Origin of the sequence: Vibrio sp. Vf1514 (genome assembly GCF_052076135.1) — a bacterium.
Taxonomy (GTDB): Bacteria; Pseudomonadota; Gammaproteobacteria; order Enterobacterales; family Vibrionaceae; genus Vibrio; species Vibrio furnissii.
Map to the genome: position 1 here is coordinate 115,344 of NZ_CP197267.1, position 57,671 is coordinate 173,014.

Annotated in this window: 53 protein-coding genes and 1 pseudogene (2 of these 54 cut by a window edge); 30 read left to right on the forward strand and 24 right to left on the reverse strand. The window is 46.6% G+C overall.

From position 1 onward, the window contains the following. Window positions 1-700 carry the final stretch of a Fe(3+)-hydroxamate ABC transporter permease FhuB gene (gene fhuB, locus ACS18Q_RS00525; protein ID WP_441257245.1) on the forward strand. It extends 1,277 nt beyond the left edge of the window, so only the last 700 of its 1,977 coding nucleotides appear in the window; its start codon lies off the left edge, out of view; the stop codon is at window positions 698-700. A gap of 37 nt (window positions 701-737) precedes the next feature. Here the strand turns inward: fhuB and ACS18Q_RS00530 are convergent, their stop codons facing one another. Next, a complete protein-coding gene (locus tag ACS18Q_RS00530) occupies window positions 738-1,226 on the reverse strand; it encodes a TIGR00645 family protein (protein ID WP_038152561.1) in 489 nt (162 codons plus the stop codon). A gap of 207 nt (window positions 1,227-1,433) precedes the next feature. Continuing rightward, window positions 1,434-2,300 carry a YicC/YloC family endoribonuclease gene (locus tag ACS18Q_RS00535; RefSeq protein ID WP_004728399.1) on the reverse strand — a complete coding sequence of 289 codons (867 nt, stop codon included), beginning with the start codon at window positions 2,298-2,300 and terminating at the stop codon, window positions 1,434-1,436. 215 nt (window positions 2,301-2,515) lie between these two features. Between ACS18Q_RS00535 and rph the strand changes: the two genes are divergently transcribed. Next, complete coding sequence (gene rph, locus ACS18Q_RS00540; RefSeq protein WP_004728400.1) at window positions 2,516-3,232, forward strand: ribonuclease PH; 717 nt, start codon at window positions 2,516-2,518, stop codon at window positions 3,230-3,232. Between the two features lie 179 nt (window positions 3,233-3,411). Then, window positions 3,412-4,053, forward strand: a complete 642-nt coding sequence (gene pyrE, locus ACS18Q_RS00545; protein WP_004728401.1) for an orotate phosphoribosyltransferase — start codon at window positions 3,412-3,414, stop codon at window positions 4,051-4,053. A gap of 85 nt (window positions 4,054-4,138) precedes the next feature. On the opposite strand, the gene ACS18Q_RS00550 is transcribed toward pyrE, so the two are convergent. The 3 genes from ACS18Q_RS00550 to coaBC all read right to left on the reverse strand — a co-directional run bounded on the left by ACS18Q_RS00550 (window position 4,139) and on the right by coaBC (window position 7,024). Next, complete coding sequence (locus tag ACS18Q_RS00550; RefSeq protein ID WP_441257246.1) at window positions 4,139-5,089, reverse strand: Kdo(2)-lipid IV(A) acyltransferase; 951 nt, start codon at window positions 5,087-5,089, stop codon at window positions 4,139-4,141. A gap of 5 nt (window positions 5,090-5,094) precedes the next feature. Further along, window positions 5,095-5,685, reverse strand: coding sequence for a nucleoid occlusion factor SlmA (gene slmA / locus ACS18Q_RS00555; protein WP_014204070.1), 591 nt, complete (start codon window positions 5,683-5,685; stop codon window positions 5,095-5,097). A gap of 121 nt (window positions 5,686-5,806) precedes the next feature. Beyond that, window positions 5,807-7,024, reverse strand: coding sequence for a bifunctional phosphopantothenoylcysteine decarboxylase/phosphopantothenate--cysteine ligase CoaBC (coaBC, locus tag ACS18Q_RS00560; protein ID WP_014204069.1), 1,218 nt, complete (start codon window positions 7,022-7,024; stop codon window positions 5,807-5,809). A gap of 196 nt (window positions 7,025-7,220) precedes the next feature. Here coaBC and ACS18Q_RS00565 point away from each other — a divergent pair, with 196 nt between their 5' ends. From ACS18Q_RS00565 to ACS18Q_RS00600, 8 genes are all read left to right on the forward strand, one after another. After that, a complete protein-coding gene (locus ACS18Q_RS00565; RefSeq protein WP_055467236.1) occupies window positions 7,221-8,900 on the forward strand; it encodes a methyl-accepting chemotaxis protein in 1,680 nt (559 codons plus the stop codon). Window positions 8,901-9,008: 108 nt separating this feature from the next. Next, window positions 9,009-9,683, forward strand: a complete 675-nt coding sequence (gene radC / locus ACS18Q_RS00570; protein ID WP_004728406.1) for a RadC family protein — start codon at window positions 9,009-9,011, stop codon at window positions 9,681-9,683. Between the two features lie 402 nt (window positions 9,684-10,085). Next, window positions 10,086-10,322 carry a 50S ribosomal protein L28 gene (gene rpmB / locus ACS18Q_RS00575; RefSeq protein ID WP_004728407.1) on the forward strand — a complete coding sequence of 79 codons (237 nt, stop codon included), beginning with the start codon at window positions 10,086-10,088 and terminating at the stop codon, window positions 10,320-10,322. A 13-nt stretch (window positions 10,323-10,335) separates the two neighbouring features. Next, window positions 10,336-10,503, forward strand: a complete 168-nt coding sequence (rpmG, locus tag ACS18Q_RS00580) for a 50S ribosomal protein L33 (protein WP_004728408.1) — start codon at window positions 10,336-10,338, stop codon at window positions 10,501-10,503. A gap of 148 nt (window positions 10,504-10,651) precedes the next feature. Further along, the gene (locus ACS18Q_RS00585) at window positions 10,652-11,131 is read left to right on the forward strand and encodes a hypothetical protein (RefSeq protein ID WP_275723410.1); all 480 of its coding nucleotides are present in this window, start codon (window positions 10,652-10,654) and stop codon (window positions 11,129-11,131) included. 34 nt (window positions 11,132-11,165) lie between these two features. Next, window positions 11,166-12,002 (forward strand): bifunctional DNA-formamidopyrimidine glycosylase/DNA-(apurinic or apyrimidinic site) lyase, encoded by an 837-nt coding sequence (mutM, locus tag ACS18Q_RS00590; protein ID WP_004728410.1) that lies wholly within the window; start codon window positions 11,166-11,168, stop codon window positions 12,000-12,002. A gap of 39 nt (window positions 12,003-12,041) precedes the next feature. Next, window positions 12,042-13,046: an NAD-dependent epimerase gene (locus tag ACS18Q_RS00595; RefSeq protein ID WP_041942649.1), complete on the forward strand. Its 1,005-nt coding sequence runs from the start codon at window positions 12,042-12,044 to the stop codon at window positions 13,044-13,046. 233 nt (window positions 13,047-13,279) lie between these two features. Beyond that, window positions 13,280-15,283 carry an LTA synthase family protein gene (locus tag ACS18Q_RS00600; protein ID WP_441257247.1) on the forward strand — a complete coding sequence of 668 codons (2,004 nt, stop codon included), beginning with the start codon at window positions 13,280-13,282 and terminating at the stop codon, window positions 15,281-15,283. Window positions 15,284-15,345: 62 nt separating this feature from the next. On the opposite strand, the gene coaD is transcribed toward ACS18Q_RS00600, so the two are convergent. The 5 genes and pseudogenes from coaD to ACS18Q_RS00625 all read right to left on the reverse strand — a co-directional run bounded on the left by coaD (window position 15,346) and on the right by ACS18Q_RS00625 (window position 19,997). Beyond that, complete coding sequence (coaD, locus tag ACS18Q_RS00605; RefSeq protein WP_014204064.1) at window positions 15,346-15,843, reverse strand: pantetheine-phosphate adenylyltransferase; 498 nt, start codon at window positions 15,841-15,843, stop codon at window positions 15,346-15,348. An 85-nt stretch (window positions 15,844-15,928) separates the two neighbouring features. After that, entirely contained in the window at window positions 15,929-17,023 is a 1,095-nt protein-coding gene (locus tag ACS18Q_RS00610) for a glycosyltransferase family 4 protein (protein ID WP_441257248.1), read from the reverse strand. Between the two features lie 83 nt (window positions 17,024-17,106). Beyond that, the gene (locus ACS18Q_RS00615) at window positions 17,107-18,147 is read right to left on the reverse strand and encodes a glycosyltransferase family 4 protein (RefSeq protein WP_441257249.1); all 1,041 of its coding nucleotides are present in this window, start codon (window positions 18,145-18,147) and stop codon (window positions 17,107-17,109) included. Then, window positions 18,144-18,934: pseudogene (locus tag ACS18Q_RS00620) on the reverse strand (glycosyltransferase family 2 protein). The gene ACS18Q_RS00615 and the pseudogene ACS18Q_RS00620 overlap by 4 nt, the downstream one beginning before the upstream one ends. After that, window positions 18,927-19,997 carry a glycosyltransferase family 9 protein gene (locus ACS18Q_RS00625; RefSeq protein WP_441257250.1) on the reverse strand — a complete coding sequence of 357 codons (1,071 nt, stop codon included), beginning with the start codon at window positions 19,995-19,997 and terminating at the stop codon, window positions 18,927-18,929. Before ACS18Q_RS00625 ends, ACS18Q_RS00620 begins: the two are co-directional and overlap by 8 nt. Before the next feature lie 154 nt (window positions 19,998-20,151). Here ACS18Q_RS00625 and ACS18Q_RS00630 point away from each other — a divergent pair, with 154 nt between their 5' ends. Next, on the forward strand, window positions 20,152-20,865 hold the full coding sequence (locus tag ACS18Q_RS00630; RefSeq protein ID WP_154180583.1) for a 3-deoxy-D-manno-octulosonic acid kinase: 714 nt from the start codon (window positions 20,152-20,154) through the stop codon (window positions 20,863-20,865). On the opposite strand, the gene ACS18Q_RS00635 is transcribed toward ACS18Q_RS00630, so the two are convergent. The 12 genes from ACS18Q_RS00635 to ACS18Q_RS00690 all read right to left on the reverse strand — a co-directional run bounded on the left by ACS18Q_RS00635 (window position 20,862) and on the right by ACS18Q_RS00690 (window position 34,327). Then, window positions 20,862-21,941, reverse strand: coding sequence for a glycosyltransferase (locus tag ACS18Q_RS00635; RefSeq protein WP_441257251.1), 1,080 nt, complete (start codon window positions 21,939-21,941; stop codon window positions 20,862-20,864). The two genes, ACS18Q_RS00630 and ACS18Q_RS00635, sit on opposite strands and share 4 nt — an antisense overlap. A 32-nt stretch (window positions 21,942-21,973) precedes the next feature. Further along, window positions 21,974-23,239 carry a lipid IV(A) 3-deoxy-D-manno-octulosonic acid transferase gene (gene waaA / locus ACS18Q_RS00640; RefSeq protein WP_441257252.1) on the reverse strand — a complete coding sequence of 422 codons (1,266 nt, stop codon included), beginning with the start codon at window positions 23,237-23,239 and terminating at the stop codon, window positions 21,974-21,976. 8 nt (window positions 23,240-23,247) lie between these two features. Then, window positions 23,248-24,294, reverse strand: a complete 1,047-nt coding sequence (gene waaF / locus ACS18Q_RS00645) for a lipopolysaccharide heptosyltransferase II (protein WP_441257253.1) — start codon at window positions 24,292-24,294, stop codon at window positions 23,248-23,250. A gap of 74 nt (window positions 24,295-24,368) precedes the next feature. Then, window positions 24,369-25,442, reverse strand: a complete 1,074-nt coding sequence (locus ACS18Q_RS00650) for a glycosyltransferase family 9 protein (protein ID WP_441257254.1) — start codon at window positions 25,440-25,442, stop codon at window positions 24,369-24,371. Next, the gene (locus tag ACS18Q_RS00655; RefSeq protein WP_238795484.1) at window positions 25,435-26,658 is read right to left on the reverse strand and encodes an O-antigen ligase family protein; all 1,224 of its coding nucleotides are present in this window, start codon (window positions 26,656-26,658) and stop codon (window positions 25,435-25,437) included. Before ACS18Q_RS00655 ends, ACS18Q_RS00650 begins: the two co-directional genes overlap by 8 nt. Next, complete coding sequence (gene lpxM, locus ACS18Q_RS00660; RefSeq protein ID WP_055467223.1) at window positions 26,659-27,642, reverse strand: lauroyl-Kdo(2)-lipid IV(A) myristoyltransferase; 984 nt, start codon at window positions 27,640-27,642, stop codon at window positions 26,659-26,661. A 228-nt stretch (window positions 27,643-27,870) separates the two neighbouring features. After that, entirely contained in the window at window positions 27,871-29,037 is a 1,167-nt protein-coding gene (locus ACS18Q_RS00665; RefSeq protein ID WP_238795483.1) for a nucleotide sugar dehydrogenase, read from the reverse strand. A 40-nt stretch (window positions 29,038-29,077) separates the two neighbouring features. After that, window positions 29,078-30,019 (reverse strand): ADP-glyceromanno-heptose 6-epimerase, encoded by a 942-nt coding sequence (gene rfaD, locus ACS18Q_RS00670; protein ID WP_014204048.1) that lies wholly within the window; start codon window positions 30,017-30,019, stop codon window positions 29,078-29,080. Between the two features lie 156 nt (window positions 30,020-30,175). Further along, entirely contained in the window at window positions 30,176-32,431 is a 2,256-nt protein-coding gene (locus tag ACS18Q_RS00675; RefSeq protein WP_441257255.1) for a YjbH domain-containing protein, read from the reverse strand. After that, complete coding sequence (locus ACS18Q_RS00680; protein ID WP_441257256.1) at window positions 32,428-33,186, reverse strand: capsule biosynthesis GfcC family protein; 759 nt, start codon at window positions 33,184-33,186, stop codon at window positions 32,428-32,430. The genes ACS18Q_RS00675 and ACS18Q_RS00680 overlap by 4 nt, the downstream gene beginning before the upstream one ends. Next, window positions 33,186-33,821: a YjbF family lipoprotein gene (locus ACS18Q_RS00685; protein ID WP_441257257.1), complete on the reverse strand. Its 636-nt coding sequence runs from the start codon at window positions 33,819-33,821 to the stop codon at window positions 33,186-33,188. Before ACS18Q_RS00685 ends, ACS18Q_RS00680 begins: the two co-directional genes overlap by 1 nt. A gap of 254 nt (window positions 33,822-34,075) precedes the next feature. After that, window positions 34,076-34,327 (reverse strand): hypothetical protein, encoded by a 252-nt coding sequence (locus ACS18Q_RS00690; RefSeq protein WP_158107957.1) that lies wholly within the window; start codon window positions 34,325-34,327, stop codon window positions 34,076-34,078. Window positions 34,328-34,926: 599 nt separating this feature from the next. On the opposite strand from ACS18Q_RS00690, the gene ACS18Q_RS00695 reads away from it, so the two are divergent. The 17 genes from ACS18Q_RS00695 (at window position 34,927) to ACS18Q_RS00775 (ending at window position 54,135) form a co-directional block, all read left to right on the forward strand. Next, the gene (locus ACS18Q_RS00695) at window positions 34,927-36,063 is read left to right on the forward strand and encodes a polysaccharide export protein (RefSeq protein ID WP_143680620.1); all 1,137 of its coding nucleotides are present in this window, start codon (window positions 34,927-34,929) and stop codon (window positions 36,061-36,063) included. Window positions 36,064-36,076: 13 nt separating this feature from the next. Beyond that, window positions 36,077-36,517: an arsenate reductase/protein-tyrosine-phosphatase family protein gene (locus tag ACS18Q_RS00700; protein ID WP_004728287.1), complete on the forward strand. Its 441-nt coding sequence runs from the start codon at window positions 36,077-36,079 to the stop codon at window positions 36,515-36,517. An 80-nt stretch (window positions 36,518-36,597) separates the two neighbouring features. After that, window positions 36,598-38,763, forward strand: coding sequence for a polysaccharide biosynthesis tyrosine autokinase (locus ACS18Q_RS00705; RefSeq protein ID WP_275723443.1), 2,166 nt, complete (start codon window positions 36,598-36,600; stop codon window positions 38,761-38,763). A 194-nt stretch (window positions 38,764-38,957) separates the two neighbouring features. After that, complete coding sequence (gene rfbB / locus ACS18Q_RS00710) at window positions 38,958-40,022, forward strand: dTDP-glucose 4,6-dehydratase (RefSeq protein WP_143680615.1); 1,065 nt, start codon at window positions 38,958-38,960, stop codon at window positions 40,020-40,022. 3 nt (window positions 40,023-40,025) lie between these two features. Next, the gene (rfbA, locus tag ACS18Q_RS00715; protein WP_441257258.1) at window positions 40,026-40,895 is read left to right on the forward strand and encodes a glucose-1-phosphate thymidylyltransferase RfbA; all 870 of its coding nucleotides are present in this window, start codon (window positions 40,026-40,028) and stop codon (window positions 40,893-40,895) included. Window positions 40,896-40,907: 12 nt separating this feature from the next. Then, window positions 40,908-41,780 carry a dTDP-4-dehydrorhamnose reductase gene (gene rfbD / locus ACS18Q_RS00720; protein ID WP_441257259.1) on the forward strand — a complete coding sequence of 291 codons (873 nt, stop codon included), beginning with the start codon at window positions 40,908-40,910 and terminating at the stop codon, window positions 41,778-41,780. Window positions 41,781-41,788: 8 nt separating this feature from the next. Next, window positions 41,789-42,334: a dTDP-4-dehydrorhamnose 3,5-epimerase gene (gene rfbC, locus ACS18Q_RS00725; RefSeq protein ID WP_238819535.1), complete on the forward strand. Its 546-nt coding sequence runs from the start codon at window positions 41,789-41,791 to the stop codon at window positions 42,332-42,334. Between the two features lie 5 nt (window positions 42,335-42,339). Continuing rightward, complete coding sequence (locus ACS18Q_RS00730) at window positions 42,340-43,665, forward strand: flippase (RefSeq protein ID WP_441257260.1); 1,326 nt, start codon at window positions 42,340-42,342, stop codon at window positions 43,663-43,665. Further along, a complete protein-coding gene (locus tag ACS18Q_RS00735; protein WP_238819537.1) occupies window positions 43,662-44,741 on the forward strand; it encodes a nitroreductase family protein in 1,080 nt (359 codons plus the stop codon). Before ACS18Q_RS00730 ends, ACS18Q_RS00735 begins: the two co-directional genes overlap by 4 nt. 1 nt (window position 44,742) lies before the next feature. Then, window positions 44,743-45,885 (forward strand): polysaccharide pyruvyl transferase family protein, encoded by a 1,143-nt coding sequence (locus ACS18Q_RS00740; protein WP_441257261.1) that lies wholly within the window; start codon window positions 44,743-44,745, stop codon window positions 45,883-45,885. Further along, window positions 45,878-46,984 (forward strand): glycosyltransferase, encoded by a 1,107-nt coding sequence (locus ACS18Q_RS00745; protein ID WP_441257262.1) that lies wholly within the window; start codon window positions 45,878-45,880, stop codon window positions 46,982-46,984. Before ACS18Q_RS00740 ends, ACS18Q_RS00745 begins: the two co-directional genes overlap by 8 nt. Beyond that, on the forward strand, window positions 46,984-47,952 hold the full coding sequence (locus ACS18Q_RS00750; RefSeq protein ID WP_441257263.1) for a glycosyltransferase family 2 protein: 969 nt from the start codon (window positions 46,984-46,986) through the stop codon (window positions 47,950-47,952). Before ACS18Q_RS00745 ends, ACS18Q_RS00750 begins: the two co-directional genes overlap by 1 nt. 123 nt (window positions 47,953-48,075) lie before the next feature. Next, window positions 48,076-49,104, forward strand: a complete 1,029-nt coding sequence (locus tag ACS18Q_RS00755; protein ID WP_441257264.1) for an EpsG family protein — start codon at window positions 48,076-48,078, stop codon at window positions 49,102-49,104. Between the two features lie 11 nt (window positions 49,105-49,115). Beyond that, window positions 49,116-50,183, forward strand: a complete 1,068-nt coding sequence (locus ACS18Q_RS00760) for a glycosyltransferase family 4 protein (protein ID WP_441257265.1) — start codon at window positions 49,116-49,118, stop codon at window positions 50,181-50,183. Continuing rightward, window positions 50,161-51,267, forward strand: a complete 1,107-nt coding sequence (locus ACS18Q_RS00765; RefSeq protein ID WP_238819543.1) for a glycosyltransferase — start codon at window positions 50,161-50,163, stop codon at window positions 51,265-51,267. The genes ACS18Q_RS00760 and ACS18Q_RS00765 overlap by 23 nt, the downstream gene beginning before the upstream one ends. Continuing rightward, window positions 51,267-52,679 (forward strand): mannose-1-phosphate guanylyltransferase/mannose-6-phosphate isomerase, encoded by a 1,413-nt coding sequence (locus tag ACS18Q_RS00770; protein WP_238819544.1) that lies wholly within the window; start codon window positions 51,267-51,269, stop codon window positions 52,677-52,679. Before ACS18Q_RS00765 ends, ACS18Q_RS00770 begins: the two co-directional genes overlap by 1 nt. A gap of 31 nt (window positions 52,680-52,710) precedes the next feature. Then, entirely contained in the window at window positions 52,711-54,135 is a 1,425-nt protein-coding gene (locus ACS18Q_RS00775; protein WP_441257266.1) for a phosphomannomutase, read from the forward strand. 323 nt (window positions 54,136-54,458) lie between these two features. On the opposite strand, the gene wecA is transcribed toward ACS18Q_RS00775, so the two are convergent. Continuing rightward, window positions 54,459-55,526 carry a UDP-N-acetylglucosamine--undecaprenyl-phosphate N-acetylglucosaminephosphotransferase gene (wecA, locus tag ACS18Q_RS00780; protein ID WP_441257267.1) on the reverse strand — a complete coding sequence of 356 codons (1,068 nt, stop codon included), beginning with the start codon at window positions 55,524-55,526 and terminating at the stop codon, window positions 54,459-54,461. Window positions 55,527-56,052: 526 nt separating this feature from the next. On the opposite strand from wecA, the gene ACS18Q_RS00785 reads away from it, so the two are divergent. Next, complete coding sequence (locus ACS18Q_RS00785; RefSeq protein ID WP_055467197.1) at window positions 56,053-57,372, forward strand: MBL fold metallo-hydrolase RNA specificity domain-containing protein; 1,320 nt, start codon at window positions 56,053-56,055, stop codon at window positions 57,370-57,372. A gap of 75 nt (window positions 57,373-57,447) precedes the next feature. Here the strand turns inward: ACS18Q_RS00785 and ACS18Q_RS00790 are convergent, their stop codons facing one another. Next, window positions 57,448-57,671 carry the 3' portion of an ETEC_3214 domain-containing protein gene (locus ACS18Q_RS00790; RefSeq protein WP_158141217.1) on the reverse strand. Its footprint extends 535 nt past the window's final position, so only the last 224 of its 759 coding nucleotides appear in the window; its start codon lies off the right edge, out of view; it ends in the stop codon at window positions 57,448-57,450.

The window sequence follows — 57,671 nt, forward strand, 5'->3', positions numbered from 1 at the left end:
GTTTGCGCTGGTCTTTTCCAGTCTGTTTCTTGGTCAGTCATTGGTATCGACGCAATGGGGCACCGCGCTGGCTGGGAGCATGGCGGTGCTGGCGGTGCTGATTCTACTTGGCCGCAAGCATCAGTTTGCGCCTTCGAGTGTGATTTTGACCGGGATCGCGATGACGGCGCTGCTGCAAGCGTTCGTTCAGTTCTGTTTGGCGAAAGGCAATCAGGATAGCTACAAAATTTTGCAATGGTTGGCTGGTTCGACATACCGCGTGACCGCCGAGCAAGCGATGCTGCTGTTTGGGTTGGTGGTGGTGCTGTTTGTGCTGAGTTTGATGAGCAGCCGCGCGCTAACCCTGATCTCCATCAGCCGTTCATTTGCGACCGCGCGGGGGCTCAACAGTGGGTGGATGTCGCTCGGTTTGTTGGTGCTGGTTGCGATGTTGTGCGCGGTGGTGACGGCGACGATGGGGCCAGTGGCCTTCGTTGGTTTGATTGCGCCGCACTTGGCGCGGATGCTGGGGGCGCAGCAGGTCAAAGCGCAGTTGCTGCTCGGCAGTTTAATTGGCGCGACGACCATGCTGTGGTCGGATTGGCTGGGTCAGGTGCTGCTGTTTCCCAATCAGATTGCCGCCGGTACGCTGGTCTCGATTCTCGGCGCGCTGTATTTCCTCATCTTGTTGTTGGTCAGCCGAATGCGGCGCCAATCATAAAAAAAACGCCTTCTGTTGAAGGCGTTTTTTTTCATCATTATTTCTTGGTGATCTTATCCAGATAGCCCATGGCAAACGCCGATAACACAAACGTGACGTGCAGCAGCAGGTACCATTTAATCTTCTCATCCGCGATGTGTTCGGTGTTCATGAACACTTTCAACAGGTGAATCGACGAAATCGCCACAATCGAGGCGGAGACTTTGTTTTTCAGCGAGCTGGTGTCGAGCTTACCCAGCCAGCCGAGTTTGTCGTCGTTCTCATCCACATCGATTTTTGAAACGAAGTTTTCGTAACCGGAGAACATCACCATCACGATCAGGCCGCCAACCAGTGAAATATCAATCAACGATAGCGCGACCAGAATGAGGTCGACCTCTTTGATCGAGAAGATGATGGGCAGCAGGTGAAACACCTCCTGAAAGAATTTGATGCCCAGCGCCAGCAGTACCAAGCTGAGGCCAAGATAAATAGGCGCCATTATCCAACGCGCTGAATACAAAAGTTTTTCCACGAAGTTTTCCATGTTGAAGTAGCCGATTTTTGTTATTTGATTTGGTGATGAGTCCACGGTGTGCACCACGCTCACCGTGATGGCGCGATAGTACTCTGATTCGCGCGCTGTTGGCTATCCGTCAACCGCGCTTTTTTGGTGGCAGCGACGGAACATTCTGCGGCGCTCAAAAAACAAAAAGCCCTGCAATCGCAGGGCTTGGTATTGGCGAGATGGTGATCACTCGATGTTTTGGATCTGTTCGCGCATTTGCTCAATCAGCACTTTGAGCTCCACGCCAGAGGCGGTGATGTCAGTGCTGATTGATTTGGAGGCCAGTGTGTTGGACTCGCGGTTGAACTCTTGCATCATGAAATCGAGACGGCGACCGACTGAGCCGCCTTTTTTCAGAATGTTGCGTGTTTCTTTGACGTGCGAATCGAGGCGATCCAGCTCTTCCGCCACATCTGATTTCTGCGCCAGCAGAATCAGCTCTTGTTCGATGCGGCTTGGGTCGAGCTCGACTTTCGCTTCTTCAAATTTGCCGACCAGACGCTCACGTTGCCAGTCGATGATTTCCGGCATGCGCGCGCGCACTTTGACGACTTCGGCGCTGATGCCATCCAGACGCTGTTCGATCAGCGCTTTCATGTTTTCGCCTTCGCGGCCACGCGCTTCGATGAATTCGCTCACTGCTTCATCAAATCCTTCCAGCAGCGATTTGTTGATCGCGTCCATATCTTGTTCTGGGGTTTCCATCACGCCCGGCCACTGCATCACTTGGAATGGGTTGATGCGGCTCAGTTCACCGGTCATGTGCATGACTTGGCTGGCGGCTTTAATCACTTGTTCGGCCAGCGCTTCGTTGATGTTCAACTTGCTTTGCGCTGCAGGATTGGCATCAAAACGCAGGTGACATTCGACTTTACCGCGCGCCAGACGCTGGCGGAAACGTTCGCGCAATACGGGCTCCAGGCCACGGAACTGCTCCGGCAGGCGGAAATAGGTTTCCAGGTAGCGTTGGTTAACCGAGCGAATTTCCCACACGGCACTGCCCCAATCGCCTTTGACTTCTTTGCGTGCATACGCCGTCATGCTGTAGATCATCGATGTGTCCTTGGTTTTGAATTTTTTAAATGAACTGGCGCTAATACTAGCATAGAAAACCCCCACGGTGGCGAGAGACGCGTCGCCAACTTCGCTGATCCAACCGATGCAAACCTAGGATTGAGGTTTGAATTCCGCTATAATTCTGCCCCAATCAAATCCGCCCTTGCGATGGCGGTTCATCCAACGGTTCACCCAACATAGGTAAAGCCCTTATGCGTCCAAATAACCGCGCTGCGGATCAGGTTCGTCCGATTCAAATTACTCGTCACTACACGGCTTACGCAGAAGGTTCTGTGCTGGTGGAGTTCGGCAATACCAAAGTGCTGTGTAACGCAACGGTAGAAGAAGGCGTGCCACGCTGGCTGAAAGGTCAGGGTAAAGGCTGGGTGACTGCAGAATACGGCATGCTGCCACGCGCCACCCATTCGCGCACACGTCGTGAAGCGGCGAACGGCAAACAAGGCGGTCGTACCATGGAAATTCAACGTCTGATCGCGCGCAGCCTGCGTGCCGTGGTCGACTTAGAAGCGATGGGTGAGCTGATGATCACCGTGGATTGTGACGTGATTCAAGCTGACGGCGGCACACGCACCGCATCGATTTCTGGTGCCAGTGTGGCGATGGCCGATGCGTTCGACAAACTGGTGGCCGACGGCAAACTGAAGAAGAACCCGATGAAAGGCCATGTGGCTGCGGTTTCCGTGGGCATTCTGGGCCAAGACGTGTTGTGCGATTTGGAATATGTGGAAGATTCTGCGGCAGACACCGACATGAACGTGGTGATGACCGAAGAAGGCAAGATGATCGAAATTCAGGGCACGGCCGAAGGCGAACCGTTCAGTCACGAACAGTTGCTTGATTTGTTGGCGGTGGCCAAAAAAGGCATTGCAGACATCGTCTCGGCGCAGAAGGCGTCGTTAGAGAATTGATGATGAGCTCCCGAGAGGGGGCTATTTTTTTGTCTAAATTTTTTTGCCGCGCAGGCGGCAGCAAGAAACCTTGGGCGCTTACGGAGTGACTTACGGAGCTAAGTGCCCACCGCGGTGTTTGACGAGGTGCAAACCCGAATCCTGTTTACCCTGAACCTTGGATATATAGAGAGAAAGTGATGAAAGCATACCAGCGTGAATTTATTGAGTTTGCCCTAGAAAAGGAAGTACTGAAATTTGGTGAGTTTACTTTGAAGTCAGGCCGTAAAAGCCCATATTTCTTTAACGCTGGTCTATTCAACACTGGTCGCGATTTAGCGCGCCTCGGCCGTTTTTACGCGGCGGCGCTGGTGGATTCAGCGATTGAGTTTGATGTGCTGTTTGGCCCAGCCTACAAAGGGATCCCGATTGCGACCACCACCGCGGTCGCACTGGCTGATCACCACGATGTGGATACGCCCTACTGTTTTAACCGCAAAGAAGCCAAAGATCACGGTGAAGGTGGCAATTTGGTGGGCAGCGCGCTAGAAGGCCGCATCATGCTGGTGGATGATGTGATCACCGCGGGTACGGCGATTCGTGAGTCGATGGAAATCATTCAGAACAACGGCGCGGATTTGGCCGGTGTACTGGTGGCGATTGACCGTCAGGAAAAAGGCAAAGGCGAATTATCGGCGATTCAGGAAGTTGAGCGTGACTTTGGTTGCGCGGTGATTTCGATTGTCAGCCTGACCGACCTTATCACCTATCTGGAAGAGCAAGGTGGTAACCGCGAACACCTCGACGCGGTGAAAGCGTACCGCGCGCAATACGGTATCTGATACCGACCTCCTTACAGGGGAATGGACGGACAACAAAAAGCCCACCGATGGGTGGGCTTTCTAGTTCAAGCTGGCGTTGCCGACATTATTGGTAACGAATGCCTTTCGGCACGTTCGGATCCTGCATGGTTTTAAAGCGTTTGTGCAGCCACATCCATTGGGTTGGCGCGCGCATGATGACCATTTCTACATACTTGTTCATGTAGGCTGCGGCGGCAACTTCATCTTTTTGTGGGTAGTTGTCTCCCACGGCGATGTCGGCCAGGAGTTCATACTTGCCCTCGTCGTTACGAAAGCCTGAACCCATCACGATGGCGCAATGACTGGTGTATGCCAGAATACTGGTGCCGGTGGTGGTACACGCATCTTGCACTGCAAAAAACGGTACGAATACCGATTTGTTACGCCCGTAATCGTGGTCTGGCAAATAGAACAGCAGCTCGCCTTGGCGCATCACGCGAATCATTTTCTTCACGTCTTTACGGTCAATCAGCACGTTGCCGTTATGCGTGCGGCCCCAATATTGGATGAAGTTGTAGGCGGGGTTGTTGTGCGGGCGAAACGCGCCATAACCCGGCAGGCCCAGCACGGCAAACGCACGTGCGGTAATTTCCAGGTTGAGGGCATGCACGCAGCACAGCAGCACGCCTTTGCCGTTGGCTTTGTATTCGCGCAAGACCGCCAAGTCTTTCTCAACAATACGACGTTTGAACCGCCAAGTGGGCCAGAACCAGGTGATGCCGGTTTCAATCAGCGCCAGCCCCGTATTTTTGAAGTTCTCGACCACCATCTGCTCGACTTCATCGCTGCCTTTGTCAGGAAATGCCAGTTCAAAGTTACGCTTGGCCACGTGCACGCGTTTTTTACCCAAACGCATGCCCAGCAAGCCCAAGCTTTGGCCGAGCTTCAGCAGCACGGCATAAGGCAGTAGGTTTACGATCAGCGCGAGGGTGCCGAACCCTAGCCACACGCCCCAGTGTTTCGGGTGCAGCAGGGAGAGGGTGAATTGAGGTTTGCCGTATTTGTCTTGACTCATGGGGTTCACTTAATCTGAGCACTCAGCAGCGACCAGTATTCGTCGAAGTTGGCCGTGGGCAGGTATTTGAAATCAGAACGCACGAAGCGGTTCAGACTGCCTTCGACCTGACCGAGTAACTGGGCGGCCAGAATGTTTTCGTCAACAGGGAATGATTTGCCTTCACGAATTTTACGTTCACGCAGAATCTGACGCAATGACGTCTCGATGCGTTCGAACAGTTGATTGATGCGCTCACGCAGACGTTCATTTTCAAACATCAGAGCATGGCCGGACAAAATTCTTGTCAGACCGGGGTTACGTTCTGAAAACGCTAACAGTAATTGCATCACCAAGCGAATGCGGTTCAACGTGTCTTTTTCTTCATCCAGAATACGGTTGATGCGCGACATCAACGACTCTTCGATGAACTCGATCAGCCCTTCGAACATGCGTGCTTTGCTTGGAAAATGGCGATACAACGCGGCTTCTGAGACGCCAACCTGCTTCGCCAATTTGGCGGTGGTGATGCGCGAAGCACCTTCATGCGATTCCAGCATTTGTGCTAAGGCTTGAAGAATTTCTTCACGTCGATTGCTTTTCTTACTGACGGCCATAACCGTGTTTCCTTTTTATACCACTGCTTGGTTAGAAATGAGTGGGCGAAACGGTCACTGTTTCGCGCCCCAACCTCATTTCAGAGCGTTTCGATAACGGGATGTAAGTAGGCGTTGTCGCCTACAGTTTGTCATTGATCAACAGCATCAGCGCATGTGCCAATTCGGCTTTGGAGGCCAATGGCAGGGATTGCTCGCTGGGCGCATCTGGCGCGCTCGGACGCCAATACACGGTCAGCGCGTTGTCGTTGCTGTTGAAACCCTGGCCGGCGACGGAGACGTCGTTGGCACAGATCATATCGAGGTTTTTCTTCTCCAATTTGCCGCGTGCGTATTTTTCCACATCCTGTGTTTCGGCGGCAAAACCGACGGTAAAGGGTCGGTTGTCGGTCATTGCGGCGACCGAGGCGACGATGTCCGGGTTTTTGACCATGGTGACGCAGAGCGTGTCACTGTCGTCGGTTTTTTTGATTTTTTGCTGTGCCATGCTTTGTGGGCGGTAATCTGCCACCGCAGCGCAGCCAATAAATACGTCATGTTCGCCTGCGTGCGCCATCACCGCTTGGTGCATCTCGAGGGCACTGTCGACATTGATACGCGACACATTGGCAGGCGTTGTTAAATTCACTGGGCCACTGACCAGCGTCACGTGTGCTCCCAGTTTCGCCGCCGCATCGGCAATCGCAAAGCCCATTTTTCCGGAACTGTGATTGGTGATGTAACGCACCGGATCGAGCGCTTCACGGGTCGGGCCCGCGGTCAGCAGGACGCGTTTACCCGCCAGCGGCTTTGGGCCGAAAAATTCCTCACAGCGATGCACCAGATCCATCGGCTCGAGCATGCGCCCCGGGCCGATATCGCCACACGCTTGTTCACCGGCGGCCGGTCCCCAAATATGCATGCCGCGACGCGCCAGCGTGGCAATGTTTTCTTGCGTGGCGAGATTGCGGTACATCTGTTGATTCATCGCCGGAGAGACGACCACGGGCGAGTCGGTGGCCAGCACGAGTGTGGTGAGCAAATCATTGCCCATGCCAGCCGCCATACGCGCAATGAGATCGGCGGTGGCGGGTGCCAGTAGAACCAAGTCGGCCCATTTCGCGAGTTCGATATGACCCATCGACGCTTCCGCGGCTGGGTCGAGCAGGCTATCAGAGACTGGGCGACCGGAGACGGCTTGCATCGTCAACGGCGTGATAAATTCTTTGGCCGCTTTGGTCATCACGACCTGAACGGTGGCGCCGCGCTCAATCAGGCGACGGGTTAATTCTGCACATTTGTACGCAGCGATACCGCCGCTGATACCAAGCAGAATCTTTTTTCCTGCCAATGTTTGCATGCTGGATTCCTCAAAAATTCTGCGCGCTATGTTAGCACAACTCCAGAGAGATGTTGGAGCTGTGTCAAATCTCACGGCGCAACGGGGATAGATCGTTCGGTGAGCTCAGCAAATTTCAGCGCTTCTCACAGATATTATTTCCGGATTATGCAACATACTGTGTGATAAAAACCAATAATAGAGCACAAGGACCTTTATGATTACCTCCCTGAGAAGCCGAACGAAACTTTTACTGCTGACGGTCATTCCGCTGGTGATTATTACTGCCATGGTGACGGCGGTGTATTACTGGAATGGGATGAAATCCCTCGATCAAGAACTGACTCAATACCGTGCGCAGCTGGTCGATAGCCGCAAAGCGGAACTCAAGGCCTATCTGATGATGGGCGTTACCGCAGTGAAGTCGTTATACGAGACGGATCAGGGCGGCAACAACAAAGCGCAAGCGAAAGAAATTCTGAAAGCCATGCGCTTTGACAGCGATGGCTACTTCTTTGCTTATGACTCTCAAGGCATCAACACACTGCATGCCATCAACCCGTCGCTGGAAGGCAAAAACCTCTACGGCATGAAAGATGAAAATGGCGTGCCGGTCATTGCCGGATTGATTCAGGCGTCCAAATCAGGTGATGGCTTCCTTTATTTCTCGTGGCACAAACCGACGATCAATGCACAAGCGCCAAAACTAGGTTATGCCGAGTATCTCGCCAAGTGGGATTGGGTGCTGGGCACCGGCATTTACATTGATGACATCGACACGCAAGTGGCACAGTTCAAAGCGCAGCGCGAAGCGCAGCTGTATGAGCAAACCCTGTCGGCGGTTGGTCTTTCCGTCGTGGGCTTGGTGCTGACGATCATCGTGGTGAGTGTGCTGGTGTCGCGCGGTGTGGCGCCATTGCACCACGTGGTGGACTCACTCAAAGCGGTCGCGGCCGGTGGCGGCGATCTCACGGCGCGTTTAAAAGTGGAGAGCCGTGATGAAGTGGGCGAAGTGGCGCAGGCGTTTAATGCCTTTATGGACAAACTGCATCCGCTGATTGTGGATCTGCGAGCGTCAGCGCAGGACGTGCAATCGGCGGCGGCGGATCTCGATGGCCAAACCACGCAATCGAGCCAGCAGATGAACAGCCACTGCATGGAAACCGATAAAGTGGTGGCCGCGGTGACTGAAATGAGCGCCACGGCCCGTGAAGTGGCCAACAACACCAATGCCACTGCACAAGCGATTGATTCGGCCAACCATCAAATCTTGGATGCGCAAAAAGAAGTGAACTTGGCGATTGAAGGCATTGGCGATCTGGTGAATGAAGTGAACCTGACCTCGGATGCGATTCAAGAGCTGAGCCAAAAAACGGAACAGATCACCAAAGTGCTCAATGTGATTGGGGATATTGCCGAGCAAACCAACCTTTTGGCGCTCAACGCGGCGATTGAAGCGGCACGTGCGGGTGAACAAGGGCGCGGGTTTGCTGTGGTGGCCGATGAAGTGCGCTCGCTGGCCAGCCGCACGCAAAACAGCACACAGGAAATTGGCGAGATGTTGCAGTCGCTGCATCAAGGGGTGAGTAAAGCGGTCAGCAGCATGGCGCTGAGTCAAGATCGCGGCGAGAAAACGGCGCTGGAATCGGTGCAGATCAAAGAGCGCTTGTCTGGTATTTCTGAAGCGGTGAGCGTGATTCACGACATGGGGATTCAGACCGCATCGGCCGCCGAGCAGCAAAGCGCGGTGTCGGAAGATATCAACCAAAATCTGGTCGCGATTCAGCAGATTGTGAATGAGCTCAGCGATAACCTGCAGCGCTCAGAATCGATCAGCACCCGTTTGGCGCAATCGGGACAGCAAATGGGGAACTTGGTCGGTCACTTTAAGCTTTAACACACAGCGGCGTTGCACCTGCCCATGACGCCGCTCTCAAGATCCCTCAGGCCGCTTGCAGCCTGAGGGATAAATCGGCTTGAGTATGGCAAATCACAGGAGCCATGCATGAGCCTCAAATCCTTTCCCAACGAATCCATGCCGCGTGAAAAGCTGTTGTCGCGTGGCCCACAGGCGTTATCCGACGCCGAATTACTCGCGATTTTTCTGCGCACGGGCACGCCGGGCATGAACGTGCTCGCGCTCTCGGATTTTTTATTGCGTGAGTTTGGATCGCTGCGCGCGCTGTTTTCGGCCCCCAAGGATCAGTTTTGTGCTCACAAAGGGCTCGGCGAAGCCAAATTTGTGCAGTTGCAGGCGGTGCTGGAGATGACTCAGCGCTATCTGGCAGAAACACTCAAGCGTGGCGAGGCACTCACCAGCCCGCAGCAAACCAAGTTGTATTTGTCGAGCGTGCTGCGCGATCGCCAGCGTGAAGCGTTTTACATTCTGTTTCTTGATAACCAGCATCGCGTGATTCGCGATGAAGTGTTGTTTGAAGGCACGATTGATGCGGCGAGCGTGTATCCACGTGAAGTAGTCAAACGTGCGCTGCACCATAACGCTGCGGCGCTGATACTGGCGCACAACCATCCTTCGGGAGTCGCCGAGCCCAGCACGTCTGATCGCAGGATCACGCGCAGGCTCACCGATGCTTTGGCGTTGGTGGACATTCGCGTGTTGGATCACTTCGTGGTGGGGGACGGCGAAGTGGTCTCTTTTGCTGAACGCGGGTGGATTTAACGCGCGACAAAAAATATTTTTTGGCTGTCGAAAGTTTAAACTATTGAGCAAATACAAGGGTGTAGGGAGAAAACTTAACTTTTTCGTGGAACAATTCCGACAGGCCTTATCCGCAATTCACCTGAATGCACAAAAAATGCTTAGCTTTCTGTGGTTTTCTGGTATGATTCGCACACATTTTTTAACCCCAATTCAGCTCAACACAAAAAAAGATCAGGTAATCCTGTAAAAAGGATCTGTTCGGGTCTTGAGCAATGCGTGTCAAGTTAGTATAATGCGCGACCTTTGATAGCCTTGTATGGATTTTCCATAACGGTTTTTAACCTCAACTTCTTATGTAGAAAGAGAGAGGTTCGGCCACCAAGGTTGATATCGAGCTGAAACGATTTGGAGAAGACATTCATGTCCCGAGTATGCCAAGTAACTGGTAAGCGTCCAGTAACGGGTAACAACCGTTCACACGCACGAAATGCTACTAAGCGTCGTTTTCTGCCGAACCTACAAACTCATCGTTTCTGGGTAGAGAGCGAAAAACGTTTTGTTAAACTACGTCTAACTGCTAAAGGCATGCGTATCATTGATAAGAAAGGCATCGATGCTGTTCTTGTTGATATCCGTGCACGTGGCGAAAACGTTTAAGAGGAATTAAACAATGGCTAAAGGCATTCGTGAGAAAATCCGTCTAGTATCTTCTGCTGGTACTGGTCACTTCTACACAACTGACAAGAACAAACGCAACATGCCAGGCAAATTTGAGATCAAGAAATTTGATCCAGTTGTACGCCAGCACGTTGTATACAAAGAAGCAAAAATCAAGTAATTGATTGCGGTCTTTGGAATGATAAAAACCCAGCCTTTTGGCTGGGTTTTTTCTTTTCTGCTGCTGGTGTTCTGCCAAGCCGTTTTCTAGGATCTCGTGTCGTCCTCTGCTACTCTAGCGGTATCGTAATCAATGAAGGATAGCGATTATGCGTGTCGCGCCTCATCGCCGCCGCCGATGGAATAACATCCTGATTCTGGCGGTGATCGTGTTCATCGGAGTGCTGAATCTACCTGCGTTCATCAAATCGTATTTGATGGAACCGGAGGTCAGTGCGAACCCCACCTTACTTAATCCCCACGCGTCATTGCAGGCAATGCACTTTACTCATGTGTCGCTTGAGCTCAATCAAGGCCGCTGGCGAGCCACGCCGCCGACTGCGGTGGCCCCCGAAGAGCTGGTGAAGCGTTGGCAAGCGCTGGTCGGCACTGAAGTGGATGAAGAGACCTATCAATCGCTGCAACCGAATTTGCGCAGCCCACAAACGATCGAAGTGTGGTATCGCGATCAGGAAGAGCCGCAAAGGATCACCTATTACCGCACACCGCAATTCTGGCTGTTTAAGAACTGGCAGGAGAAGTGGATTGCTATTTCCGTCGATAATGCTTACCTGCTGCCGTCCTCCTGACGACGGCCTGATCAAGAGAGGTTGAACAAACAACATGCCTGAACTCCCGGAAGTTGAAGTCAGTCGTATGGGCATCTCACCGCATCTGGTGGGAGAAACGGTGCGTTCCCTGACGTTCCGCACGCCGAAACTGCGGTGGGATATTCCCGCAGAACTGAAGCAGATGGAAGGGCAAGTGATCACTGCTATTTCTCGCCGCGCCAAATACCTAATGATTGAAACGTCGGTGGGCAGCGCCATTGTCCACTTGGGCATGTCGGGGTCGCTGCGCGTGCTCGACGGTGATTTCCCGCCCGCCAAACACGATCACGTGGATCTGACGCTGACCAACGGCAAAGTGCTGCGTTATAACGATCCGCGTCGTTTCGGGGCTTGGTTGTGGTGTCCGGCTGGTGAACATCACGAAGTGCTAGGTCATATGGGGCCCGAGCCGCTCACCGACGAATTTAATGCGGCGTATCTGCTGCATAAAGCGCGCAAGAAACGGGTCGCGGTGAAGTCGTTTATTATGGACAACAAAATCGTTGTCGGTGTGGGCAACATCTACGCCAATGAATCGCTGTTCAGTGCGCATATTCACCCTTTGCGACCTGCGCATTCGCTGAGCGAAGCTGAGTGGACGTCTTTGGTGGCGGACATCAAAGCGGTGTTGACGACTGCCATTGCGCAAGGCGGCACCACGCTGAAAGATTTTGCCCAAGCGGATGGTAAACCGGGCTATTTTGCTCAGGAGTTGCAGGTGTACGGTAAAAAGGGCCAACCTTGTCCACGATGCGGTGAACCGATCGCGGAGCTGAAAATTGGTCAGCGCAACTCGTTTTTTTGCCTGCAATGCCAACCCGTTGTGCCGGAAAGTCCCGCTAAATTGTGATATAACGCGTGGAGCTTTCGTTCTGAAGAGAGAATGGTGATGAAATATTTAGTAACTGGTGCCGCAGGATTTATTGGCTCAGCAGTCATTGAGCGTCTGTGTGCCGAAGGGCACGATGTCGTTGGCATTGATAACCTGAACGACTACTACGATGTGGCGTTGAAAGATGCACGTTTAGAACGTGCCGCGCATGAGCGTTTCTCATTTATCGAAATGGACATCGCGGATCGCGAAGCGATTGCCGACCTATTTGCTGTTGAGCAGTTTGACAAAGTCATCCACCTCGCGGCGCAGGCGGGGGTGCGTTATTCAATTGATAACCCCATGTCGTATGCCGACAGCAATCTGGTTGGCCACCTGACTATTCTAGAAGGTTGTCGTCACCACAAAATCAAACACTTGGTCTATGCATCGTCAAGCTCGGTGTACGGTCTGAACCGCAAAACGCCGTTCAACACGTCGGATAGCGTGGATCACCCGGTGTCACTCTACGCGGCGACCAAAAAGTCCAATGAGCTGATGGCACATACTTATTCGCACCTTTACGGCGTGCCAACCACTGGGCTGCGTTTCTTTACCGTGTACGGCCCGTGGGGACGTCCGGACATGGCATTGTTTAAGTTCACCAAAGCGATCCTCAAGGGTGACGCGATCGATGTGTACAACAACGGCGATATGATGCGCGATTTCACCTACATTGATGACATCGTGGAAGGCATTCTGCGCATTAAAGATGTGGTGCCGGAGCCAAATGCTGAATGGAGCGTGGAAGCGGGATCGCCAGCAACCAGTTCCGCGCCTTACCGTGTGTATAACATTGGCCATGGCAGCCCGGTCAAATTGATGGATTACATCAAAGCGCTGGAATCGGCGTTGGGGATTGAAGCGAAGAAAAACATGCTGCCGATGCAGCCGGGGGATGTGTACGTCACGTATGCTGACACGCAAGACCTATTCAACGCAACGCAGTACAAACCTCAGATGGGGGTTGAACAAGGCGTGGCGAATTTTGTGAAATGGTACAAAGAATTCTATTCTGCATAGCGATACCTTCCACACTCTTTACAGCCGGGGCTAGCGCCCCGAGCTGTAAACGATAATCTCCCGTTTTACCGGGAACTCAGACGATCATCCATCAAATCTGGCAATGCGCTGGAACATTTTGGGACATTGAGACTCCAACATCGGTATCATTCTTGCTAATGATTTACTGAGTCAATTCCGAACGCGACAATTTGCCGTCGTTCATTGTATTTTTCTGCCTGTTGTTCAAGAAAATGAAGTATCAACCACACCTACGCCAGCTCTGCCTGTTTCTCCTTCAGTGTTTTGCCTTCTCCTTTTGTATCTTACTGATTGCTCGAGTGGTCTTTTTTCTCCACATTCGTGATGTGTTACCGACGCATGCGGTCGATGATGATATTTGGCGCGCATTTTGGGTGGGTGGGCGCTTTGATGCCAAAGTGACTGCTATTGCCTATGCGCCGCTGCTGCTCAGTGGGCTGATTGCCGCGGCGTTTCATGCGGCCTATCGCCGTTGGCTCAAGTTTGCACTCGGGTATCACAGTGTGATTGCCGGTTTGTATGTGGTGGGCTGCATCGGGAATTATTACTACTACCTGACGTACGGCAGCCATGTGGACCTGTTCGTGTTCGGTTTGTGGGAAGATGACACCGACGCGGTGCTGATCAATATGTGGCAGGATTACCCTATCATGCGTGGTGCATTCTTGGCCGTGGCAACGGCTGGGCTGGCCTATGTGTCGTCGCGTTGGTTCCTGCGTTCGTCGCTGGGGCAATTGAACCCCCGTATGTATTGGCATTGGGGCGTGACGTCGCTGGTGGTTTTGATGACGATCATCGTCACGTTCGCGGTCGCTCGTGGTTCGCTCGACAGCCATCCGCTCAAGCGCTATCACGCCAGTGTGTCGCAATACAAACCGCTCAATATGATCACGCCGAACGTGTTTATGGCGCTCGATTGGGCGACGACCGATTACAAAGAGCAGCGCCATTTTGACCCGGTCTCACAACGTGCGTTGACGGCGCAGATGGAAAAGATGCTCGGTCAGCCAACGCCAAACTATCATGTACCGACCAACCCATTTCTTGCCGACCATCCACCGCATGTTGTGGTCGCGATGATGGAAAGCATGGGCATGAATATTTTGGTGGAAGACGATCCGCAGACAAACGATCTGCTGGGCAGTCTGCGCCCGTACTGGGAGAAGGGTTTCTTATTTGAGCGTTTTATGGCGGGCACGTCGGCGACCATCGACAGCATCGTCATGACGCTGTTCCACAGCCCGGTGGCGACGATCAGCCACTCGTCAATTCAAAACATTGCTTTGCCAAGTTCGGCCATTTTGCCGTACAAACGCGCCGGTTATGAGGTCGTGTTCCTGTATGGCGGCAATGGCATGTGGCGAAATCTGGCCAATTACTTGCCCGTGCAAGGGTTTGATCGCGTGTACGATGAGAACGACATCATCGAAGCATTTCCCGATGCGGCTCGATATTCTGGTACGTGGGGTGTGCCGGATGGGTACATGTTCCGCTTTGCCAATAAAATCCTTGAAGAGGCTCAGAAGCCGACGTTGGTTTTCATTATGACGGTCACCAACCATTCGCCGTACAAAGTGCCGAATTACTACCAACCCAAACCGACGGCCATGAGTGAACGTTTAGCGACGTTAATCGGCTACCAAGGGGCGCAGGCGAAAGTGTTGCTCAACACGTTCCAGTATGCATCGGATGCGTTGGGCCAGTTTATCGGCCGAGTCAAAGCCTCAGACAAGTTGAAGGACAACACGGTGATTGCGGTCACGGGCGATCACCGCATGCGCTACAGCAGCACCGATGAGCCGACCGAATACGGCTTAACCTTCGCCGTGCCATTTTTCCTTGATGTGCCGCAGCCGATTTTGGATCACACGCCATTTACCTATGATCCGCAGCGCATTGGTTCACATCGCGACCTGTTTCCGACCTTGTATCATTTCAGTTTGTCGAATCAGGACTACATCAGTTTAGGCGGCGAAAACCTGTTGGCCCAAGGCGGAGTGAGCAACATCGGTTTTAATGCTTCGCGCACCATCAGTGAACAAGGCGCATTCAGCAATAGCGGCTCGGGGTTGTTTTATGCGTGGGACGAACACAATCCACTATTGAATCAAGCCCGACCGGAGAAGAACCCACCGCAAGAGACGGACTGGGGCAAAGAGTACTCATTGCTGCAAGATTATTACCTGCGTTCACAAGTGCTACCGATGACGCCATAAACTGGCGCAAGGCATCAAGACAAAGGGCTGCTCAGTGAGCAGCCCTTTTTTGAGGTGTGACGTTATTCCACAATCTTTTTGCTGTGCAGCGCGTTGGCCACTAACTCAGGCACAAACGCATCCACATTGCCCCCATGAATCGCGACTTCGCGGACCAGCGATGAGGAGATAAATGCGTACTCTTCCGCCGGGGTGAGGAACACACTCTCCAGCCCAGGCATCAAGCGCCGGTACATGTTGGTCAGGCCGAATTCGTATTCAAAATCGACCGTAGTGCGCAGGCCGCGTACCAATACGGTGGCGCCTTCGGCTTTGGCAAAATCCACCATCAAGCCAGAGAACCCTTTTGCCGTCACGTTATCCAGATGTGAGGTGACCGCTTTGGCAAAGGCCACGCGCTCTTCCAGCGTAAACAGGGTGTTTTTGCTTGGACTGGCGGCCACCGCGATGATCACTTCATCAAACATGCTGGCAGCCCGCTCAATCAAATCGAGATGGCCGTTGGTAATGGGGTCAAAGGTGCCCGGGTAAATAACGCGGGAAATACTTTTTGAATTCACAATGTTCTACTCAGTGTTTATGCGTGTAGGGGTATGCTAAACAAAACTGTGCCGCCAAACCATGACAATTTGACGGCAAGCATGATTATTTTTCATCCAATAACGATTGGAAAAAGTCCAGATGCTGCTGCGCGCTTTCCTGACAGGAGAAATCGTTGATCATCCGCTGCTGCGCTTTGTGGCCCATCTCTTGACGATGTTGCTCAGACGCGTACAGCCACTGAATTTTATCGGCGATGGCTGAGGCATCATTCACCGGCACAACGAATCCGGTTTCGCCGTCGATCAAGAGTTCTTTGCCGCCGCCGGTGGTGGTCACGACGGAAGGAATGCCCATCGCCATGGCTTCAATGATGGTTTTGGGTAAGCCTTCTCCGCTAATCGAAGGCTGCACTTGTACTTGGCTTGCCGCCAGCAGTTCCGGCACATCTTTGCGGTAACCGAGGAAATGTATGCGATCGCGCATGCCACTTGCTTCAGCCAATTTCAGGTTCTGTTCGGTATCCATATCGCGACCAACCAGCAGCAAGTGTAAATTCGGCAATGACGCCAGTTGTTTCGCGCTCTCAAGCAGCACGTGTACGCCTTTACTTGGTCGAGCATTGGCGATACAGATGGCGCTGAACGCGTCGTCCGGCAGCCCCAGTGCGCTTAAATTCGCCGGCTGCGCTTGATACCAAGCAATGTCGTGGCCTTTGTAAATCGTGACCACTTTGTCGGCGCGTTTCCACACATGTTTACGCACATCGTCAGTCACCGCCTGTGCCACACAACTGATGCCGTCGATACGAGGATGCAAGTGGGTCAGGTAGGCGGTGGGATCGTGACGATACAACCCGCCGACTGTGCCGCGATAGCTCACCAGTTTGGTGTGTTTGAAGCCGATGCAGGCAAATGCCGCGTTGGGAATGGTTTTGGAGTTCATGGCATACACCACGTCATAACGTTCTTGACGCAGCGCGTGACGCAAAGTTTTAATCGTGTTGAGACAAATCTTTTTCTTCGAATAGCAGTCGATGATGGTCACGCCGTTGTCGCGAAAACGTGGCACATACTCCGCATCGCCTTGCGTCATGATGGTCACCTCATGGCCGAGCTTGGCCATTTCAATAAACATCTCCGCTTCCGGACGCACGCTGTTCCAGGCATCACGATAGGAGCTAAAAATTAAGATTTTCATGGTCTCACATTACCTCAGCCGCAGTGAAACTGCAGCGGTGTTCAAATTTGGTGGCTGACGCGTCTTCGTGCCGCGAGCCTAGATTATAACTTTCCGGCCGCAACGCGAGCGTAAAGCTGCTCATAGCGTTTGGCGGTATTCTCAATCAGAAAGCCTTGCAGTTTTTTCTCGCGTCCGATGGCGAGCTTTTCGCGCAACGTGGCGTCGCTGCGAATGGTTTCAATCGCATCGGCCAATCCGAGGCCATCGCCGGGCTCAATCAAAAGCCCTGACTCTTGATGGTCAATAATATCCGGGATACCGCCCGCGCGAGCACCAATCACTGGTAAGCCATTGCCCATCGCTTCCAGAATCACCGATCCCAAACCTTCGCTGTATGAGGGGTGAACCAGCAGGTCGGCTGCGGCAAACCAATCGCCCATGTTGCTCTGTTTGCCCATGAACGACACGTTGGTTAAGCCTGCAGCTTGTTGTTCTAAGACGGCTCGCTCTTTACCATCGCCTAACAGTGCAAAATGAACCTCAGGGGCGCGCTGAGCCAACGCTTTTGCTGCGCTCAGGGTGACATCAAAACCTTTGTGTTTGAGCATGTTTGCGGCGTGGATGACCAGAAATTTGCCACTGAATTGCTGCTTGATGCGCGCCACGTTGGCGTCATCAATCGGATAGGCGACTGGCGAGCTGGGAATGATCTCAATGCTTTGGGTTGGGTACGCGTCACGAATGCGGGCCGCGATTTCATGGCTCAGGCCAACCAACAACGCAGCGTGGCAGTAAGCTTGGTTCGATAACCATTTTTTGCGCAGCGGATTGTCGATGCGACGCGTCACCATATATGGCACGCCATGCAATGCGTGTTGCAGCCATGCCCAGTAAATGGCTCGGCCTTCATGCACATGAATCAATTCACAGCCGTCGGTCACGCGTTTGCCATGTTGGAGTAAATAATGGCTGGCGGCGATCACTCGACAAGGCAGCTCGGACACACGCGCAAAAAACGGGCTTTTGGGATTGGCGACAATCGTCAGCTGATAGCCCATGCGAATCTGCTGCTTGATGAGTTGTAGTGTTTGGTTTTCTCCGCCGTGATAGCCGGATGCCAAGTTAACGTGGCAGATGTTCATTTCTGTTTTTGCTCCTGCTTGCGCACGTAGTCGCGCAGCCACAAATCCGCATACCGAGTAAACGTGGTGTTGGCGCTTAACATCGCCAACAGTAAGCCATGGCGACCATCGAGAAACCCGCGTTTAATCACGTACATTTTAAAGAAGCGAAAAAACCCATGCAGGATTGCGCCGCCCAACGACGCTTTCTTGCGCCCTTCACGTTGGTCAGCCCACGCTTTCATGTATTGCTGCGTTTTTGCGGTGTACTGTGGCAGATACTCAAAGGTGTAGTGCTCGAGATAACCTTTTAACGACCGCAGTTGAAATCCGGATGGGATTTCTACGCTCTCATGCACCAAGGCTTGGTTGTACTGTGTATCGCGCGTGCGGTAAAGACGCGTGACCCAGTCGGGGACCAGCCGGAATAGCGAATCTGTTTGCCAAACGCGGTGGTGAGACGGTCAATCTGGTAGACGGTATTGGGTTTGTCGGCGTGGACCGCTTGTAAAATCTGTTTTTTGAGCGCATCGGTCACGCGTTCATCGGCATCGAGCCACAACACATAGTCTGAGGTAATGTGCGATTGCGCCAAGCGGCGCTGAGGGCCAAAGCCTGGCCACTCGGTGTTGACGAAAAATTTATCAGTATAGCGGCGAGCGATGGCTTCAGTTTGATCGCTGCTGCCGGAATCAAGAATGACGATTTCGTCGACCCACTGATACACCGTGTCTAAGCAGGCTTGCAGGTGCTTGGCTTCGTTTTTCACGATCAGGGCGACCGCCAATGTTGGAGTGGTATTAGCCATGATTTGGGTTACCTAACTGTGTTGTCGCTGACATCATGCGATCAAAGGTGGTGATGACCGCATCGAGCGTGATGGCCTGCATCAGGTCCGTGCCTTTGGCACGTGTGCTCCACGCCAGCAGTTCCAGCGGTTTGCCTTGCTGCGCGGTCACGAACGGTTCGTACACACTCACCACATCCTTAATATTAAAGTATGGTCCCGTGCGCTTCGGGTTGCTGTGTGCATACAAGCCCAGTACGGGCGTGCCTTGTGTGGTGGCAATATGTGCCGGGCCAGAATCCGGAGCAAGCACTAACTTCGCTTCGCCCAAGACGGCGGTCAGTTGTTTTAAATTGGTTTTGCCCACTAGATTGAGCACCGGATGCGTCATCAAGGCACTGATTTGCTCTGCCAGTTTCTGCTCGCGCGGCGCAGGAGAGCCACACAAGGCGACCTGATAGCCTTGAGCAATGACGTAATCGGCAAATTGCGCGTAACGTTCCGTGACCCAGTTGCGCTCATCTTTACTGGCGGCCGGGCTGATGACGATGGTCGGTTGGCTGCCCAGTTGCACGCGGGCAAATTGCCGATCGTTTTCTGAAATCGGCAGGTGCCAGGTCGGTGTTTGGCGCGGCACGCCAAGAAATTCGGTAAACGAGAAAAAACTGTCGAGCACATGCGCCGATTCGGTGTCGGCAATCTTGCGGTTCGTGAACAACCACTGACCTTCTTTGGCCCGTTTGCGGTTGAATCCCACTTTGTACTGCGCGCGAATGCCCAGCGTGACCAAACTGGCGCGCAGGGCTAACTGCATATGCACGAGCGCATCAAAATGACGCCCTTTCAGTTGCTGCCAAACCGCTTTGATTCCAGGCCAGCCGGCTTTTTTATCAAAGACGACCAATTCAACGTTCGGCAAACCTTGGAGCAATTGGGCTTCGACTTTGCCAATCACCCAGGTTACTTGGGTATCTGGCCAGTGTTGTTGCAGGTTTTGAACCGCGGCAACGGCATGACAAACGTCGCCAATCGCCGACAGGCGCAGAAAACAGACCGACTTCGGAGGCGCAGTGAACAGTGGCATCAAATAAGCTCTTCAATTAATGAGGCTAAATTATGCAGAGTCCACCGATAAATGTAAAATAACCGCATTCTTTTCCTCTCTTTATTGGTGTGAAGATGCCAATTTTGACGAGATCAGCCACCTTGTGTGTCAATCACTATAGCGGGAACCCAGCGTGATCAAACAGCAGCAGCTTAGCAAACATCAGACAATTTGGTATGACGACCAATGGGTCAATGAACCGTTGGCGTCGTTGTTTGACCCCGAATATTGGCAAGCCAATCAGCGGGTGATTGGTAGCGCGCAAGGGCGTGGTACCACGTGGTTTGTTCAAATGGCGGCGTTGCCAGCGGCGTTGCGTCATTATCGCCGGGGCGGCTTGTTTGGCAAATTGGTCAGTGACAGTTATTGGTTTCAAGGGTGGGAACAAACCCGCAGCTGCGCCGAATTTCAATTGCTGCATCATTTGCGTGAGCAAGGGGTGAATGTTCCGCGTCCGATTGCTGCTCGCGCCCTGCGTCGGGGCTGCGTGTATCAGGCCGATATTCTCAGTGAGAAAATCGCCAACGCGCGGGACTTGGTGGCGGTGTTACAAGACAAAGCCTTGCCTGAGGCGCTTTATCATCGTATTGGTCAACAGGTGGCGAAGCTGCACCGCGCTCAGGTCAATCACACCGATTTGAATATTCACAACATTCTGCTCGATGATCACGACCATGTGTGGATCATTGATTTTGATAAATGTGCGATTCAAGAGGGCGATGGCTGGAAAGCGGAGAATTTGGCGCGACTGCTGCGATCGTTTCGCAAAGAGCAGTTACGCGCCCATATCAAATGGCAAGACGCCGAATGGCAGGCGTTACTGGCTGGTTATCAAACCCCGATTTAATGCTTATTGTTATGCCATTGTGCGGCGATAGCCATAAACGACTGATACACCTGTTCTCCAGTGAATTTCTCATACCCGACCGATAAATCTGGGATGGATTTATCTTCCAACAGAGCGTCAATGTGCTCTGCGATAACGTGTTCATCGTAAGAGTGAATCAGATATTTCGATAACTCTCCGGTAAGAATTTCATCTGGGCCGGAAGGGCAGTTCACACTGAGTGCCACGGTGCCGAGGATGAGCGCCTCAATAATGACGGTTGGCAATCCTTCATGATCAGAGGTCAATACCACCGCTTTTGCTCCTTTGATGATGGGGTAAGGGTTGGTATCAAACTTTTTGAACAGGACGCGTTCACCGAGATTGAGTTGTTCGGCTTGTTGTTTTAGTTCCAGCTCTAACGAACCTTCACCCAATACGACCAGTTTGATGGTCGGATTTTTTACGTAAGAAAACGCGGTTAGTAAGCGATCAACGCGTTTTTGCTTTTCCAGACGTCCAACAAACAACACATATTCTTCTGGTATTGCCAGACCTTCTTTTTCGCAAGCGTAGTGGCGAATGGTCTCAACATCGAACGGATTATAGAGCACGTTGGCTGAGAGAAGACGGTCACCACAACATTGCGTCGTGAACTTTCGAATGCTTTCTGATACCGAAATAACGTGCTTCCCTTTGAGGCGTTTCGCTAATCGAGTACGGTAACGAAACCGCTTGAAAAAGCTGCGCTGGTTGTAGGAACACTCATCTGAATTATGAATAAATGGAATCAGGCGTGAGTCCGAAAAATGCGCGATGAGCTTGATACTCTCACTGTGTGGGGCAATGAGGTAGTCAAATTCAGCATTGTGATACCAAGCTTTGAAGCGCGTGAGCATTGTTCTCTCACACCTCACCGGGGTCGGAATATCGAGGCATGAAATTGTTAAATCGTCTAGCTGAGGCAATTCGATATCGTGAAAGAGAGTGATGATTTCCACGTCATGCCCTTTAGCCTGCAGAAGCCTGGCTAATCGTACGGTTACAACCTGTACGCCTTCAATTTTTAAGTCTCGAATTAAAAATTTTATGTTCATGTGTTAACCATCACTGCATTCAAGTGCATTTTTTAATTTTTATGTAGGGCAATATTGGCGACGGTGCGCGATATTGCACCTCTATTTTGCTTCACTACGTTTTGCGCGTTGATTCCCTTCTGTTGCATCAGTTGGGGGGTCGTCCAAAGCTGTTGAAGGTTGTCTGCAATCTGTGGTGCATTTTCGCAAATACTCACGGCATCGTTGTCTTGTAGCATTTGCATTATTTCATTGAAATTATAATAGCTTAGACCATTGAGTAGCGGTTTTCCAAGTGCGGCGGGTTCTAGCAGATTGTGTCCGCCGACTTTCTCGCCGATTAAACTGCCGCCCATGAAGCAGATGTCGGCCGCACTGATCAGCGCCAACAGCTCTCCCATGGTATCGCCTAAGTAGATCTGAGTGCCTGGGGCTATTGAGGCGGATGCGGTTCTGCGATGCGTTGTGAAGCCGTGTTGAATGCACAAGTCGAATACGGCGTTAAATCGTTCCGGGTGACGGGGCACAAGGATCAATAGGGCATTTGGAAATTGTTTCAGCAACGCCTGATGTGCGTCGAGGAGAATGGCATCTTCGCCGTCGTGGGTGCTGGCGGCAATCCATACCGGGCGTGCCTCGCCCAGTTCTGCACGTAATTGTCGCCCTTGTTCAAGCACGGTGGGGGCGATCTCAATATCAAACTTAATCGAGCCCGTCACCTGAACTTGTTCCGGTTGAAAACCCAAGCGAAGAAAACGCTGAGCATCGCTATCGTACTGACACAAAATACGATCGACGTAGGGGCGAATCAGTTGAAATAGTGCGGAAAACTGTTGATAGCGAAGGCAAGAACGCTCGGATAAACGCGCATTGATCACGGTGACTGGCACCGCCTGTTGATGAACGGTTTTTAAGGTATTGGGCCACAGCTCGGTTTCCACAATCAATAGTTGTGAGGGGCGGACTGCTTTCAAGAAGCGACGGACACACCATGCAAAGTCTAACGGCATGTAGCGATGTTCGACGAGATCGCCCAATTTGGCAATTTGCTCTGCGCCCGTGCTGGTGGTGGTGGTGACGACAATGGCCTGATTGGGCTGCGCTTGTTTGATTGCTTTGATCACCGGAATCGCGGCAATGGATTCCCCCACGGAAACCGCATGAATCCAAATCGGTTTTGGGGCGGTCACTTTGGGAGTCATACCCCAATGTTCTTTCCAGCGAACGCCAAACGCAGGTTTTCCCGGCTTCTTTTTGTACAGGGAATAGAGCAAAATCGGGCTCGCCAGCACCAGCAGCAGGGTATAAATCAGGCGCATATAACGTTCTACTCCTGCGCTGCGTGATCGAACTGCATTAATGCATCAATGACGCGTTGCGGTGCCAGCTCTTTCAGACACTTCAAATGGCCCAATGGGCACTCGCGCTTAAAGCACGGTCTGCATTCAATCTCAGTGTGAATAATGGCTTTTTTCACGGCCAGAGGTGGGGTGTACGTTGGCGAAGTGGAGCCATATACGCCGACCACTTGGCAACCCACCGCGGCGGCCACATGCATTAACCCCGAATCATTGCTGACGACGCTCTCGCAGCAGGCCAGCATGTCGACGGCTTCGATTAAGCTAGTTTTTCCCGCCAAATCAACGAGGTGTGCTCGTTGGTCGTCGCTGAGGTCGGCCGCAATGGCTTGTGTGGTTTTGCTATCTTTCGCCGAACCAAACAACCAAACTTGTTTCCCAGCATCGATCATCGCCGCAGCGACGGCGGCGTAATGTTCGGTTGGCCATTGCTTCGCTGGTCCAAATTCAGCGCCGGGACATAAGCCGATGATTGGGCGAGTGGCGTGAAGGGCAAACTTATCGCGCGTGTGTTGCTGAGCATCTTTGTCAATATATAGGCTTGGGCGCGGCAAGGTGTCGAGGCCGCCTAATGAGGAGGAGTCCACCATGGTGGCTTTGGGATGCGCCAAAGCAACATAACGCTCGGTCATGTATTGGAAGGATTTTTTATTTGGGCGCACATCGTTCAGCAATCCGTAACGCATCTCACCTTTCCAACCCGTTCTGACTGGAATATCGGCAAACCAAGGAATCAGCGCAGATTTAGCGGAATTCGGCAGAACATAAGCCTGATCATATTGGCCACGCATCGATTTGCCGATGGCACGGCGACCAAGCAAGTTAAAATCACCATGCCCTAACGGCATTTCGATCGCTTGGTGGACTTCGGGCATGCGCTCCAAAATGGGTTTGCACCATGCGGGCGCCATGACATCGATGACGGCGTCGGGATGTTGTTGCTTAAGACGCGTATAGAGGCATTGAGACATCACCATGTCTCCGACCCATGAGGGGCCAATCACTAGAATTTTCATTCGATACTTCGATTCGTTTGATGCTGTGTTCATTCTGGCGGTAGAGAAAGAATGAACACAAGCGTTTTGCTCTTTTAGTGTGAAGATAGCAGAGATTCACGCTTTTGCTTGAGCTCTGACCATTCAAAATCATGCACATAGACACGGTCGTTTCGACCTTTGGCTGGTGGGTTAAACACCACTTCTGCTTTATCTGATAGCGGATGCCACTCTTGGAAATTGCGCGGGTCGTCGGCATAAATCGCCAGAATGGGCGTATTCAAAGCGCTGGCCATATGAACCACAGAGGTGTCGGGCGTGACACACAAGTCGACCTGACTGAGCAGTTGCAACGAAAATGCCAATGACGGTGTTTCGCTTAACAATTGCACGCGTGGATTTTCGAGTTCAGTGACGAGCTCTTTCAGAAATTCAATTTTCCCCGGAACGGGAATCAGATAAAGGGTGTCTTGCGGGAAATCACGTAGCCAAAGATTCAGCAGCTTGTAGGCTTCCGTTTTGGAAAACTGACGATATTTACTTGAACCAAATAGATTGATTGCCACGGTCGTTGTTTTTGGATCCACGATTGTTGACGTTGAATAAGGAATCAACGGAATGTCAGCAGATTCTGGCACATCACAAAACAACTTCGCGACCGCAAGGTAGCGATCTTTAAAGTGCACGTGGTCATGGGGGAGACACACGTTGAAAATCGGATGTGATTCTTTATTAAACCCGATGTTATACGCTGCGCCCAATTCATGCAGGGCGAGCAATTCCTTAAAGTCGAAACTGGTACCGAGTTCTACCACCGCATCAAATTGCCCGCGATATTGGCTGAATGCTCGTGCGGTCTTCACGCCCCGTTTTCCACAAGGAATGATGTTGCATTGGGTTGATTGTTCAAACCAACTTGCGCAAAAACTTGGTGTGATGACGGAAACCTGAATGTCCGGGCGGTGTCGCTGCAACATTTGGATCAGCAAACCACTCATGATGGCATCACCCAGTTTGTTGTCCCAACGCAATAGCGCCAAACTCTTGATGTCACGAAGTGGCACGGTTGTTTGGGGAGCCTTATCAAAGCGCTGACAGTAATAGCGCAACTTGAGTTTTTTCTGCTTGTTGCGTAATGCTCGGTTGAACTGTTTTAATTTCTTAAGCACCGCTGAATCTCACATGGTTCGTCTGTGTTGTGGGCTGAAAGGACGTGTTGATCAAAATAAGCATGGTGAGGATGTACAAAATAAATGTTTGGCCATTATAAAATGGCGCATCGGTAAGCCCCATGACGACATACAATGCAACCACGGAGAGGACAATATTTTTTGTACGCTTATCGGCGTGCCTAACTAAATACAGAGGTAGTAATAGTAGCAACAGCAGAAAGAACAGGCCGATGAGCCCTGATTTCACCACGCTGTCGATAAACTGGTTGTGGTAATGAGGTGGATGATACTCATAAAGCGTCTTGGAGATTTTCTTCTCTTGGTACAGTTGCTCAAGCCCGTCAAAATGGTCTGTGCCTAATCCGATTATCAAGTGTCCTTTCGAAAGTTGTAGCGCAGCCTTCCACATTTGAAATCGCAACCCGATGGATGTATTCATATTTCCTTGTTGAATTTGTTCAATTTCATATTGAGTTTTTGCGATTCGCTGTTCTATCAGGTTCCCGGAAAGTAAGAAAGCAACGCAAAATAGAGGTATGCCGATAACAATTATTTTTTTTACATTGAACTTGAATTTTCCCCAAAAAAGGAAAAACAATGCGCCAAGAAAGGCTAGCCAGACTCCTCGAGATTCAGTGAGTATTAAGCTAATTATTGGCAGTAATGCAATAAAACCAAATACAAGCTTATGCCTTATTGTATTTGAATGAATAGAAAAATGGATTAAGAGTAATCCTAGAAGTGCGGCTATTCCAGCGTAAGGGATCGGATTGATCACCCCGGCCCAGCGATTTGTCTCCAAAAAAATGTTGAAATAAAGGCTATTGGCGAAAATGGTAATGCCACCAAACACTACAATAATCTGATAGTACAACGTAGGCACACGTCGGAAAGGAAAATACAAAGCGATTAGGGATAGGCACAAAAGAATTCTTATTTCCCTGGAACTCACACCATGCAGAAATGATTGGGCGAGTGTAAATAGCGTAAACACCCAAAGTAGAATATGAAAGGGTTGATGGAGACTAACACATGTATGCTTTTTGAATTCATTTCTGTAGAAAAATGTACAGCCAAGCAGGGATATGATCGTAGTAATGACTAAGGCTTTACTGGCTCCTTCAATCCATATCATCAACACGAAAGAAAACACAAAAGGTAGGAGCAGTAAGACATTGCTCAGATTTTTCTTGTTCAATAAGTTGTTCATCATTTAGAGCTTTACTTGATATGGGTTGATGTCTGAATCTGGACGCGTTTTCAACAGTCGAAGAATCCACATATATTGTTCTGGGCGTTGTGACACATAGTTTTCAATGCATTCGTTCATCATTCGTGCATCCTGATGTTCATCGCCAGTTGGGAAAGGCAGTTCAGGATAGAAATCCAATTCATACTGGCCAGTTTGACTGTTGAACATGGCAAACAGCGGCACGATTTTCGATTTGCTCAACGTAGAAAGGCGACCTAATCCTGCGATGGTTGCTTTTTGAGTGGCAAAAAAATCAACAAAGACGCTGTGCTCTCGTCCCAAGTCCTCATCAGGCAGGTAATAACCCAAGTAACCGTCTTTACGGACCGATTTGATGAACGGTTTGATCCCGACACTGCGATCATACACGCGACCACCGTATTGCACGCGCTGCTTATGCATCAACCAGTCAGAGACTTTATTTTTCTGGCTTTTGGCCATCGCAGAAACAGGGTGACCACGCGAAGCCAACAAGATAGCGGGAATATCGATCGCCCAGGTATGCGGGACCAGGAGAATGACATTTTCACCCCGATCTAGAACCTGTTCGACGTGCTCGAAACCCCGCAGGGTCGTATTCGCCTCTAGCCAAGCTTTGCTGCGCAGGGATGTTGAGGCAAACCCCATCAGAAACATCACGGAAGTGATGTACATCTCAACAAGGATTTTCTCGCGGTCACTATCGGACTGCTCTGGGAAACACATCCGTAAATTCACTCGTGCGCGAGTATTGGCTTTACTTTTGATGTTGACCGCGAGCTTGGCGAGGCTTTTGGCGATCAGTCGTTTGATTGCCACCGGCAGAAAACTCAATACACAGGCCACGATCACGGCCAACCAAGTTCCCCAGTAACGAGGATGCAGGAAGTTCATACTGAACTGTGGATTATAAGCGTAATCATCATGGTCATTACGTGGTGATGATGAAGAGTGTGATGACGACATAAGTGGCTCAGATTGGATTGCTTTTTTAGTAAAATTGTGACCGAGTATAGCAGTTAACTGGGTGGGAAACAGTAAGCAATGTGGTGATTCAGACAGCACAAAGTAATTTTCCGTCCGCGACTTGAGTAAATTGGGGCTGGGTTGTATTTGGATATAAAAACAGCCACCTGAGGTGGCTGTTTCATTAACATCCATGATGATGAATGATGGCGGTGTACCGGTGGACGTTTAATCGCTGCCAAACAAATCTCGGGTATACACTTTCGCTTCAACATCTTTCAACTCTTCGGACAAGCGGTTCGAGACAATAATGTCTGCCTCTTGTTTGAATGCTTCCAGATCGTTGACCACGCGGGAGTGGAAGAAATGCGATTCTTTGAGTACAGGTTCGTACACAATCACTTCAATCCCTTTCGCTTTAATGCGTTTCATGATGCCCTGAATTGACGATGCACGGAAGTTGTCGGAACCCGCTTTCATGATCAATCGATAGATCCCCACAACTTTTGGTTGACGCTGAATGACCGAATCGGCAATGAAATCTTTGCGTGTACGGTTGGCATCAACAATGGCACCAATGATGTTGTTAGGCACATTTTGATAGTTGGCCAGCAGTTGCTTGGTATCTTTTGGCAGGCAGTAACCGCCGTAGCCAAAGGAAGGGTTGTTGTAGTGATTGCCGATACGAGGGTCAAGACTCACGCCTTCGATGATTTGGCGGCTATCGAGGCCATGAACTTCTGCGTAAGAGTCCAATTCATTGAAGTACGCCACACGCATGGCGAGGTACGTGTTCGAGAACAGCTTCACCGCTTCTGCTTCGGTTGAGTTGGTAAACAAAACCGGAATGTCTTGTTTGATGGCGCCTTCCATCAATAGGTTTGCAAACGTTTCGGCACGCTCGCTTTGTTCACCCACAATGATGCGTGAGGGGTACAAGTTGTCGTACAGCGCTTTGCCTTCACGCAGGAACTCAGGCGAGAAAATAATGTTTGAGCAGTTGAGGTCCTGTTTTAGTTTTTCAGTGTAGCCGACAGGAATCGTGGATTTGATCACCATTACCGCATCAGGATTGATGGCCATGACATCACGAATCACCGCTTCAACGGATGACGTGTTGAAGTAGTTGGTATTGGGATCGTAGTCGGTCGGTGTCGCGATAATCACAAATGCTGCGTCTTGATAGGCCAACGTTTTGTCGGTTGTCGCTGTGAAGTTCAGTTGCTTTTCGGTCAGAAACTGCGTGATCTCTTTATCAACAATCGGCGACTGCTGACGGTTGAGCATCTCGATCTTCTCTTGGACGATATCCAGAGCCACCACTTCGTTGTGTTGGGCGAGGAGTAAGGCATTGGACAGACCGACATAGCCTGTCCCCGCGACTGCGATTTTCATGTTGTTCTCTCTTAAAGCTTGATGACGTTGTATTGTTGATTCATTCGTTGATGATCGATAAGTATTCGGCGACGCCTTGTGCCACCGACTTAAACTCGATATCGCACCCTGCCGCGCGCAATTTGGTCAAGTCGGCTTGCGTGTATTCTTGGTATGCACCTTTGAGATGCTCTGGGAATGGAATGGTTTCAACCTGACCTTGACCATGATGCGCAATCACGGCTTTGGCGACTTCGTTAAACGACTCGGCTTTGCCGGTGCCGCAGTTGAAAATGCCGGATTTGCCGTGTTCTAAGAACCAAAGATTCACCGCCGCAACATCGCCCACATAGACGAAATCACGTTTGAACTGTTCACTGCCCGCAAAAAGTTTTGGATTTTCGCCTGCGTTCATCTGGTTGTTCAAATGGAACGCCACCGACGCCATGGATCCTTTGTGTTGCTCACGTGGGCCGTACACATTGAAATAGCGGAAACCGGTAATTTGAGACAGCTTCTCGTGATGTTCTTCCGCATCGAGCCACAGACGGCGCACGTAATTATCAAACTGCTGCTTTGAATACCCATAAACGTTCAGCGCGCCTTCGTACTGAGGCTCTTCCACGAATGTGTCGGTCTCACCATAAGTGGCTGCAGAGGAGGCGTACAAAAACGGAATTTCTCGCTCCAAGCAATAATGTAACAGCTCTTTTGAATACTCGTAGTTATTGAGCATCATGTATTTGCCGTCCCATTCGGTGGTGGCAGAGCATGCGCCCTCATGGAAGACGGCATCGATAGGGCCAAAGTCATCGCCGGCCATAATCTGAGTGAGGAAGTCATCGCGATCCATATAATCTGCGATTTGGAGATCCACGAGATTTTTGAACTTGCGGCCATTTTTTAGATGGTCAACAACCAGAATATCCGTGATGCCGCGCGCGTTGAGCGCCTGAACAATATTGCTGCCAATCATGCCAGCGCCACCAGTTACGATGATCATAGTCTTTCCATTTAAGCGTGAAATATGTTCCGAATATTAGCAGCAATGCGGTTTCATGGCTATTCGAGTCGCGGGCCTGGTGATGTGGCAGTGCAAGACAAACAGAGTTTGCAAAAGTGGGGTTAATGAATCACTAACCCCACTTGAATACATCATTTATTTGGCTTCAGAAACTTGGCTTTTTCGCTCAAACCAAGGGCTGCGAGCATCCGTGAGATCGTATAAGTGATACTTCCGACTTAGCATCTGACCGCCATCGCGAGTGATTGGCTGCCATGCGATGTTCGCGCGGCTGGTGGATGGTTTTATGGTCATGATGTCAAACGGCACGGAAATGTAGAATCCTTTGTTGTAGCTGCCTTCACCATATTCTTCCGTGGTCAGATCCGTGACGGTCGCAAATGCCCCGACAATGACACCGGACTTAAACTGTTTCGAGAAGTCAACACGGACCCCTTTATCGCCACCGAGGAATTTACCAACACTGACTTTAAACAGGGTGTTATCGATCCACTCCCATTGTGGGGTGTAATAAGTGGTAATTTGACCGGTTGTGCCTTGGTCGAGTACGTATGCTTGACAGCTCACGTCGCCTGCACTGCAGTTGCTGGCATTGTAGCCATCATAGTAGACGTACGGATCGCTAAAGGTACCAAACCAAGAGTCAGGATCACGTTGAGAGATTAAGTTGGCATCCACGCCGATGGCCCAATTGCTGTTCAATGGGCGATAGAGAACTTCACCGCCCACACCCGCAAACATGGTTTCTAGGTAACCCGCGTAGGCTTGGGTATACACTTGTTGCAACGGTTGCTCGAACCACGTCAGCTGCAGGTTGTTTAAACGCACAGGATTATCGTGAACGTAGGCGCGGAACATAGTGCGAACACGCGGTACCGCGAAGTTGGAAATGTGCGGGTTGTTCTCGACGTAGTTAAATTTGTCGTAGTTATCGGCAAGGTTGACGTAAATCGAACCACTGGCTTCAAGGTTATTGGTCAACCAGACATTTGCATTGGTATTGAAGCCAATTTGATAGAGGTAAAAGGACTCTGGGCCGCCAAATGATTGTTGAAACACTGGGGATATGCCTGCGCCCCAGCGTTGATTGTTTTGCGCAAGTTGCTGCCCAGACACCGGTGTTTTCGGTTCTGAGTGTGTGGTGGCATCTGACATTTTTGCGCCGATATAGTCGTGGTTAGCGACTTTTTTATACCCGCTCGCTGAAATTTCAGCTTCGGTTAGGTCAACACCATTGCGTTGCTCTACGATTTTATAAGTACGAATGGATTCTGGCGCATGATTGGCTAGAATCGCAGCGGCACGATCTTGTGCCTCTTCACGATCACGATATTTCGTTTGTTGACCGGTGATGATTAACGTGTCGCCATCTTGACGGATGGTGTTTTTCTCATAGCCCGCATTGCTTGCAAGTTGTTCGCTGACTTCATTCCAATTCGGGTTGGCAACCGGGCGAGCCGTGACCGCCGTTTTTGGCTCATCTCGCCAGATGGCCTCAATTTGATCGAAATTGGTATAGAGGTTTAGGCCAACAGTGAGGGTGTCGCCGCGCTGGTAGCTGACTTTGGCATCGCCCCAATCACCCAAACGATAGAGCACCCCGAAGTTCCATGGCGTGTGTTGTGTCATGGGCTTCCCACCCGTGACATGTGGAAAATCTTGCGAATAATCATTGGCGTCGTATTCGACTTTGATCCGCAATGGGTCATACGGTGTTTGGTATTCGATACCACCAAACAGTGCCGCCGGCCCGTGGAACCAACGACCAGCATCAATTGAGCCGCCACTTTCTTTCGTCTCTGTGCTGCGTTCGCAGAAAGAATCACTGGCTTTACAAAGTGGGTTCGTGATGTTGCCACTTTGGCCAACATAGCCCCATCCCATACCGAGCGTGACGTCGAGATTGCCAAAACGTTTGGTGGCAGCAATAAACTCACCATCAAATAGCCCCGTACCGCCAATGTCGCGAATACCAATCGAGGTTTCGGGGAGCCAATAGCCTTCTTCAAATAAACGCAGTTTGACGTCAATCCCTTTGTCGGTATACAGGTTATCGCCGCTGTAGTCTGGATTGGCGTTATACAGCATGTCAGGAACACGCGTGTAACGAATGGTGGATTCTAACCAAGGAAACAGCTGAATGGAGGTATAAAAATGTTGATAGTCATCATTCACATTGACGCCAAAATTAAACTCACCTTCAGCCGTCATTCGGCCTGAGGGCATTTGCATCAGACCCACACCACCGAAATCAGATTGAGAGGGCTTTAGCGCCACTGGGGTGAGTGTTGAAGCCAACAATGCACTTGAGAATGTGCCAGAGAAAAGGCCAATACACACTGCGCTCAGTTTAAAGGCCAATGCGGTGGACGAACGTACCGAATGTGTCATAGCGCAGAACCCTCAATCATGCTGATCAGTGTGGCAATATCTTGTTCCAGTTGAACCATCTCTTGGTCGCTGGCGTTAAATCCGACGAGGAGCGCGCTACCTGGTTTCAAATGTGTGTGTGCATTATTCCAGTAGGCATAACCAACGTGAGTGATCTCACCCTCCGGAGAAATCACCCATGCATCGCTGTGATGCTTCTTATGGGGTGAGCGAGAGCGGGCGATATAATCGGCAACAGTGAAGTTGGCGTTAAATGTCATCTGTTGCTGCTCGGATAGACCAAATAACGCAATCGAATCGGGGCGCTGGGTAAGTTCAAGTTGAAATTGCCCGGGCAACAGCGGGTTGAGTTCTGGCTTCAGGCGAACGGCATCGACATCCAAATTGAGCTTTTCTCGATAGCCGTATTGGTAACCACTGAGCTGCGTGAGTAGCTGTTTCGCTGCGATGCGATAGGTCTCGTTGTTTAACAGCGTGCTTAATCGTTCTTTTACGCTGGCATAGAGTTCCTGCGCTTTATCGGCTTTCGCGCCAGAAAACAAGCGATAGCCTTCGTGATAAGTGTTTAGATGATTTTTTTGATTGGCTTGTTGTTGAGCATCAAGCAAGACGCGATCCAGCCGAACCGGTTGGTTGTATTGTAAAATCACCTGTTGCATCGGTAAGGTTACGGTCGTCGGGGTGTTTGCCCATGCAGAAGTGCTGCTAACGCTGGTCAAGCATAATAACAGCCAAGTTGGAATGGTTTTGGTCATTATTTCGCTTCCACATATGGTTTCAGAATGTCCATTTCGATTTGACCCATTTGTGGGCCAATGTGCTGGATACTTTTGAGTACCCAGCCTTCTTTACTCACCCAATAGTGATTTTGAATGCTGGTCGTAAGTTCTGGGTAGGCAACCGTTTCCTGCCAGTGATCCAAGGTTTCTTGCCAAAGTTCAGAGGTGACTTTATCTTGGCTCAGTTTAGTGGTCGAAACATGGGCGATATAACCGTACTGATTGCCCGCTTGCCAGTCGTAGTAAGTCTGCCAATTTGAAGCGGAATCCCACGTTTGTGCAGCAGAGCTGTCCCGATGAGCCAAGTTTTGCACCGGGAAATTGATTGTTTTAACGATTCGTCCTTGTTCCGTCACGATCATGGCATGATCTTGAGAAATCCATTTGAGTTGAGTTTGGCCGGTTGCAAGATTGTTCTCGGCATAAGCCAATACCATAAAGACTTTGGGGCCGTTATTGAGTCTCACGTAGGCACTGGCGAAAGGGATATCGGCAATTTGCTTGGCACTGAGTTCAACATCGTCAATGCCCCAAAAAGCTTCTTTGAGGGTTTCGTTGACACTAGAAATTCTTTGCGAACAACCAGTTAACAGTACAACACTGAATATCATCGTTGCACTGCCTAAATTACGCCATCCTAACGTTGGAATCATTGTTTAAACAGCCCTGTTTATCGAGTTGGATTATCATTTTTAGCGGATTAGATTAACAGTCTTAATCATTGTCAGCAATCGTCGTTACGGTTTTAAAACGTTAATTTTTAGAAAGAATATGAGCTGCTCATATAAAAAAAGACCAACAAAAAGTTGGTCTTTTCTAAGCTTAAATAGGAGAAAAACCCATGTGGATTTAGTCTCATCGCTGATTAGTTGGTGCCTGTTGTACCTGTGGTACCGTCACTGCTGTTGCTTTCAGAAACAGCAACAGTTGCCGTGACAACGACAGCTGTACCAATAGCGACACCAGAAGCGGTCACACCGCCAACGGCTGCGCCAGTTGCAGCGCCGCCAGCGGCACCGCCACTAGAAGCGGCAGCCGCTGCACCTTCTTCACCGGCAGCGAATGCTGAGGTTGAAGCACCTAGCGCAACTAGCATTGCTAATGCGATATTTTTCATAGATAGTCCTTAATATACAAATTTAAACATCGATGTTTGAAGTGTGTATTGCACTTCGATTCTCATTGTAGATACAAATTGTTTGTAAAGTAAACGGTGAGATGTTGTTAAAAAGAGATAACTTGAGACTCACTCACCCTTAACTCAAAATTTCACAGAGAAAATGACGACAATAAATTGTCATCTTAACAACGATGTGCATAATAAACGCCCGAAGAATTAAGGTGGCAAAATAGCCGCTTGATCTAAAAACAACGTCAAAAAGCTTGTTAGTCACGTTTTTATGAAAATCGTGAGCGTAATGTGGTCTACGCAAACACCAAAGGGCGGTAGCGTCCTAAGTTTTGGGATAAAACCACATTTATCGCGCCGAATTATTTTCTTTTTTATCAAAGAACGTACTATAACGAACTAACACGCCATACGGCTCGGACTGAAAAGCTGGTAAAACGATATAGTTAAACGTTAAGGAACGAGCCTTTAACTATATCGAAATCAACATGTCATGTGCATCTCATACCCCACATGGATGCTTGATTGAATTTTCCCAGAGATTACAAGAACAAGAGTGAACTTGTTCATAACCAAAATTGGCTTACATGGAACTGAAAAAACATCTCCTTATCGCGGTATTGCTGCCGACGATTCTTGCTGGGTGCACCATCGTGCCCGGGTCGCACCTTTCACCAAGTGATAAAAATGTTGTTCAATCTGAATCCGATCAGGACGACAACATCTCTGACCAAGTCAACGTTTACCCGTTAGATGCCCATAATGTTAGCCGTTATCAACGGCATCAAGATTTCCGTTCGCGCGCCAATTCTGATCTTGATGCATTAGTGGCCGCTTATGAGTATAAAGTCGGCCCTGGCGATATCCTGAACGTGACCATCTGGGATCACCCTGAATTGACGATTCCTGCGGGCTCTTATCGTAGTGCGTCCGAAGCGGGCAACTGGGTTCATTCCGATGGTTCCATCTTTTATCCTTACATCGGTACCGTTGCCGTCGCTGGAAAAACAGTACGCGAAATTCGCGCTGTCATTTCTGAGCGTCTCTCCAAATATATCGAAAGCCCTCAAGTTGATGTCAGCGTCGCTGCTTTCCGATCTCAGAAAACGTATGTCACCGGTGAAGTCTCGAAGCCGGGGAAACAAGCGATCACTAACATCCCTCTGACGATTTTAGATGCGATAAACAATGCTGGCGGTCTAGCGGCTGATGCCGATTGGCGTAATGTCACCTTGACTCGCAACGGTGAAGAACAACATATTTCGTTGTACGCCTTGATGCAGCGTGGTGATCTCACTCAGAACCGATTACTGCAAGCGGGCGACATTATTCACGTACCGCGTAATGATAGTCAGAAAGTGTTTGTGATGGGCGAAGTCAACGACCCTAAAATGTTAAAAATTGACCGCTCTGGCATGAGTTTGACGGAAGCGTTGAGTAGCGTTGGTGGTATTAACCAGCTTTCAGCCGATGCAACAGGTGTATTCGTTATCAGAACGTCGAATGATAAATCTGAACGCATCGCTGATATTTACCAACTGAATATTAAAGACGCGTCTGCTTTAGTGATTGGGACGGAATTCGAAATCCAACCTTATGACATCGTGTACGTCACTGCTGCACCGTTGACGCGTTGGAATCGCGTAGTCAGCCAGTTGGTGCCAACCATTTCCGGATTTAATGACCTCACTGAAGGCGTTCTACGCGTACGCAATTGGCCGTAGAAAGGTGAATTAGATGTTTAATAATATTTTGGTTGTGTGTGTTGGGAACATCTGCCGTTCGCCCAGTGGCGAACGGGTATTGCAAACGTTGTTACCCAACAAGCACATTGCTTCTGCCGGCATTGGCGCAGAAAAGAGCCGTTTAGTCGGTAAGCCAGCTGATGAAATGGCAACGCAAGTGGCAGCTGAACATGGGGTCGATTTAAGCAACCATCATGCACAGCAACTCACTAGTGCTTTGTGTGGTCAATATGATTTGATTTTAGTCATGGAAAAAGGGCATCTTGAAGCGCTCACGGAAATTGCACCTGAAGCGCGTGGTAAAACAATGTTGTTCGGTCAATGGATAGGGCAAAAAGAAATTCCAGATCCTTATCGACAAAGTAAAGAAGCGTTTGATTATGCATACAGCTTAATTGAGCAGGCTGCGCAAGCGTGGGCGAAAAAACTTTGATATAGCGTTGATACCATCGCGACATCACACTGATTTTTATTTTTTAATTTTCTCTGAAGCTCCCAGGATACGACAATACAATGACAACACAAGCAACCCGATCTTCAGTCGATAGCCAATCAGATGAAATCGATTTAGGCAAACTCTTTGGCATTCTACTAGATGCCAAATGGATCATCATTATCACGACCTTTGTTTTTGCTGTGCTGGGGGTGGCCGTTGCCATACTTTCTACGCCAATTTATAAAGCCGACGCACTGATTCAGATTGAACAGAAAAGCTCAGGGGGTATTAGTTCGCTAGTTGGTGATATGGGAGAGCTGTTTTCTTCTGAATCGTCGGCAACGACTGAAATTGAGATCATCAAATCACGCATGATTTTAGGGGATACGGTTGATAAGTTTAACCTGACAACGGTTACTGAACCTAATTACTTCCCTCTATTGGGCAAAGGATTAGCTCGCCTAGGAGGAGAGAGTCGAGCGATAAGCGTTAGTCGATTCACTGTTCCTTCATATGCAGATGAAGATGAGCAATACTCAATTACTGTACTCGATTCTCAAGCTCAAACTTATCAGTTTCTACGCAATGGTCGAGAAATGTTTGAAGGTGTAGCCGGTCATCTTTCTAAGAAAGATGGTTATGAGTTGTTTGTGACTAACATAGATGCAGAAAAGGGCTTTGAGTTTACGATTGCAAAACGCAGTAAACTTGCGGCTATCGAATGGTTGAAACAAAATCTTTCAGTAAGTGAACGAGGCAAGCAAACCGGCATTCTGGAGTTGAGTTTTACTGGAGAACGAAAAACGCATATTGCTGATATTTTGAATGATATCGCGCAAAACTACTTTCTACAAAATGTTGAACGTAATTCCGCAGAAGCGGAAAAAAGTTTAGCGTTTCTTAAAAACAACCTTCCTGATGTAAAGCAAAGTCTGACAGAAGCTGAAGACACCTTAAATGCATTCCGTCAAAAAAATGATTCGATTGATTTAGGGTTGGAAGCGCAGTCTACTCTTAAAGTGATGGTCGAGCTGGAAGCTCAGTTGAATGAACTAACGTTCAAAGAAAGTGAGATTAGTCAGCGGTTTACCAAAGATCACCCAGCATATCGTTCATTGTTGGATAAACGAGTAACCCTCCTGAAAGAAAAAGATCGTTTAAATCAGCAAATCCAGAAAATGCCGAAAACGCAGCGTGAAGTGCTGCGTATGACACGTGATGTGGAAGTGAACCAACAAATCTATGTTCAGCTTCTCAATAAAGTTCAAGAACTCTCAATAGTTAAAGCGGGTACTGTGGGTAATGTGCGTGTGTTGGATCAAGCAGAGTCATACGCTAAACCAGTGAAGCCAAAGAAAGCATTGATTGCTGTGTTAGCAACATTGCTCGGTGGTATGCTCAGTGTGGCTTTTGTTCTGATAAAAGCAGCGTTGCATCGTGGTGTTGAAAACCCGGACGATATCGAGCAAATTGGCCTTTCAGTTTATGCCAGTGTACCGAAATCGAACCTACAGCTTGAATTGTTTAACAAACTCAAGCGTCATCGCAAACAGAATCAAGAAATGACGCTGCTTGCTGAATCCAACCCCGCTGACCTTTCCGTCGAAGCGTTACGTGGTTTACGCACGAGCCTTCACTTTGCCATGATGGAAGCCAAGAATAATGTGTTGATGATCTCTGGCCCAGCGCCGGGGATTGGTAAATCCTTTGTGTCGACTAACTTTGCTGCGGTAGCGGCTAAAACGGGTCAAAAGGTATTGCTGATTGATGCAGATATGCGCAAAGGCTATTTACAACAACCGTTTGGATTAGCTTGGGAAAACGGTTTGTCTGATCTGCTGAGTGGTAAAATATCCTTAAAAGAGGCTGTTAAGACCACTCAAGTTGATAATTTAGATATCATGACGCGTGGCCAAGTTCCGCCTAATCCTTCAGAGTTATTGATGCATCCTCGCTTCAAGGAGCTTGTTGAATGGGCGAACGAACATTACGACTTGGTCATTATTGATACCCCTCCGGTCTTGGCGGTGACGGATCCGAGTATCGTGGGGGCCTTAGCGGGTACTACCCTTATCGTTGCTCGTTTCGGTATGAATACCATCAAAGAAATCGACGTTGCTCGCAATCGCTTTGAACAGGCGGGAATCGAAGTCAAAGGTGTGATTCTCAACGCGACAGAGAAAAAAGCGTCTAGTTATTATGGTTATGGTTACTACAACTACTCTTATAAAAGTGATAACTGAGAAATATCTGTACCTGAGTTGACTTGGGAATGAATCCGGTCAGCAGGTTTCGATTAAAAGGTGAAATCTCTCCTCAATACACAAAAATGTCTCAGACCATCGTGATGACTGAGGCATTTTTGTGTTTCAAAAACGTCAAAGGCTACAGATGAAAATGTAGCGCAAAGAGTGTTAAACCCTAAAAGGCTTTCATTGTGAAAATTTTGGTAACCGGTGGCGCAGGTTTTATTGGTAGCGCTGTAATTCGACACATTCTTGCTAAGACAAAAGATAGTGTCATCAATGTCGATGCACTTACTTATGCAGGCAATCTGGAATCTTTGCCTGGTGCAGAAGAGAATCCTCGTTATGTTTTCGAACATGTTGATATCACGAATCTTGAAGCATTGAGCCGCGTATTCAACGAACACAAGCCTGATGCTGTGATGCATTTAGCTGCAGAATCTCATGTTGATCGTTCCATTGATGGCCCTGCTGCCTTTATCCAAACAAACGTCATTGGCACCTACAACATGCTGGAGGCTGCTCGCGCCTACTGGAACCAACTTGATGAGCGTGCAAAACAAGCTTTTCGTTTCCATCATATCTCGACAGATGAAGTCTATGGCGATTTAGAAGGGACAGATGATCTCTTCACGGAAACCACATCTTATGAACCATCAAGTCCTTATTCTGCTTCCAAAGCATCAAGCGACCATTTGGTTCGTGCTTGGCTGCGCACATACGGGCTACCCACGATCGTAACGAACTGTTCTAATAACTACGGACCTTACCATTTCCCAGAAAAACTGATTCCGTTGATGATTTTGAATGCATTGGCGGGTAAGCCTTTGCCAGTTTATGGTAATGGGATGCAAATCCGTGATTGGCTTTTTGTCGAAGATCACGCTCGTGCACTCTACAAAGTCGTGACTGAAGGTAAAGTGGGTGAAACATATAATATCGGTGGTCACAATGAGAAGGCGAATATTGAGGTTGTCAGTACCATCTGTGAACTGCTCGAAGAGCTCGTGCCCAACAAGCCAGATGGCGTCAATCTATACAAAGATCTCATCACCTATGTGAAAGATCGCCCTGGTCATGACGTTCGTTATGCAATTGATGCTGCAAAAATTGAACGGGAATTGGGCTGGAAGCCGCAGGAAACGTTTGAGAGTGGTATTCGTAAAACGGTGGAATGGTATTTAAACAATAAAACCTGGTGGAGTCGGGTATTAGACGGTTCTTACAGTATGGAACGTTTAGGCACTGGAGAATAACGAATGAAAGGGATTATTCTCGCTGGTGGTTCTGGTACTCGTCTTTATCCAATTACTCGTGGTGTCTCTAAGCAGTTGCTACCGGTTTATGACAAGCCAATGATTTATTACCCGCTATCGACGTTGATGTTGGCAGGGATTCGCGACATTCTCATTATCACTACACCTGAAGATAACGACAGCTTTAAACGTTTACTCGGTGATGGCAGCGATTTCGGTATTAACCTTCAATACGCGGTACAGCCAAGCCCTGATGGCTTAGCACAAGCGTTTATCATCGGTGAAGAGTTTATTGGTAACGATTCTGCCTGTTTGGTACTGGGCGACAATATTTTTTATGGTCAATCATTTGGCCAACAACTGAAACGTGCCTGCGAGCTGACTTCTCAAGGTATTGCAACGGTATTTGGTTATCAGGTAAAAGATCCGGAACGTTTTGGCGTGGTTGAATTTAACCAAGATATGAAAGCCGTCTCGATTGAGGAAAAACCGCTTAAGCCGAAATCAAACTACGCAGTAACGGGTTTGTATTTCTACGATAAACGCGTTGTGGAAATGGCCAAACAAGTGAAACCGTCTGCACGTGGTGAGCTTGAAATTACCACCCTAAATGAGATGTACCTCAATGATGGTTCTCTGAATGTAGAGCTACTCGGTCGTGGTTTTGCGTGGTTGGATACGGGTACCCATGAAAGCCTACATCAAGCGTCTTCTTTTGTACAAACCATTGAAAATGTGCAAGGTTTGAAAGTGGCCTGCTTGGAAGAGATTGCTTGGCGTAATGGTTGGCTGAGCAATGAAGAATTGAAGTTGATAGCAAAACCTATGCTCAAAAATGGTTATGGTCAGTACCTACATTCGTTAATTAAGTAAGCAGGAACGACAATGAAAATTTTAATTACCGGATGTAATGGTCAAGTAGGGCATTGTCTGACTGAGCGTTTAAAAGTAAGCGCTGAGGTATTAGCATTAGATTACGAAGGGCTAGATATTACCAATCGTGAAGCTGTGCTAAACACGGTGGCCGAATTTAAACCTAATTACATTATCAATGCGGCAGCACATACTGCTGTGGACCGTGCTGAGCAAGAAATCGAGCTTTCCTACGCGATTAACCGCGATGGGCCAAATTACCTAGCACAAGCGGCTAAAGCGTGTGGCGCTGTGATGCTACACATATCTACCGATTATGTGTTTGATGGAACGGGTGAAAAGCCTTACCAAGAAAGTGATAGCACTGGGCCGCAAGGTGTTTATGGGCAGAGCAAATTATCGGGGGAGCTAGCAGTTGCTGAAGCTTGTCCTGAGCATTTGATTCTGCGCACCGCTTGGGTTTTTGGTGAGCATGGCAATAACTTTGTAAAAACCATGCTGCGTTTGGCGCAAAGTCGCGATGAGCTGAGCATTGTCGGTGACCAATTTGGTGGCCCAACCTATGCGGGTGATATCGCTGACGCGCTGATTACAATGGTGCATTCCATTGAGCATGGCAAACAACCTCAATGGGGTGTGTATCACTTCTCTGGCATGCCATACGCAAGCTGGTTTGATTTTGCGTCAGCCATATTCCAATCGGCAGTACAACATGGTGTGCTGGATAAACAGCCGCGACTATCTTCCATTCCAACATCGGCTTACCCAACGCCAGCCAAACGCCCTGCTAACTCCCGATTAAACTGTTCGCAAATCGAAAATCAATTTGGTATTCAACCAAGTGATTGGCAGGCGGCTTTAGACAATATCCAAGCTTATAAGTAATTGACACAATGAAAATTATTGATACGAAAATCCCTGATGTAAAAATCATTGAACCAACAGTATTTGGTGATGAACGTGGATTCTTCATGGAAACGTGGAACCAAACGCGGTTTGAAGAATTAGTAACAGGCAAGCCAACTCAGTTTGTACAAGATAACCACTCAAAATCTAAAAAAGGGATCCTGCGCGGTTTACATTACCAAACAGAAAATACCCAAGGAAAACTCGTACGTGTGGTTTCTGGTGAAGTATTTGATGTTGCGGTTGATATTCGCAAAGATTCACCAACCTTTGGGCAATGGGTAGGTGAATATCTTTCAGCTGAAAACAAGCGCCAATTGTGGATTCCGGCAGGCTTTGCCCATGGTTTTTATGTGACTAGTGATGAAGCTGAATTTGTCTATAAGTGCACCGACTATTATAACCCAAGTGCGGAAGTGTCAATAAAATGGGATGATGCATCGTTAAACATTGATTGGCCCATTACGGATGGTCCTTACTTGTCCAATAAAGATAATATAGGTCTATTCTTGTCTGATGCAACCTACCTATAATCAAAATGATTAGTAAAAAATTTAATTTAAAGGCAATAAAACAAGGACGAAGTGTTTATGCCTTGAATTCTTTATGGATGATCTCTGATAGAGTAATAAATATAGTCTCTGCGTTCGTTTGGTCAATTCTTCTTGCTAGAAGTTTAGGTATCGATGGATTTGGTAACTATAACGCAATAACTTCATGTATTGCATTGCTACTACCAATAGCAGCATTTGGCCTAAATGGTTTATTAAATAAACTTATTCTCGAGAAGAAGAAAGACCTCTCAACTATAATATTATCTGGATTAATATTAAAATTGCTCGCAGGGGTTGCATGTATTCTACTCGCATGTTTATGGTTCCATTATAGTAAGACACTTGAACTCAATAAGATTAACTTTACCTATTCTTGTATTCTGATATTATTTTCGCTTCAAGTATTTGAATCGCTCAATCAAGCGTTTAGTTCATCGCAAGTTATATCATTATGTAGATTTTTCACTGTAAGTTTTTTTCTATGTGTAAAGATATACTTTTGGATGTATGATCTTCTTACCTTGAATATAGCCCTTATACTTCAAGCATGCGAATATCTAGCTTACTTTGCATGTATCGCATATTGGTCTATGTCAAAGTATAAAAATAGTTTTTCTTCATCAGAAGATATTACATTTTATAGGGTGATACAGACATCCAAAGTAATGGTTACTGGTGGTGGGTTATTGATACTGTCAGGTGTTGCAGAAACGATTAACCTTCGGGTTGATGTCTTGATGTTAACTGAATTATCAAGTTTAGATAGTGTTTCTATCTATTCAGTAGCGACCAAGTTTTCCGAGTCGGGTTATTTCTTTGCCGCAGCCATCGCAACTTCATTCTTTCCTAAAATCATGAAGTCTAAAAGTGTCGATGAAAGTGCATATTATAATGACCTTAATGGCTTGGTTAAGAAGCTAAATTATGTTTGTGTTGGTATATTTGCTATAACTATTATTTTTGCATATCCAGCTATATATTATTTATACGGGCATGAGTATAAAGATGCATATTTCGTTCTTCTCATTCATCTTTTTGCCTCATTCTTTGTCTACTTTAGGGCTGTATTTAGCAAGTGGCTAATAGTAGAGAACTTGTTTAAGTATTCTTTGCTGACGCATTTGTTTGGTGGTGTGGTGAATGTCTTGCTTAATATTATATTAATCCCTACGTATGATTATTATGGAGCAGCGATAGCAACAATTATCTCATACGCATTTTCTTCATATTTTTCGTTACTGTTTTTTAAGAAGACAAGAAGTTACTTGACGAATATAAATTTCAATATTTTTTGGTGGTTGGTTAAATGAAGGGTCTTATCAAGAAAATATTAAGTGAAAAGAGCTTAAATAAACTCAAAGCTTATTATGAACATGCAAATAAAATGAAATCTAAATTAGGCATTGGTCTATCAAAGTTATTTACGATGACTAAGCCTACTAGTGCGGTCTTTTGTTTGTTTAATCGAGCACTTGAACGTGAAAGCTATTCGGTTTTAAAAGGACGCCAATCATTTGTTGATAGTGCAAATAAAAATGTGTCCTTGTATAGACGTAATGTTCATCGCCTAGAGAAAGCGATGATTATGCGACCTTTGAGAAGTAAATTCGCTGAAGCTTATATCCTTGAACTAGTTCAGTCACACCGAATGATCCGAACTATAGTGTCTCATGAACAATATTTATGGGGACAATCTGTTCTAGAAAAATATTTTGAGTTAGTGACAGACGAAACAAGTGACATCATAAATGCAGCGAGAGAATTATTTTTAAATAATGCTGAAATGCATATTTCAGAATCAAAAGGAATATCTAAAACTCCTTTTGATTATAAAAATAGAGCTCAAGTCAATATTAGTTTTGATGATTTTTATGAATTAACCAAAGCAAGAAAATCAGTACGCTGGTTTAAACAAGAACCTATTGATATAAAATTACTTCATAAAGCGGTCAATGCCGCTACACAAGCACCGTCTGCTTGTAATCGTCAACCGTTTAGTTTTTACTTCGCCAATGATGCAAAAAAAGCGCAGCATATCGCATCGTTAGCGATGGGGAGTGCTGGGTTCTGTAGCAACATACCGTCAATCATTGCCGTTGTAGGTGACCTGTCTTATTTTGATAGTGCTCATGATCGCCATGTTATTTACATTGATTCTTCTTTAGCTACGATGCAGATGCTCTTAGCATTTGAAACACTAGGATTAGCTGGCTGTATATTGAACTGGCCAGATATTAAAGCAAGGGATCAAGCTCTTTCCAACTATTTAAAATTGGAACCATATCAAAGAGTTGTGTGTCTGATTGCTGTTGGTTATCCTGACGAAAATGGTTTAATTCCATTCTCTGAAAAGAAAACTTCAGAAGAACTAATTAAGGAAGTCTAGAATGAAATATGTTTATGTAAAGGGTGTTAACTTTGAGAATAAAGGCGCAGAACTTATGATGCGAACTATTATTCAAAATTTAAATATTCTAGGCGACTATAAAGTTGTTTTAACTGCAAACTCTGCATCTCCGTTTGAAAAACGTTGTGAGCTTGGTGCATATCAATATTTTAGCTTTAGCTTTGGTCGTTTTGATCTTAATCGTCTTACTTATTTTATTCCTCAAAGGCTGATTAATTGGTTGTGTAATACTTACGGTATTGTATTAGAACCAAAGTTAAGTGTCGTTCTGGATGCAAGCGGATATGCCTATGGAGACAAGTGGCCTATCCGTGGCCTGCAAAGAACATGTTCACAATTAAAACGTTTTTCTGAAAAAGGGAAAAAATATATCTTCATGCCACAAATGCTAGGCCCTTTTGAGAAACAAGACGGTAGAAAACTAGTACAAGACAATTTTAAATACGCAGACCTAATTGTTGCTAGGGAAGAGACTAGCTATAACGGCGTGAAAGACATCATTGGTAATGAAAAAAATCTAGTCATCGGCCCAGATTTCACAAACCTGCTCAAAGTAGAGAATCAGGTAAGAGATGAGAATAGTGTTATTATCATTCCAAACTCTAACATGATATCTCATAGAAGTGGTCATGAGAACTGGAAGACTAAATACGTAGGTATTCTTGAAGATTTTATCGAAGCTGCTTTAGATAAAGGAATGAAAGTTACCGTGATCAATCATGAAGGTAAATCAGACCGAGTTATTTGTGACCAGCTAGGTCATAAGTATGATGGTAAGATCAATCTCATTCAAAACTATAATGCTTTGCAAATAAAGACAGCTATCGCTCAAGCCAGTTTTGTAATTTCTTCTCGTTTTCATGGGTGCGTATCTGCACTTTCTCAAGGTGTGGCTTGTATCGGTACAAGTTGGAGTCATAAGTATGAAGAGTTATATAAAGACTATGATGTGTCTCCACTGTTAATATCAAATCCTGATGACATAACAGACTATAAAAATTATTTTAATTCTATTTTAGAACAAAAATCATCATACGAAGTTTCTATTGTAGATAATGGAAATAAAATTAAAGAAAAAAGTCTAGAAACATGGAATACAATAAAAAGCGTAATCAATGAATAATGTGATCGTAATTCATGAGTTTGGCGCGCCTGAGCACTATTATGGTGCTCAGGATTTTCTCGTGAAAAACGCAGGCTCTATAAAATATAGAGAGTTCTCTACACCGCTACTGGTTTACAGAGCCTTAAAATCGCGCTCATTTAGCAAAATGCTTAAGGCATTCTCTGATTTTTTCTATCTATTGTTTTGTTATTTGTTTCCCTCAATTTTGAAGGGTAAAACTGTTATTTTAGGTTGTGCTCCGTTAGATTGGCGAATCTGTTTGTTAAAGCGTTGCTTAAAACACAGTAAAATAATCTATCACACCTCATGGTTGAGTTGGGATGGAAGCAAGTACCCTAAAAATATACCCTGTCTCGAAAAGTATTTAACAAAAGTATGGAAAGAGTTTCTTGGGAAGTCTGTCCATCATATTGCCGCTGTGACGCCTGAAGTTAAAAGACAACTTATTGAAAACTTTTCAGTACCGGAATACATTATTCAAGTTGTATACCATTGCTTTAACAACGAAATTTTTAAAATCACCGATGATTTTTCTAATGTCGATATCAACCATAAACAGCTTAATGTGATTTTTGTTGGACGATTAGTCGAAGAAAAAGGTGTCCGTGAGATTATTTCTTTGGCTCAATCTTTACCAAATAATAAATTTTATATTGTCGGTAAAGGCAAGCTAGAAGATGAGCTTAAGCAAGCGGCAGAAAAGCAGAAAAATTTGGAATTTATAGGATATGTCGCCAATCGTGATAAGCTTGCCGAGTTATTCCGCTCTTCAGATATTCTATTGCAAATGTCTAAGAAAAATAGCGAATGGGAAGAACTATTTGGGATGGCGATCATTGAAGCAATGGCTTGTGGCGTTGTGCCTATTGCCACGGATCATGTCGGTCCGAATACGATTTTAAGTGATAATGAAATATTGTGCGAAAATATAGTTCCTGAAGATGGCATGATAGACATTGTGTGTGAAAAAATAAAATATTACGACACCAATAGAGAATATTTATTAAAATGTAAGAATGAATCGGTGAAAGTAGCCGATTTATATAGTTTACCTAATATCTCTAAGCGCTGGTCAATGGTGTTGGGGGAGAAATAATGGTTTATATTGTTGTATTAAACTGGAATGGTTGGAAAGACACACTATCATGTTTAGATTCATTAATTGAATTAAACTATAATGAATATAAAATAGTTGTCTGTGATAATAATTCTTCCAACGATTCTGTAAAAAGAATCACCGATTGGTATGAAAGTAAAAAAGATAGTCATCCATATCTTGTTGACGCAGATTATCAATATCTGGATTCATCTAATTTAGATTCATTTTCAAGTCAGGCTAAAAAAGGTTTTTATTTGATCCAAACCGGAAGCAATTTAGGCTTTGCCGGTGGTAATAATGTTGGGTTACGTTTTGCGTTGAATCAAAACGATATGAGCCACGTTTGGATTCTGAATAACGATACTGTCGTAGAGCCTTCTGCATTATCAGCACTCACAAATAAAGTATCTACAGACAATAAGATCGGCTTATGTGGTTCCAGAATGGTTTATTTTCACGACCGGGATAAACTACAAGGGATTGGCGGACAATATAAACCATTATTGGCAACCACACGACATATTGCAGAAGGTGAGCCAGCTGATACAGTTTTCGATGAGCGTGTTATTGAAAAAGAGCTTGATTATGTGATTGGGGCGTCAATGCTGATCACTCGTGCCTGTTTGGAAGATGTTGGTCTTTTGAGTGAAGATTACTTTTTATATTTTGAAGAGTTTGATTATTGCCAACGATTAGCCAATAGAGGCTATAGATTTTCAATCGCTACAGATAGCTGGGTCTACCATAAAGAAGGTGGGTCTACGGAGTCCGGAAGAAGTGTTGTATCTGATTTCTACCAAGTTAGAAACCGTTTGATTATTACGAAGAAATATTTCCCTAAATATTATATTTTTGTTTATTTGTCTATGATTATTGTTTTTATTAATAGGATAAAAAGAAGGTCATTTAAAAAGGCAATTAATGTTGCTAAGATAATGATTAATAACGGATGTTGTAAATTGTAATTGATTGTTTGAGTGGTAACAATCAATAATAAATGATACTAGATCGGATTATCTGAAATGTTTTATGTTTTCTTGTCAATTTACTTATTCTGTTGCTCATTTTCACGTAACAAAAGAATATTTTTGTTAAGTAATTTTTTGGTTTTCTTATTTTTATCTGGAGCTTACTGTTACGGATATGACTGGATTAGATATAAGGCATACTTTGATGATAAGTTCTTGTATTACAGTGTGGAAACGTGGATATATGAACCATTATTCATGGCTCTCTACGCAATTGTCAAACCTCTAGGATTAGAATATCACTGGGTAGTAGTTTTATGTGCTGGTATCATAGGTAGAAATATATACGTATTTTCAAAAGAGAAAGTAAATCCTAACTTCGCATTATTTTTCGTGTTTTCTATTTTTTGCTTTATGGAATTTATGGAGCAATTAAGGCAAGGAGTTGCTATTTCATTTATTTTACTAGCTTATTCTGCATTAAAAAATGATAATAAAAAATCATTTTATATCAATGTAATGCTGGCAACTGCATTTCATATTTCTGCTGTATTATGCTTATTCTTTATCCCACTTAATAAGTTAATGTCCTCTAACTATCCTAAGGTAAAAGTTATTGTTTTATCTGCGTTAACTTTTGCTGGTGTCGAGGTCGCTGGTTATGTCATCAATAATGCAGCATTGTTAGGTGATTTTTTTATTTTCCATAAATTATCAGGATATTCAACAGATAGTTCTGGGTTGTTAAGCTTTGGATTGTTTTTGAACTTGGCAGTTGTTTCTATATGTGTACTATCCATTCGAGCAAGAACTCCTCAAGTTTATGTCAGCATCGTTGCTTCAATTTTTGTGATTACGTCAAAGTCCATATCAATAGTATTTAGATTCTCTTATTATGGTTATGTATATGTTTATGATGCATTTGAGTTTATCTTCTTACAACGAAGTAAGGTAAATAAATTTGCTGTTAACGTTATATTGTTAGTTTTCGCATTGAAGCCATTCTTAAACCCTGTATATTTTGCGATGTTAGGTCAATATAATTTCTTTTGGACAGGTTGGTTTTTTGATTCTGTCGATGTCAGCGCTATTGTTCACGATAAATGCTCTCTTCTTTCTTCATATGATATTAAATTTTGCGGCTATTGATGGGATAATATATGAAAAAAACACATGAATTATTTGTTAATGGTCGATTCTTGTCTCAGTCTATCACCGGTGTTCAGAAATTTTGCCATCAACAGTTATCTAAATTAGCTAAGACGCACGATGTAACTGTATTATTACCCAAAAATGCGGATGCTAGCCTTCTTCCTGGACATGTGAAGTTTGTGTATGTGGGGAAATTAACCGGTCATTTTTGGGAGCAGATAGAGCTTCCTTTATTTCTGTATCGGAAAAAGAATGCATTGTTGATGAGTTTTTCTGGCTTATCTCCAATTTTATATAATAATTCAATTTTTACTGTTCACGATTTATCATTTGTTGAAAATCCCAAATGGTTTAGTTTGCCTTATCGTATTTGGTATGGTTTCGCATACTCCTTGCTGTCGAGAACTTGTCAACGTGTCATTACGGTGAGTAACTTTTCAAAAACAGAGATATTAAAAAAATATCCTCGTCTTAAAGACCGAATCGATGTTGTATACAATATTTCGCCAGAAATAGATGATAGCGAACCTGCGCCCCAGGGCATTTCCTATGGTAAATATATTCTCCTTGTTTCTTCTTTAGATCCAAGGAAAAACATTAAATCATTTATTGAAGCATTTAATGTGGCTAAAATGCACGGATATAGCTTGGTTGTTGTTGGCGGGAGCGGAAAAGCATTTAAATTTGATTACCCTTCAGTGGATTTCCCACATATTCATTTTTTGGGGTATGTTGATGACGAAGAGCTAAGACGTCTTTATCAACATGCTCATTTATTTGCTTACCCAAGTTTATATGAAGGGTTTGGAATCCCCCCATTAGAAGCCATGAGTATGTCTTGTCCGTGCATTGTTTCTAACATAGCAAGCTTGCCTGAAGTGTGTGCAGATGCTGTATTATATTTTGACCCATATTCCATCGAGTCAATGGCTACTGCTATTAAACAGGGATTGGAGGATGTGAATTTACGTCAAGAGTTGGTGGTTAAAGGTAAAGCACGTTTAGCTGAATTGAAGAAAATTGAAAGTAAATATTCAATAGAAAGAGTCGTTAATGAAAGTACTACAAATGAGTAAGTTATATCCTCCTTTTTGGGGGGGGATCGAAACGGTTGTTTATGATTTGTCCGTCAAATTGAAAGAAGAAGGCGTTGATGTTGACGTACTTTGTGTTTCGGAAAATGACCAGAGTTCCGAAGAAGTTATCGACGGTATTCGTATTTTTAGGTGTGCTAGTCTTTTCCATCTTTCCAGTGTTTATTTCTCTATACTATTCATTAAAAAATGGCTAGAAATTAGGAATAATTACGACATTATTCATGTTCATTTGCCTAACCCCCTTGCCATTTTATGTTTGTTCTTTATAAGAACAAATGCCAAAATAATTGTTCATTGGCACAGTGATATCGTCAAACAAAAATTTTTAAAAATTCCATTTATACCGCTGCAAAGCTGGTTGCTGAAACGCTGTAGTCAAGTTATTGCGACTAGCCCTAAATATGCAAGTTATTCAAAGGATTTAAGTAAAGTTCAAGATAAAATATCAGTTATTCCTATTGGTATTAATGAGCATGCTTTGAAGGTGGATGAGAAAGTAAAATCAAGAATTCATGAAACTTACAAAGGTAAAAAAATTGTTTTTTCCTTAGGTAGACATATTTATTATAAAGGTTTTGATTTTCTTATCGAATCTGCGAAATATATTCAAGATGACGCTGTTATTCTTCTTGGTGGAGTTGGTGACTTAAGTGAATCGTTTCGAAATAAAATAATCCAAAGCGGTTTGGAAAATAAAGTCTATTTATTAGGTAAAATACCACATGATCAACTAGGCTCATATTATGATGCTTGTGATGTTTTTTGTTTACCTTCCGTTGAGCGTTCTGAAGCATTTGGCGTTGTTCAAATAGAAGCGATGAGCTTTGGAAAACCCGTTATATCCACGAATATCGAAGGTTCAGGTGTTGATTGGGTTAATCGAAATGATGTCACTGGGAAGATAGTACCCATTAAAGATGCAAAGGCGTTGGCAAATGCCATTAATGAGGTTGTGTCTAACCATCATTTTGAACCTGAACATATTTTGGATTATTTTAAGGAAAATTTCCTAAGAGATAAAATGGCCAGAGCAACGTTAGATTTATATAAAGAGGTTATGTGATGAATATTTTACCAGTGATTATGGCGGGCGGTTCTGGTTCTCGCCTCTGGCCGATGTCTCGAACACATTACCCTAAACAGTTTCTGTCGCTCGTTAGCGATCTCACGATGTTGCAGGAAACAATTACTCGTCTTGACGGGTTGGATTGCATGCCTGCAACCTTGATCTGTAACGAGGAACATCGTTTTCTTGTTGCGGAGCAATTACGGAAGGTTGGATTAGATCATTCAGGGATTTTACTTGAACCCTTTGGACGAAATACGGCCCCCGCTGTAGCATTGGCTGCGTTGCATGCTTTAAAAAGTGGCGATGACCCGTTGCTATTAGTACTTGCAGCTGACCATCTCATTAAAGATGCCCAAGCGTTTCGCAATGCAGTTCTGTCAGCAAAAGGTTTGGCAGATCATGGGAAATTGGTTACGTTTGGTATTGTTCCTACCAAACCTGAAACTGGCTATGGATATATTCGCCGGGGAGAGGGGGTTGAACAAGACAATGCATATCTAGTTGAATCCTTTGTCGAAAAGCCAAATCTGAGTGTTGCAGAGAAGTATGTCACCTCTGGTGAATATTATTGGAACAGCGGAATGTTCATGTTCAAAGCTTCTCATTATCTTGAAGAGTTGAGACAGTTCCGCCCTGATATTCTTTCGGCTGTTGAACAGGCGTTTATCGGCGCTTCGGTTGATTTAGACTTTGTCCGTCTCGATGCTAAGGCGTTTGCGCTGTGTCCTGATGATTCGATCGATTATGCCGTGATGGAAAGAACCAAGGAGGCTGTTGTTGTTCCTCTTGACGCAGGTTGGAGTGATGTAGGGGCTTGGTCTTCTTTATGGGATGTGAGTGATAAGGATGCCAACGAAAACGTTATTCGTGGCGATGTTTCTGTTTATAATTCGCATGGTTGTTATATCAACGCCCCAGAACGTTTGGTCGCTTCAGTTGGCGTTAAAGATCTAGTCATTGTTGATACAAAAGACGCGTTATTGGTAGCCCATAAAGATCATGTGCAAGATGTAAAGCATATTGTCGACAACTTAAAGGCTGACGGCAGAACTGAGTTTCAACAGCACCGAGAAGTCTATCGCCCTTGGGGTAAGCATGATCACATTGCTGAAGGTGAACGTTATCATGTGAAAAAGGTGACGGTTAAGCCAGGGCATAAATCTGCAATGCAACTGCATTATCATCGTTCGGAGCATTGGGTTGTTGTATCAGGAACAGCAAAAGTTCATAAAGGTTCTGAAGTCCAAATTGTGGCAGAAAATGAATCTATTTATATCCCTGTTGGTGTCCAGCATTGTTTCGAAAACCCAGGTAAACTTCCATTAGAGATTATTGAAGTCAGAACGGGTCAGTATTTACAAGAGGATGATATAACAAGGCTTTCTTCATCCGGTGAAGGTTACTAATTTAAAATATAAGTTAATTAAGGTTACAAACGTGCTTTTAACGTCAGAGATAATTCAACAATCCGGTATTCAATTTGGTACAAGTGGCGCAAGAGGATTGGTCAGTCAATTTACACCAGATGTTTGCGCTGCATTTACTCACGCATTTGTCGAGAGTGCTCAACATTCATACAATGTTAGGCGTGTCGCTATTGCCATTGATAATCGGCCGAGTAGCCCTGCTATCGCGCAGTCATGTGTTGCTGCTTTGATGCAAAGAGGGATTGAGTTTGTATATTATGGTGTTGTTCCTACACCAGCATTAGCCTATTCGGCAATGCAAGAGAATATCCCCTGTATTATGGTCACCGGTAGCCACATTCCTTTTGATCGCAATGGCTTGAAGTTCTATACGCCGGAAGGTGAGATCACGAAAGCAGATGAACAAGCGATTTTGGCTGCTGATTATGAATTCTCTACATTGAATGAGCTTCCTCAGTTATCTGCTGACCCGCGAGCTGCCCAACAATATATCGAGCGCTACACGAGTCTATTTGATTCTGCTTTTTTGAGCGGAAAACGAGTTGGAATCTATGAACACTCTAGCGCCGGACGCGATCTCTACCCTGAGATCTTTGGGGCCTTAGGTGCTGAAGTGATATCGCTTGAACGTAGTGATGAGTTTGTTCCTATCGATACAGAGGCGGTATCTGAGGCGGATAGAAGCAAAGCTAAAGTATGGTCGACACAATATCAATTAGACTTCATTTTTTCTACGGATGGTGATGGTGATAGACCGCTTGTCGCTGGAGAAAATGGTGAATGGCTCAAAGGTGATATATTGGGATTACTTGCAGCACAATACATGGGGATCGATGCAGTCGCGATACCTGTGAGCTGTAACTCTGCAATCGCAGCCTCTCGTGTTTTTTCTGAAGTCGCATTGACCAAAATCGGTTCTCCATACGTTATTGCAGAATTCGAAAACCTCGAAAAGCAATATTCTACTGTTGCGGGATTTGAAGCAAATGGTGGGTTCCTTTTAGGTACTGATGCCATCATCAATCATAAGTGTATAAAAGCATTACCAACTCGTGATGCACTTCTACCTGCATTAATGGTTCTGAGTGCAGGTCAAGAGGCGGGGATCGCACCACTAGTTGAACAGGTGTCCACTCGATTTACGGAAAGCGATCGTATTCAAAATTTCCCAACGGAGAGAAGTCGTGACATTTTGAATTGGGCTAAAGGGCGCGAAAGTCAGCTCCTGAAGCAGCTAGGATATGATGATAAGATTGTTTCTATGAATGAACTTGATGGCTTGAGGCTTGAACTAGCCAATGGCGATATCATTCATTTGAGACCGTCAGGCAACGCCCCTGAGTTAAGATGCTATGCGGAATCGTCTTCTGCCAAGAACGCAGGTTTTATCGTGAATAATGTGTTGTCCAAAATACAAACACTGACTATCGAATAATAAATGAATCCCTATCGGCCTGATAAACTAATGTTGGGCCAATAATGATTTGTTGATAAAAATGACCTCTTGTTATTCAAGGGGTTATTTTTTATCTAATTGTTTTTTTCTCATCTTTAGAATATTGAACTGAGCGCGACAAGTTGAATAATTATGAATTAAAAATTATGCATTATCTATCATTGAGATAGTCGTAATCATGTGTTTGATTTATTCATGATTTTATATGAATTGAATGTGTATATTATTTGGGGGGGTGATACCAACCAAGATAATATACAGAAATACATTATCTTGGCTGATAAACAATATGGATGTGGTTATTAAGAGGTGACGGTCACGCTCTTGGGATTCTTCCGACGCAGGAAAGCGGTAATACGCCATACATAGCTGAGTAATGCGGAATAGATTAAGAAGCAGGCAATGAATGTGTAGAACATGGTTGCTTCGCTAATATTCGCGGCTTCGCCATAGATACCGAATGCCGCAAACCCAATCGCAATCGAACATATTACCACGAGGGTTTGCTTAGAACTTAATCCTAGTCGTTGGAAAATATGATGCAGATGTTCTCTGTCTGGTTTGAACGGAGAGTCGCCTCGACGAACACGGCGAATCATTATTGCAGCCATATCCATCAATGGTACCGCGATCAGCCATAAGGCTGTTACCGGGCGCATTAAGGCTTTATCACCGGTTTGGCTTGCACCAAGCAACAACCAAATGACGGTAAAGCCAATCATCATGCTGCCAGCATCTCCCATGAATACTTTTCTTGCGCGCCCAAAAATACCCAAGTTCATGAAAATGTAGGGCAACATTGCCGTGATAATCACAACGCACAGGTAAGCCAAGCCGTGTTGGCTGTCTACGTTGAGAAGGAGAGCGATTGCACCGAATGTCACGATTGAGAGGCCGCCAAGCAACCCATCAATGCCATCGACCATGTTGAAAGCATTGATGGCTCCAATCACAGCAAAAACGGTCACAACGATACCGAACCAGCCCAAGTAAATATCACCAAGTCCAAATAGGTTACCTAAACTGTTCAGTTCGATCCCTGTAACTTGCATCATCGTGACCGATAAAGCCGCTTGGATTGCGATTCGAACTTTGACGCTTAAATCAAATTTGTCGTCTAGCGCCCCGACAAAGGTCAGTGTTGCAATCGATAGGACGAATAATTCGCTGTATTGAATTATATCCGGGCGAAACGTGAGGAACTGAGCTAAAACGATGCTCGTAGAAATCCCTCCAACTAAAGGGACTGCGCCTTGGTGTAGTTTGCGTGCATTGGGTTTATCAACTAAACCTATTTGCTTTGCTACTTTTCGCAATAAAAAGAGTATTGCAAAAGCACTGAAGAAGATGAATGTGAGTTCCAAAACCATAATCTAGCCATTTAATCCGTTACGTTTGTCCATCTGGTCGTACGTATGGTTTTTATTACTCATCTGTGTTTTTCTTGTTGTGAATCAAAATGATAAACTAATATTTATATTGCTAATATGTGTGGTTTAATAACAAAAGAGTCTATGCACATTCCCAAAATTAAGATTGTCGCTATATAGTTATCTAAACTGAGTTCATTGCATTTTCTTACATATCAAGTGAGTCTTTTGTCACATTTTTAATCTTTATATTTATTGGTTTCAACAATCAATGTTCAAGCCATTCTTGGCATAACGACGAATATGACGGGTAAAACAGAATGACAACGCAAAGTGCACGCTGTGATGGAATCGAGGGTTGGTGCCAACTCGTAGAGGCCTGATGTGCAGCGCTCGCCATTTGATCGTGTCGAAATAGGGTAGGTATGCTTTGAACAGCGTCTCAAACTGCTTTGGTACTCCGGTTTTCTGATTTCGATTGACGATATGCTAGTTGTGTCGCTCTTCGAAACAAAAGGAACACCTCATGCAACTCATTCATCATGGTGGAAAACAGACGGTCACTGGTTCGTGTCATGAACTGGTGGTGGATGATCTGGCGATTTTTATCGATTGTGGCATGTTCCAAGGCCAAGATACTCAGGATGTCGAGCCAGATTTTCCCATTGATCACATTCAAGCGCTCATTCTCACTCATGCCCACATCGACCATATTGGCCGCTTGCCGTGGTTGATTGCTTCAGGTTTCACTGCGCCGATTTACTGCACGCCGGCAACCGCGGAGCTTGTGCCGCTGATGTTGGATGACGCCATGAAGCTGCAATCGGGCTTCTCGCGTGCGCAGCGAGAGGTGGTGTTAGACAAGATTGACCATCTGATTGAACCCATCGATTACGAGCAGCCTTTTCGAATTGAATCTGACTCCGGCGTGATGTTGCAGTGTCAGTTTGTGCCTGCGGGGCACATTCTCGGTTCGGCGTACGTTGAAATCCAAATGCCGAACCAAGAAGTGATCGTCTTTTCCGGAGACTTAGGGCCGAGTTGCACGCCGCTGTTGCCGGATCCGGTGCCGCCAATGCATGCCGATTACCTAGTGATCGAAACTACCTATGGCGATACACACCACGATGGCGTGGACGTGCGCGCCAGTAAACTGCGTGAAATCATCGACCGGTCGCTGGCCGATGGCGGCACGATTCTGATCCCGGCCTTCAGTGTTGGCCGCACGCAAGAAGTGTTGTTTGATATCGAGCAGTTGGTGTATGAGCATCAAATCAACGTCGATTTACCGATTTTGCTCGATTCTCCGATGGCGCAAAAGGTGACGGAATCGTATCGTCGCTATAAACAGCTGTGGGGTGACGAAGCGAAAGAACGTTTGGCAATGAACCGCCATCCGCTGGCGTTTGAGCAATGTGTGTTGGTCCAGGATTACCGTTCGCACCAAGCATTGGTTAATCGCCTCTCGTCAACCGGTGAAGCGGCGATTGTGGTCGCCGCCTCCGGCATGTGCGAAGGCGGGCGGATTGTGGATTACCTCAAAGCGCTGCTGCCGGATGCTCGCACGGACATCATCTTTGCGGGTTTTCAGGCAGAAGGTACGTTAGGGCGCGCGATTCAGCAGGGTGAGAAAGTGGTCATGATTGAGGGAGAAGCGATCGACGTGAACGCCCAAATTCATGTGATGTCGGGGTATTCCGCGCACGCCGATCAGGATGACCTGCTGGCCTTTGTGGAAGGCATCGATGAAAAGCCAAAACAAGTGCATTTGATTCATGGTGAGCCACAAGCTAAACAGGCCTTTGCCGAGCTGCTGCGGGGTAAAGGCTACACCGTCGTTGAATAATTGATCCGAGAAAAAAGCCGCACCGAGTTGTCGATGGGCGGCTTTTTTAATGCTGACTCAGCACCGATGGACGGGTTAAGGCTGAATTAAACGAAATTCAGATTTAGTCAAAATCGCGTCTTCCAGCGCCGATAAGCCCAGCGTGCTGTAGCCGTAGAAGTTGGGCGTTAAGGTCCGGCGCAGCGCTTGCGCCGATTGCGTGACGTCTTCGCCCATCATCAGTTCGTCCGTTAATGTGGTGAACTGAGCGCGCTGTTGTTCGGTCAGACTATTCTCGAATTCGGAGTAACCACTCACTG

What these genes read in the sequence shown, in the direction of transcription:
- ACS18Q_RS00530 (WP_038152561.1), bottom strand. Translation starts at nt 1,226, where the DNA reads ATGGAAAACTTCGTGGAAAAACTTTTGTATTCAGCGCGTTGGATAATG.
- ACS18Q_RS00785 (WP_055467197.1), top strand. Translation starts at nt 56,053, where the DNA reads ATGCAACTCATTCATCATGGTGGAAAACAGACGGTCACTGGTTCGTGT.
- ACS18Q_RS00665 (WP_238795483.1), bottom strand. Translation starts at nt 29,037, where the DNA reads ATGAAAATCGCAGTCGCGGGGACAGGCTATGTCGGTCTGTCCAATGCC.
- waaF (WP_441257253.1), bottom strand. Translation starts at nt 24,294, where the DNA reads ATGAAAATTCTAGTGATTGGCCCCTCATGGGTCGGAGACATGGTGATG.
- mutM (WP_004728410.1), top strand. Translation starts at nt 11,166, where the DNA reads ATGCCTGAACTCCCGGAAGTTGAAGTCAGTCGTATGGGCATCTCACCG.
- ACS18Q_RS00760 (WP_441257265.1), top strand. Translation starts at nt 49,116, where the DNA reads ATGAAAAAAACACATGAATTATTTGTTAATGGTCGATTCTTGTCTCAG.
- ACS18Q_RS00680 (WP_441257256.1), bottom strand. Translation starts at nt 33,186, where the DNA reads ATGACCAAAACCATTCCAACTTGGCTGTTATTATGCTTGACCAGCGTT.
- ACS18Q_RS00655 (WP_238795484.1), bottom strand. Translation starts at nt 26,658, where the DNA reads ATGATGAACAACTTATTGAACAAGAAAAATCTGAGCAATGTCTTACTG.
- slmA (WP_014204070.1), bottom strand. Translation starts at nt 5,685, where the DNA reads ATGGCCGTCAGTAAGAAAAGCAATCGACGTGAAGAAATTCTTCAAGCC.
- ACS18Q_RS00615 (WP_441257249.1), bottom strand. Translation starts at nt 18,147, where the DNA reads ATGAACATCTGCCACGTTAACTTGGCATCCGGCTATCACGGCGGAGAA.
- ACS18Q_RS00610 (WP_441257248.1), bottom strand. Translation starts at nt 17,023, where the DNA reads ATGAAAATCTTAATTTTTAGCTCCTATCGTGATGCCTGGAACAGCGTG.
- ACS18Q_RS00695 (WP_143680620.1), top strand. Translation starts at nt 34,927, where the DNA reads ATGGAACTGAAAAAACATCTCCTTATCGCGGTATTGCTGCCGACGATT.
- pyrE (WP_004728401.1), top strand. Translation starts at nt 3,412, where the DNA reads ATGAAAGCATACCAGCGTGAATTTATTGAGTTTGCCCTAGAAAAGGAA.
- ACS18Q_RS00745 (WP_441257262.1), top strand. Translation starts at nt 45,878, where the DNA reads ATGAATAATGTGATCGTAATTCATGAGTTTGGCGCGCCTGAGCACTAT.
- rpmB (WP_004728407.1), top strand. Translation starts at nt 10,086, where the DNA reads ATGTCCCGAGTATGCCAAGTAACTGGTAAGCGTCCAGTAACGGGTAAC.
- rfaD (WP_014204048.1), bottom strand. Translation starts at nt 30,019, where the DNA reads ATGATCATCGTAACTGGTGGCGCTGGCATGATTGGCAGCAATATTGTT.
- ACS18Q_RS00675 (WP_441257255.1), bottom strand. Translation starts at nt 32,431, where the DNA reads ATGACACATTCGGTACGTTCGTCCACCGCATTGGCCTTTAAACTGAGC.
- lpxM (WP_055467223.1), bottom strand. Translation starts at nt 27,642, where the DNA reads ATGTCGTCATCACACTCTTCATCATCACCACGTAATGACCATGATGAT.
- ACS18Q_RS00765 (WP_238819543.1), top strand. Translation starts at nt 50,161, where the DNA reads ATGAAAGTACTACAAATGAGTAAGTTATATCCTCCTTTTTGGGGGGGG.
- ACS18Q_RS00690 (WP_158107957.1), bottom strand. Translation starts at nt 34,327, where the DNA reads ATGAAAAATATCGCATTAGCAATGCTAGTTGCGCTAGGTGCTTCAACC.
- rpmG (WP_004728408.1), top strand. Translation starts at nt 10,336, where the DNA reads ATGGCTAAAGGCATTCGTGAGAAAATCCGTCTAGTATCTTCTGCTGGT.
- coaBC (WP_014204069.1), bottom strand. Translation starts at nt 7,024, where the DNA reads ATGCAAACATTGGCAGGAAAAAAGATTCTGCTTGGTATCAGCGGCGGT.
- rfbA (WP_441257258.1), top strand. Translation starts at nt 40,026, where the DNA reads ATGAAAGGGATTATTCTCGCTGGTGGTTCTGGTACTCGTCTTTATCCA.
- ACS18Q_RS00625 (WP_441257250.1), bottom strand. Translation starts at nt 19,997, where the DNA reads ATGCCACTGTTCACTGCGCCTCCGAAGTCGGTCTGTTTTCTGCGCCTG.
- radC (WP_004728406.1), top strand. Translation starts at nt 9,009, where the DNA reads ATGAGCCTCAAATCCTTTCCCAACGAATCCATGCCGCGTGAAAAGCTG.
- wecA (WP_441257267.1), bottom strand. Translation starts at nt 55,526, where the DNA reads ATGGTTTTGGAACTCACATTCATCTTCTTCAGTGCTTTTGCAATACTC.
- ACS18Q_RS00705 (WP_275723443.1), top strand. Translation starts at nt 36,598, where the DNA reads ATGACAACACAAGCAACCCGATCTTCAGTCGATAGCCAATCAGATGAA.
- rfbC (WP_238819535.1), top strand. Translation starts at nt 41,789, where the DNA reads ATGAAAATTATTGATACGAAAATCCCTGATGTAAAAATCATTGAACCA.
- ACS18Q_RS00595 (WP_041942649.1), top strand. Translation starts at nt 12,042, where the DNA reads ATGAAATATTTAGTAACTGGTGCCGCAGGATTTATTGGCTCAGCAGTC.
- ACS18Q_RS00730 (WP_441257260.1), top strand. Translation starts at nt 42,340, where the DNA reads ATGATTAGTAAAAAATTTAATTTAAAGGCAATAAAACAAGGACGAAGT.
- rph (WP_004728400.1), top strand. Translation starts at nt 2,516, where the DNA reads ATGCGTCCAAATAACCGCGCTGCGGATCAGGTTCGTCCGATTCAAATT.
- ACS18Q_RS00635 (WP_441257251.1), bottom strand. Translation starts at nt 21,941, where the DNA reads ATGAACATAAAATTTTTAATTCGAGACTTAAAAATTGAAGGCGTACAG.
- ACS18Q_RS00585 (WP_275723410.1), top strand. Translation starts at nt 10,652, where the DNA reads ATGCGTGTCGCGCCTCATCGCCGCCGCCGATGGAATAACATCCTGATT.
- ACS18Q_RS00685 (WP_441257257.1), bottom strand. Translation starts at nt 33,821, where the DNA reads ATGATATTCAGTGTTGTACTGTTAACTGGTTGTTCGCAAAGAATTTCT.
- waaA (WP_441257252.1), bottom strand. Translation starts at nt 23,239, where the DNA reads ATGCGCCTGATTTATACCCTGCTGCTGGTGCTGGCGAGCCCGATTTTG.
- ACS18Q_RS00550 (WP_441257246.1), bottom strand. Translation starts at nt 5,089, where the DNA reads ATGAGTCAAGACAAATACGGCAAACCTCAATTCACCCTCTCCCTGCTG.
- ACS18Q_RS00600 (WP_441257247.1), top strand. Translation starts at nt 13,280, where the DNA reads ATGAAGTATCAACCACACCTACGCCAGCTCTGCCTGTTTCTCCTTCAG.
- ACS18Q_RS00770 (WP_238819544.1), top strand. Translation starts at nt 51,267, where the DNA reads ATGAATATTTTACCAGTGATTATGGCGGGCGGTTCTGGTTCTCGCCTC.
- rfbD (WP_441257259.1), top strand. Translation starts at nt 40,908, where the DNA reads ATGAAAATTTTAATTACCGGATGTAATGGTCAAGTAGGGCATTGTCTG.
- ACS18Q_RS00740 (WP_441257261.1), top strand. Translation starts at nt 44,743, where the DNA reads ATGAAATATGTTTATGTAAAGGGTGTTAACTTTGAGAATAAAGGCGCA.
- ACS18Q_RS00750 (WP_441257263.1), top strand. Translation starts at nt 46,984, where the DNA reads ATGGTTTATATTGTTGTATTAAACTGGAATGGTTGGAAAGACACACTA.
- ACS18Q_RS00535 (WP_004728399.1), bottom strand. Translation starts at nt 2,300, where the DNA reads ATGATCTACAGCATGACGGCGTATGCACGCAAAGAAGTCAAAGGCGAT.
- ACS18Q_RS00735 (WP_238819537.1), top strand. Translation starts at nt 43,662, where the DNA reads ATGAAGGGTCTTATCAAGAAAATATTAAGTGAAAAGAGCTTAAATAAA.
- ACS18Q_RS00700 (WP_004728287.1), top strand. Translation starts at nt 36,077, where the DNA reads ATGTTTAATAATATTTTGGTTGTGTGTGTTGGGAACATCTGCCGTTCG.
- ACS18Q_RS00565 (WP_055467236.1), top strand. Translation starts at nt 7,221, where the DNA reads ATGATTACCTCCCTGAGAAGCCGAACGAAACTTTTACTGCTGACGGTC.